Source organism: Cobetia sp. PDI-12MA (assembly GCF_059507695.1).
The window spans coordinates 3446744-3504414 of sequence record NZ_CM183351.1; the positions used below are offsets into that span (position 1 = coordinate 3446744).

The window sequence follows — 57671 nt, forward strand, 5'->3', positions numbered from 1 at the left end:
CTCCATGCCCAGCAGCGGCTCGACCTCCCCCTGCCAGTGTTCCGGCTCGCCGAGGATGCGCCGCCCGCCACCTTCCAGATAGCCGAGCAGTCGCTCCTGCTGGTTGCGGTTGAGCTTGCTGGTCTCGGCCAGCAGACCGCGCGCACGCTCGAAGGCCTCGAGATCGCCCTCTTCCTGATAGGCGCTCAACCATTCACGATACAGGCGACCGCTCTTCTTGCCCAGGCGCGCGATGGCGCGCTCAGCCTGCTCCTCGAAGCCGGCGTCGCGGCCATAGCGATGATTGAACCGCCGGGCGACCTCACGGGTGAACTCGATATGCGCACGCTGCTCGGGCCCGGCTGGCACCACCTCCCCCCGCAGCGCCAGGATGTCGGCCGCCTGCATCAGGGGCGCACCGAGCATGGCCAGACTGGCGCCCTGCTGCTCACCGAGCCCGGCGACCATCTCGCGGTAGCTGGGCAGACGCTCCAGCCAGGCCTTGGGCGTGACGCTGGCCAGGATCATGTGCACATCGGTCAGCTCCGGCACCCAGGACTGGATGAACAGGGTAGCGACCTTGGGATTGACCCCACAGGCGAGACAGTCGATCACCATCGCCCAGCTGTATTGCTCGATCTCATGAGGCGCGTGACCGCTGACCGCCAGCGCGTTCCAGTCGGCGACCAGAAAATAGGCATCGTGATGGTATTGCAGCTCGGTCCAGCGCCGGATCACTGATTGATAGTGTCCGAGTTGCAGGTGTCCGGTGGGGCGTAAGCCGGACACCAGCCTGGCCGAGGTATCGGTGGCACTCACCTTGTGAGTTCTCCCTGAGGCGTATGAAGCCGCCAGTCTAGCAACCCGAGGCCCCGCTCAGCATCCCCGCGACGTCGTGTCCCTGACAACATGCGCCACGCGACCGGATCACGCAGCGGCCAGCACGCCGCTCAGCCGGCGGCGATACCGGTGCGATAGCGCCCGGCGTAGTCGAACAGCTTGTCGCGGATCTGCCAGTAACGGCCGCTCTTTCGCCCGATGACGAAGTCCGGCGCCTTGAGACGCTCCTCGCCTGCCAGCACCTCGGCGATGTCCTTCGGTGCCCAGTCACTCCCCGGCGCGCGCATATGGCGCGCGAGAAAGCTCAAGCGGAAGGCATGGCGCTGGGCGGGGGTCTCGAGCGCGAACCACTCGGACAAATCGGTGCCATCCTCGTCGTAATAGGTCACCTTCAAGCGTGGCAGACCGCGCCCGTTGCGCGCCTCCTCCAGCTGCCAGCCGCTGACGCGAAGCACCCGCGCATCGCGCAGCTTGAGCGCATCGCGCAGCTTGTCATCCGGGTCGACCAGTCGCGCCTGACAGGCGTGGCAATGGCGTGCGGCGATGTCGTTGGCCTCGCCACACTGCGGGCAGGCCTTGGCACGATAGCGGAAGTCGCACTGCACCAGCGGCCTGCCCGCGCCTTCCGGCGACTCGACCAGTCCCTGACACCGGCGCCCGAAGTGCTCGACCACCAGCTCGCCATCCTTGCGCCCCCAGAACAGATTGGCATTGCCGCATACCGGGCACTCGACCTGGACGATCTCGGTGTCGCCGGCCGGTTTCGGCGTCGCCACCTCCGGCGCGTAGAGGTCCCAGGGATTGCCGGCGTAATCGAGAATCAGACAGTCCGTCTTGCCGGGGCTCAGACGCAGGCCACGTCCGACGATCTGCTGATAGAGACTGACGGATTCCGTGGGTCGCAGGATGGCGATCAGGTCGACATGCGGCGCATCGAAGCCGGTGGTGAGCACCGCGACATTGACCAGATACTTGAGCTGCTGGGCCTTGAAGGCATTGATCAGCCGCTCACGCTCCTCGCCGGGCGTCTCGCCAGTGATCAGCGCCGCCTCGCCTTCAGGCAGGAGTGCGGTGACTTCCTCGGCGTGCTCGACGGTGGAACAGAACACCATCACGCCGCGCCGCTCGCGCGCCTGGGCGACGATATCCAGCACGATGCCCGGCGTCGCGCGCGAGCCCTGCACCACCTCGTTGAGCTCCGCCTCCTGGAAGCTGCCGCCGATGCCAGGCGCCAGCTGCGAGAAGTCATAGCGCGCCACCGCGACATCGACGCGCCGCGGCTCACTCAGAAAGCCCTGGCGCACCATCAGGCGCAGCGGCTGCTCGAAGACGCAATCACGGAAGAAGCAGTCATCATCCCCGCGCACCATGCCGTGATAATGACGGTGGAAAATGAAGCCCTGACCGAGACGATACGGCGTCGCCGTCAGCCCCAGCACCTTGAGGCGCGGATTGTGTCCGCGCAGATGGTTGATGACCTTGCGATAGCTGGCGTCCTTCTCCAGCGAGATCCGGTGACACTCATCGATCACCAGCAGCGTGAAGGGCGCCGCCTGCCCCCCAGCCGACAGCTCCTCCGGCGTGAAGGCATCAAGATTGCGCACCACTGACTGCACCGAGCCGAACACCACCTGACGCGAAGCCTGCTTGCGCTTGAGGCCGGCACTGAAGATGTCAGCGTCCTTGCCATAGGATTCGTACTTGGCGTGATTCTGCTCGACCAGCTCGCGCACATGCGCCAGCACCAGCACACGCCCACGCGCGATACGCGCAAGCTCCGCGATCACCAATGACTTGCCGCTGCCGGTGGGCAGCACGATCACCGCCGCCTCATCACTGCGGCGAAAGTGCTCGACGGTACGCCGCACGGCCTCCTGCTGATACGGGCGCAGCTCAAACATTCAGCGCCGCCCAGCGAGACACGCGAGTGGGGGCGCTGCCGGCAGGCAGGCCCAGGGGAGTGATGGCTGACAGTGGAGTGAGGGCTGACAGGGAAATTGACATCAAAGGGCCGCCGAATCGCAGGAAGGGACAATGTCCCCATTATCCGCATCAGCGACTGCAGCGGCAAAGTGGGTGTGGATAACCAGAGTCCGCCAACCTTCGCCCGTCAAGCCAAGCCCATCTCTCCCGGCCCGTCAGGATCAGAAGCGCGGCGCGCGCCCCTCAAGCTTGGCCTTGATACATTCGGTCTGCTCCGCGCGTCCCAGCAGCGAGGACTGCAGCTCTGCCTCAAGCGCCAGTGCCTCGGCTTCCGGCGCATCAAGGGCCTCGTCGTAGAGACGCGTGATCGCGCGGACGGCGCTGGGAGAGCGCCCGGCAATCTGGCGCGCCAAGGCCAGCGCCTCCTCCTGCGGGCTGGAGATGATGCGCGTGACCAGACCGGCGCTCTGCGCCTCGTTGGCCTCGACCTTGCGCCCGCTCCACGTCAACTCGTGCAGCCAGTCCGGTCGTACGCCACGCGCAGTGACGCTGATGCCCATGTCCGGAATGATGCCCCAGTCGATCTCGAGCACCGCCAGGCGCGCATCAGGATCACACAGGCGAATGTCCGTCCCCAGCGCGATCTGCAGGCCGCCACCGAAGACGTTGCCATGCAAGGCGGCGATGACCGGCGCCCCGACATCTCGCCAGCCCAGCGCCAGCTGCTGCACGGTATTGCGCTGCGGTGCACAGCCATTGGCCCCCGCGACCAGCAACTGCGGCACGCGGGCGGCGTCGCCCATGATGGCGGCGATATCAAGCCCCGCACAGAAACTGGGCCCCTCGCCCGATAGCACGATGGCGCGCAGGCCCGATTCCCGGGCGCGGGCATGCAGCTCCTGCTGCACCGCCAGCAGGGCATCGATCATCTTCCAGTCGATGCCGTTGTGCTTGTCAGGACGATTGAGGCGCACGTCGGCGACATGCTCACTGATCGAGAGGGTCACACAACGTTCAGTCGTGAGGTGGGTAGCGTCAGACATGGCGGTCTCCCTGCGACGGATAACGAGCAAGCACGCGCTCGAACGATTTCACGACAGTGCCGAGCGATGGCACTCATCCAGTGATAAACCCAAAAGGCGCAGGCAACCACACTGCGTTCGTCGAGCTGCCCGCAGACATGACTCGCGACGTCTTAGTGTGACTGCCTGCGCCAAGTTGTTGAACGGTCGTTTGGTCGCAGAGGCGACGATTGTCTACTCGCGCTTGGCCCCCGACACCTCTGACAGCGATCGTGGCTGGAAGCTCTCGGCCTGAGCCATGGCCCAGACACGACGATAGAAGGGGTAGTCGTCCCCTTGCGTCAGCAGTGCGCCATTGGTCAGGAAGGGATGCAGGTGCGAGAACAGCTTGACCTCATTCTCGGAGACACGATGCACCAGGTGGTCCGGGGTAATCTGCCAGGGCGTATGCAGGCCCGCCGCCGACAGGATCTCGGCCAGCGCATGCAAGGTGTTGTGGTGGAAGTGACGCACCTGATCGGCCTTGTCTTCCACGACCAGCGATTTCTGGCGCAGATCGTCCTGGGTAGCGATCCCCGTCGGGCACCTGTTGGTGTGACAGCTCAGTGACTGGATACAGCCCAGTGCGAACATGTAACCACGCGCGGCATTGACCCAGTCCGCCCCCAGCGCCATCACGCAGGCGATATCGAAGGCACTGATGATCTTGCCGCTGACCCCGATGCGCACCTCATCACGCAGCCCTGCACCCACCAGCGTGTTATGGACGAATTGCAGCCCCTCACGCAGCGGGGTGCCGAGGTGGTCGGTGAATTCGGTCGGTGCGGCGCCCGTACCGCCCTCACTGCCATCGACGACGATGAAATCGGGCACGATTCCCGTCTCGAGCATCGCCTTGACGATGGCCATGAACTCCCACGGCTGACCGAGGCACAACTTGAAGCCCACCGGCTTGCCACCCGAGAGCCCGCGCAGGCGCTGGATGAAGCTCAACAGCTCAAGGGGTGTGGAGAACTCACCGTGGTTGGAGGGCGAGATGCAGTCCTTGCCCATCGGGATCCCGCGCGTCTCGGCGATCTCCTCGCTGATCTTGCTGGCCGGCAAGACGCCCCCATGGCCGGGCTTGGCACCTTGACTGAGCTTGATCTCGATCATCTTGACCTGCTCGCTGGCCGCCTGACGGGCGAACTTCTCGCCATCGAAGCGCCCTTCCTCGTCGCGACAGCCGAAGTAGCCACTGCCCAGCTCCCAGATCAGATCGCCCCCGAATTCGCGGTGGTAGGGACTGATGCTGCCTTCGCCGGTGTCATGGGCAAAGTTGCCCAGCCTGGCCCCCTTGTTCAGGGCGCGGATGGCATTGGCACTCAAGGAGCCGAAGCTCATCGCCGAGATGTTGAACAGCGAGGTATTGTAAGGATGCGAGCACTGGGAGTTGCCGACGTTGAGACGAAAGCCCTTGGGGTCCGGCACGCTCGAAGTCTGCATGGAGTGACCGATGAACTCGTAGCTGTCGGAATAGACATCGAGCAAGGTGCCGAACGGCTGAGAGGAATTGTGCTGACGGCCACGCGCGTAGACCAGCTCGCGCTGCTTGTGGGAAAACGGCAGCTGATCGGTGTCCGACTCGATCAGGTACTGACGCATCTCCGGACGCAGCGCCTTGAACAGATAGCGCATGTTGCCGATCACCGGATAGTTGCGACGCACGGCGTAATCCGCTTGCCGCAAGTCATTGAGACCAACCGCGACCAGCAGCAGAAAGAGGACGGCCAACGGCCACAGCCATGCATTCTGCATCGCCAGTGGTAGGCAGATGAGCGCCCCCAGGAGACAGAGCAGAAAGACGGAATAACGAGGCAACAGCGACCATTTCAGCTTCATCACGACATCCTTGTAATGTGTCAGGCAGGGATTCACGACCTCGGACATGAGGCCTGGCCTCCACCTTAAGCTACCCGGCGTCCGTCACCCAGCTCCCACCATGGAACGCCACGTTGAGCAAGCCAGACGCGACTCCCGTATCACTCGCCTTGCTTCAGCCCCAACGCAAGACGCCCCCATGGCCTTTGCCATGGGGGCGTCTCTCATGCTGTCATCCCGTGATGACCGACCGAGGGATCAATCGACCCAACGACGGGCATTGCGGAACATGCGCAACCAGGCACCGTCCTGCTCCCAGTCATCCGGACGCCAGGAATTGGTGACGGCACGCGCCACGCGCTCCGGGTGCGGCATCATGATGGTCACGCGACCATCATCGGTGGTCAGACCGGTGATACCGGACGGCGAGCCGTTCGGGTTGGCCGGATAGCGCGTGGTGGTCTGGCCGTAGTTGTCGACGTAACGCAGTGCGACCTGGCCGCTGCTCTGCATCTTGCGCAGGTGAGCGCTGTCGCGGAACTCGGCACGCCCTTCGCCATGCGCGATGGCGATCGGCAGGCGCGAGCCTTCCATGCCATCGAGGAACAGCGAGGCACTCTTCTCGACTTCGACCATCGCGACACGGGCCTCGAACTGCTCGGACTCGTTGCGCACGAAGCGCGGCCAGGCCTCGGCACCCGGGATCAGCTCCTTGAGCTGGGAGAGCATCTGGCAGCCGTTGCAGACGCCCAGCGCGAAGCTGTCGTCACGGTTGAAGAAGCGCTCGAACTGGTCACGCGCACGCGCATTGAACAGCACCGACTTGGCCCAGCCACCGCCGGCACCCAGCACGTCACCGTAGGAGAAGCCGCCACAGGCGACCAGTCCGCGCATGGTGTCCAGATCGACACGCCCTTCGAGGATGTCGCTCATGTGGACATCGACGGCCTCGAAACCGGCACGGTCGAAGCTTGCCGCCATCTCGAGCTGACCATTGACGCCCTGCTCACGCAGGATCGCCATGCGCGGACGTGCACCGGCGTTCAGGTACGGTGCCGCGATGTCCTCGTTGACGTCGAAGGTGGCCTGGGCGGTGAGGCCCGGGTCACGCACGTCGTTGATGGACTCGAATTCGCTCTTGGCGCAATCGGCGTTGTCACGCGCGGCCTGCATGCGATAGCTGGTCTCGGCCCACAGGCGCTCGGCGCTGGCGCGAGTCGTGGAGAGCAGGTTCTGTCCCAGCAGCGTGATGTTGATCTGCTCATCGGCACGCGGCGTGGCGATCACGCCACTGTGCTCGAGGCCCACGGCCTTGAGCTCGGCGAGGATGGACTCGGTATGCTCGCGGCGCACCTGCACCACGGCACCCAGCTCTTCCGCGAACAGCGCGCCGGTAGCCTGACCCGGCTCGGCGGCGGTCCAGTCGAGGGAGATGTCGAGACCGACACGTCCCGCGAAGGACATTTCCATCAGGGTGGTCAACAGACCACCATCGCTGCGGTCGTGATAGGCCAGCAGCTTGCCTTCGAGGTTGAAGCGCTGGATGGCCGCGAAGAAGTGCTTGAGGTCTTCAGGCTTGGCGAGATCCGGCGCTTCGTTGCCGACCTGACCATAGACCTGCGCCAACGCGGAGCCACCGAGGCGGTGAGCGCCATGGCCGAGATCGATCAGGATCAGGTCTGTCTCCACGGCCTCGCCATTCAGCGTGCGACGCAGCTGCGGCGTGAGGGTACGCATGGCATCGGTGACCGGCGCGAAGCCTGTCATCACCAGCGACAGCGGCGCGGTGATCGACTTGTCTTCGCCGTTCTCGTCCTGCCAGGCGGTACGCATGGACATGGAGTCCTTGCCGACCGGGATGGTCAGGTCCAGCGCCGGGCACAGTTCCATGCCGACGGCATGGACGGCATCGAACAGCGCCTGATTCTCACCGGTGTGATCGGCGGCGCTCATCCAGTTGGCGGACAGCTTGATGTCAGACAGCTTGGCGATCGGCGCGGCAGCCAGGTTGGTGATCACCTCAGCCACGGCAAGACGCGCGGACGCCGCCGGCGAGATCAGTGCGACCGGCGTGCGCTCGCCCATCGCCATCGCTTCACCGACATGGCTGTCGAGGGAGCTGGTGGTGACGGCGCAATCGGCCACCGGCACCTGCCACGGACCGACCATCTGGTCGCGCGCGACCATGCCGGTGATCGAGCGGTCGCCGATGGTGATCAGGAATTTCTTGGAGGCGACGGTGGGCAGCTGCAGCACACGGGTCATCGCTTCGCGCGGGTCGAGGTTGTCGAGACCCAGCGCCGGCAGCTCCAGCGTCTGGCGCTCGAAGCTGCGTGACATCCTGGGCGGCTTGCCGAACAGCACGTCCATCGGCAGATCGACTGGACGCGTATTGAAGTGACCATCCTTGACGATCAGCTCGTGCTCCTCGAGGGCTTCACCGACCACGGCGTACAGGCAACGCTCGCGCTTGCACAGGGCTTCGAAGGTGGCCAGATTCTCCGGTGCCACCGCCAGCACGTAACGCTCCTGGGATTCGTTGCACCAGATTTCCAGCGGGCTCATGCCGGATTCGGCGCTCGGTACGGCGCGCAGATCGAACAGACCGCCGCGGCCACCATCCTTGACCAGCTCCGGCAGTGCGTTGGACAGACCGCCCGCGCCGACGTCATGGATGAAGCAGATCGGGTTCTTGTCATCCAGCGCCCAGCAGCGATCGATGACTTCCTGCACGCGACGCTCCATCTCGGCGTTGTCACGCTGCACGGAGGCGAAATCGAGGTCTTCGCTGGAGCTGCCGGAGGCCATGGAAGAGGCAGCACCGCCGCCCAGACCGATCAGCATCGCCGGGCCGCCCATCACGATCAGCTTGGCGCCGACCGGAATATCGCCCTTCTCGACGTGCTGACTGCGGATGTTGCCGTAACCGCCGGCGAGCATGATCGGCTTGTGATAACCGCGACGCTCGATGCCGCCGGCACCGAAGGCATCCTGCTCGTAGGTACGGAAGTAGCCGTTGAGGTTGGGACGGCCGAATTCGTTGTTGAACGCAGCGCCACCGATCGGGCCTTCGAGCATGATGTCGTAGGCGGTCTTGATGCGCTCCGGCTTGCCGTAGTCGTGCTCCCACGGCTGTTCGAAGCCCGGGATACGCAGATTGGAAACGCTGAAGCCGGTCAGACCCGCTTTCGGCTTGGAACCGACACCGGTCGCGCCTTCATCACGAATCTCGCCACCGGCACCGGTCGCGGCGCCCGGATAGGGGGCGATGGCGGTCGGGTGGTTGTGGGTCTCGACCTTCATCAGGATGTTGATCGGTTCCTGATGGTAGGTATAGATGTGGCCTTCGCCTGTCGGGAAGTAACGCCCGGCAGTCGGACCTTCCATCACGGCGGCGTTGTCACTGTAGGCGGACAGCACGCCATCCGGATGATGCTGGTAGGTGTTCTTGATCATCTTGAACAGCGAGTGCGGCTGCGCTTCGCCGTCGATGGTCCAGTCCGCATTGAAGATCTTGTGGCGACAATGCTCCGAGTTCGCCTGAGCGAACATCATCAGTTCGATGTCGGCAGGATTGCGGCCCAGTGTCTTGAAGGACTCGACCAGATAATCGATCTCGTCATCGGCCAGCGCCAGCCCCAGGCTATCGTTGGCCTTGGCCAGAGCTTCGCGGCCACCGCCGAGGATGTCGACATGGGCAAGCCTGGCAGGTGCCTGATGCTGGAATAGACGTGCCGCGTCCTGAGTACGGGTCAAGACCGTCTCGGTCATGCGGTCGTGCAGTCGGGAGGACAGCGTGGCGAAGAGCTCTTCGCTGAGGGGCGCGTTCAGCTTGATGCGGTAGGCGATGCCACGCTCGAGGCGGCGGACTTGCGGCAGGCCGCAGTTGGCGGCGATATCAGTGGCCTTGGAAGACCAGGGGGACAGCGTGCCGAGGCGGGGGATGACGAGGAAGAGATGTCCTTCCGGAGCGCTCTCGTCACGACTGGGGCCGTAGTCCAGCAGGCGCTCCAGTGTTGTCCGATCGGAACTGCTCAGTTCACCATCGACCTCGGCCAGATGAAGGTACTCGGCATGAAGAGATTCCACCTCCGGCACCAGCTCGCGTAACGAAGCCAGTAGACGGGTGTGACGGAAGGCGGAAAGGGCAGGCGCGCCTCGCAGTTCGAGCATGGTCAGGGAAAGCCTCTGAAGCAGCGTGAACGGACAACCGCCAAACGGCGGCAGCAAGCGCATATCATACGTGAAAGCCGAGCCTTAACGAAGCCCGCAGGCGACATGCGTTGGATGACAGTGTGTTGAGCTGCCGGTATGGTGGAAGCCCTGCCGTGAATGATGCTGACGCATGCTCAAGACTTCGCCCTCTTCTCTCATTCAGCCCGTGAGACAGCTGCTGCGCCACGCGCGGCGTTTCCTCGTCACGGCACTGGCCCTCGCCTTGCTGACACTGCCCGAGCGCACTCTCATCGAGATGCCCACGCGGCTGGACGATGTCCGCGCGCGCGATTTCATTCAGGTCGCCACACGCAACACCCCCACGACCTTCTATCGTGGCCGTCAGGGGCCTACCGGTTTCGAATACGAACTGGCACGGGACTTCGCAGATTATCTTGGCGTGAGTCTGTCGATGGATTCCGAGCACAATATCGAGAGCCTGACCCAGAGCGTGCTCAATGATCAGGCCGACCTCGCGGCCGCGACCCTGCCGCTGGACCTCTCCGAACAGGACCTGCGCTTCTCGCGCCCCATCCTCGAATTGCAGGCGATGGTGGTCTATCGACGCGGCATGCACCCGCCCAAGGAATTGAAGGATCTGGTCGGCAAGCGCATCGGTGTCATCAAGGGCGCCGGCACCAGCCTGGTACTGCGGGAAGTCCAGCAGGACATCCCCGAGCTCAGCTGGAAGGAAACCGGCGAGCTTGAGGTGGCGGACCTGCTGCAACGCATCGAGGAAGACAAGCTGGATGCGGCGGTCGTCTATGCCCATCAATTCAAGCTCAACCGCCTGTTCTTCCCCAATGTGGAGAACGGCTTCGACGTGGGCGACCCTCTGACGCTGGCCTGGGCCTTCCCCGCGCATGGCGACATCTCATTGCTGACCGCCGCCAATGATTTTCTCGAGACACGCCGCCAGGATGGCACCCTCGATCGACTGGTCGAGCGCTATTTCGGCCATGATGACTATCTCGAGTACGTCGGCGCCCGTACCTTCATCCGCCAGGCACGCGATCGCCTGCCGCGCTATATCGATACCTTCAAGGAAGCCGCACGCGAAACCGGTATCGACTGGAAACTGCTGGCCGCCACGGGCTATCAGGAATCGCACTGGCAGCCCAAGGCCACCTCTCCTACAGGGGTGCGCGGCCTGATGATGCTGACCAATGTGACGGCGCGCGAAATGAAGATCGCCAACCGTTTGGACCCCGTTCAGAGCATCGATGGTGGCTCACGCTATCTTGTGAGTATAAAGGGACGCTTGCCGGACGAGATCAAGGAACCGGATCGCACCTGGATGACGCTGGCAGCCTACAATGTCGGCCTGGGTCATCTGTTTGACGCCAGACGGATCGTGAAGATGAAGGGCGGCGACCCGAATCGCTGGAAGGATGTCCGCGAGGCCCTGCCCTTGCTTCAGAATCGTGAGTGGTACCAGAAAGTCCGTTATGGTTATGCACGCGGCGGAGAACCTGTCATCTATGTCCGCAATATCCGTCGTTATTATGAAATACTGAATTATGTTTACCGTAGCCAGCAGCAGTTCTATCAGCTGGACGAGCGTCCGATTACCGACGACGAAGGCGACAGCAACCCCTTCGATACAGTGCCTCCGATTCTCTGAGGATGGAGTTCGGACCGTCAGCACTCCGGTGCCTCAAGTGCACGCATCTTCACCACACATCAAGAGCCTCTAAGGACAGGGAATGACACGCAGACTCGTCTTGATGTCGCTAAGCCTGATCGCGTTCGGCATCGCCTTGCTGGGGCTCTGGCCGTCTGCCGGCAATGAAGCCAATGCGCTGCTGCTGATGATGCTGACCCTGCAAGCCGCCGGCCAGGCGGCCTGGCACTGGCGAAATACCTTCCTCAGTCAGCTGTTCCTCGGCGCGTCATTGATCCTCAACATCCTGCTGATCTGTACCTTCCTGCTACCGGAAAGCTGGGTGGGGGTGGATCACTGGGGAGATCTGCTGATCAATCTGCCGGGCGACTGGCATATCGCCAATATCCGGCCACCCATTTTGATCCTGTTCACCTGTTTTGGCCTCACGACCTGCGCCCTGCTGCGCATGCGACTGGGTTTCGGCTCTGCCATCCAGCTGACGCAAGTCACGCTGTTGCTGCTGTTTGCCATGACGACAGACGCCAGCCTTTCCGTCGCCAGCATGGTACTGGCAGGTCCGGAGCGCATCACGCTGACCAGCTTTGTCAGTCTGCTGTTGATCGCACAATGGATCGATGTGCAGCCGGCACTCATGCATATGTGGCGCCGCACTGTCGTGCCATTGGTCATCTCCTCCACGATCACCCTGATATGCCTGCTCGCCTGGCAACAGCAGAGCCAGGACGAGAACAATCGCATCAATCAGGCGACCTACGTATTGGGCGACAAGATCGCCACGGAGCTGTCTCGCGAGATCAACGATCAGCTCAATGCGATGCGGCGCTTCGCCGGTTTCTGGAGCCTGATGGGGCAGACACCGTCACGCGGAGAGTGGCAACGCCTGGCGCGAAGCTATTACAAGGATTTCGATTACTTCCAGAACATTGCCTTCATCGACTCGGACAGCGTGATAACGCGCGTCTTCCCGGACAAGGGCCGCAATCATGACGTGCTGGGCATACGACTGCTGGATGCCCAGCCGGACACGCCGCTGCGCAATCCGCTGGAGCTCGGCATCGAGGGTCATACCGGCATCATCGACCTGATTCAGGGCGGCAAGGGCATGGTGTCCTACCTGCCGGTGCGCGATCCTCGTGATGGCACCATCCTGGGGGCGATCGCCATGGTGGTGGACCTGGCCCCTTTGCTCGACAGCGCCATGGACACGGCACGCAATGAGGCATTTGCGGTCACCCTGTCAGAGCGCGGCAACATCTATATCCATGTCGGGCCGGAGAGCCGTCTGGCGCCCTGGGGGCATCGCATTCCCATCGAGCTACCCGCCACCGACCTGACACTGGGCCTGCAGCCGACACAGCAGTTCCTGGCGGCCACTCGTGGCCGTCTGCCGGAAGTGACATTGCTGACGGGGATTCTGTTGGCTTACCTGCTCTTTCTCGTGATCTACATGTATCGCCGCGTCTCGCAGGAGCACGGCATCGTCAAGAATGCCAATGATGCACTTCGCGAAGAGATGGTACGGCGGGAGCGACTGCAGAACGAGATCCAGTGGCTGGCGCGTCACGACGAGCTGACACAGCTGCCCAATCGTCGCTATTTCCTCGAGCAGGTGCAGAGCTTCAGCGGCAAGATGCCCCTGACGGTCATGATTCTGGACATCGACTTCTTCAAGACGATAAACGACAAGCTGGGACACTTGGAGGGAGATCGCTACCTGCAGAAGATTGCCGCCGTCTCACGAGCGCCCGTGGAGTCTGCCGGCGGCATACTGGCGCGCTTCGGTGGCGAGGAGTTCGTGGTGTGCATTCCGGAATGCCCGCGCGCGGTCGGCCGCACTCTGGCGGAAGAGTTGCGGCGCGCCGTTCAGGCTGCAGGACTGCCGCAGCCTGCCACGGACAGCGTCGTCACGGTATCCGTGGGCATGGCATGTGTGGCACGCGCTCCGTTGCGGCTGGATGCACTGCTGCAGGCGGCGGATGAGGCGCTGTATCGTGCCAAGTCCAGTGGTCGCAATCAGGTTCAGGTCGCTGCCTGACGGCCAACACGTTCGCAACGCGGAGAGATCTGTGCGGGAGGCTCATCGCGGGCGGATCTGAGCGAAAGGTTCAACATGAAAGGTTCAGCGCGGAAGCTCACCGCGCCGCTCAGCGAAGAACGACTTGAGCAAGCGCTTGGCGTGAGCGGCCAACAGTCCCCCTTCCACCTCGACGTGATGGTTATGCCAAGGCTGTGCAAACAGATTGGCACGCGATACCACCATGCCGGTCTTCGGCTCTGCCGCCCCGTAGACGACCCGCTTCACCCGCGCGTGGATCAAGGCGCCACTGCACATCATGCAGGGCTCCAGCGTCACATACAGCGTGCAATCGTCGAGACGATAGTTGCCCAGTCGGGCCGCCGCCGCGCGCAAGGCCTGCACCTCGGCATGTGCCGTCGGGTCCGGGGTGCTGACCGGTGCATTGTAGCCAGTGCCGATGATGTCGCCCTGGGGATTGACCACCACCGCGCCGACAGGCACCTCGCCAGCCTCGAATGCCAGCCGCGCCTGGTCCAGCGCCCGATGCATATAGTAATGATCCCCACGTGGCCCACTCCGGGCCTGAGGCGCTATCACCAACTCGTCACTCACCGTTGTTCTCCGGTATCCTGAGGCCATTGTTTCACTCACCATGATAACGGCTTGGCGCTCGCGCTTCCTCCTGCATTGCCGCCCCGCGCGGGATGGCACTGCTCCGAGCGCCTGCCCCTCAGCACAAGGATAGATTCATGACCCAAACAGCTACTGCGCCTCTTGAGGCTCTGGTCACCCTGCTGGGTCTTGAGACCCTGGAAGAGAACCTGTTCAGGGGGCACAGTCAGGACCTCGGCTTCCCTCAGCTGTTTGGCGGGCAGGTACTCGGACAAGCGCTGTCCGCAGCGACACGCACGGTACCGGTCGAACGCCAGGTCCACTCTCTGCATGGCTACTTCCTGCGCCCGGGCGATGCCCACAAGCCTGTCATCTATCAGGTTGATGGCGTCCGCGATGGCGGCAGTTTCACGACCCGCCGCATCAGTGCCATCCAGAATGGCAAGACCATCTTCTTCTGCAGCGCCTCCTTCCATGGCAAGGAGGCAGGCTTCGAGCATCAACTCGCCATGCCCGACATCGAATCGCCAGAGCGGTTGATCGAGCAGGGGGCACGCATCGAGCGCTACGAAGGCCACCCCATCGAGTTCCTGCGCCTGAAGGCGCCGATCACGGCGAGTGATGATGACGCCTGCCCACCACCACGCCAGCGGCTATGGTTCCGACTGGCAGGCGAGCTGCCGGAAGATGATGCCCTGCATCGCTACCTGCTGACATACAGCTCCGACTTCAACCTGCTGGCGACCGGCCTCGGCGGACATGGTGTGCGGTTCGGTTCGCCCGAACTGCAAATGGCGAGCTTGGATCACTCGCTATGGTTCCACCGTGATGTACGCGTCAATGATTGGCTGCTCTACGAGATGGACAGCCCATGGGCAGGAGGCGCACGCAGCTTCGCTCGCGGCAGTCTGTATAACCGGTACGGCGAGCTGGTAGCATCCAGCGCCCAGGAAGGCCTGACCCGCCTGCGAAAACGCCCCTGAACGAATCGCTCTGAGCGAATCGTCCTGAACAACAATGCCCCTCCTGAGACATTCTCAGGAGGGGCATTGTCATTTTGGCTGCGTCTATCTACAACCTACAATCTACAGCGCTGAGAGTAGCGCACTGCTATTCACCATTATTTCGGCATTACGAGGGTCACTTCAGCGCTGCCCTGACACGCGTGCAGTTTTCATCTCGATAGCGTTGTTTGTAGTCATTACGCTGTGACTGCCAACTTCGCATCTGGCCCGACGATCCGCCGCCGCGACGCCTATCGGTATAATATTCGATCTTGTCCTTGATGAACTGACAGCGCTCTATCTTCCTCTCTCGCTCCCCGGCAGATGCCATTTCTGATGACATCAGCCCCACCAAAAGAGCCATCATTCCTGCCAATAGAAGTCTTGATGAAGAACACGAAAAGCCCCTCGACATGTCGCCTCCTTGCGCCTGTTCACGGATAGCTTCAATGAGTGATATTCAATGACAGCGCAGACACCGAGCAGGTGCTGCAACAGCAAAGATATCTCTCGATAGCGTGGAATGCCTGCCGGTGGGAATCACCCTCGATAGAGCCCAACTTTTCCTGAGCAGAAAGAGAACCGCCCCTGCAGCAAGGCTACAGGGGCGGTTCGGGATAAGTGCCTGACGAGGACCGGGGCGGCCATCCGCTACTTTCACATGAAGAAACTCTACACTACCAAATGAATATCAATATGATGGACCCACCGCTAAGAGCTCCATACCAGGCGCTTCAAGCCGTATAAAAATACACCCTCACAGTAAAGGCTCAAGGAGAGGTTCTTGGCAAGACCGGGGATAAAGAAAGAGCGCACATCATTTTCCGTCAATGACAGAACCATCACAGCATGATGATGAGCAAAAGACTTTCTTCTTGCGCAGCCTGGGAAGGCTTTTCTCTCGCACCACTTTTCCATGCACGTCTTTCTGCTCACGGCTTTTCTTTTGCGCCAATTTTTCCTGCGCACAAAGAGAACCGCCCCTGCAGCAAGGCTACAGGGGCGGTTCAGTATAAGTGCCTGACGATGACCTACTCTCACATGGAGAAACTCCACACTACCATCGGCGCTAAGCGGTTTCACTTCCGAGTTCGGCATGGGATCGGGTGGTTCACGCTCGCTATGGTCGTCAGGCGAAACGGTGGCATCTTGCGATGCCTGAGTCTCGAGGCTTGTGACCTCGCGACTCGCAATATGAATCATGCTGACCGATATATCGTCGATCCTGTCGCAATCCCGGCGGTTTGCCTGGGCAAACCCCTTGGGTGTTATATGGTCAAGCCTCACGGGCAATTAGTACTGGTTAGCTCAACACATTGCTGTGCTTCCACACCCAGCCTATCAACCTTGTAGTCTTCAAGGGCCCTTCAGGAGGCGCAAGGCCTCAGGGAAGTCTCATCTTGAAGGGGGCTTCCCGCTTAGATGCCTTCAGCGGTTATCCCGTCCGAACGTAGCTACCGGGCAATGCCATTGGCATGACAACCCGAACACCAGAGGTTCGTCCACTCCGGTCCTCTCGTACTAGGAGCAGCTCTTCTCAAACTTCCGACGCCCACGGCAGATAGGGACCGAACTGTCTCACGACGTTCTAAACCCAGCTCGCGTACCACTTTAAATGGCGAACAGCCATACCCTTGGGACCGACTTCAGCCCCAGGATGTGATGAGCCGACATCGAGGTGCCAAACACCGCCGTCGATGTGAACTCTTGGGCGGTATCAGCCTGTTATCCCCGGAGTACCTTTTATCCGTTGAGCGATGGCCCTTCCATACAGAACCACCGGATCACTAGAACCTACTTTCGTACCTGCTCGACGTGTCTGTCTCGCAGTCAAGCACCCTTATGCTCTTGCACTCAATGCACGATTTCCAACCGTGCTGAGGGTACCTTCGTGCTCCTCCGTTACTCTTTAGGAGGAGACCGCCCCAGTCAAACTACCCACCATACACTGTCCTCGATCCGGATGACGGACCTGAGTTAGAACGCCAATGATGTCAGGCTGGTATTTCAAGGTTGGCTCCACCGCATCTGGCGACGCGGTTTCAAAGCCTCCCAGCTATCCTACACAGACAACATCAGCATCCAGTGTAAAGCTATAGTAAAGGTTCACGGGGTCTTTCCGTCTAGCCGCGGGTACACAGCATCTTCACTGCGATTTCAATTTCACTGAGTCTCGGGTGGAGACAGCGTGGCCATCATTACGCCATTCGTGCAGGTCGGAACTTACCCGACAAGGAATTTCGCTACCTTAGGACCGTTATAGTTACGGCCGCCGTTTACCGGGGCTTCGATCAAGAGCTTCGGACGAATCCTAACCCCATCAATTAACCTTCCGGCACCGGGCAGGCGTCACACCCTATACGTCCGCTTGCGCGTTTGCAGAGTGCTGTGTTTTTAATAAACAGTTGCAGCCACCTGGTATCTTCGACCGGTAGGAGCTTACGGAGCAAGTCCTTCACTCGAACCGGTGCACCTTCTCCCGAAGTTACGGTGCCATTTTGCCTAGTTCCTTCACCCGAGTTCTCTCAAGCGCCTTGGTATTCTCTACCTGACCACCTGTGTCGGTTTGGGGTACGGTCGCATGTGATCTGAAGCTTAGAGGCTTTTCCTGGAAGCGTGGCATCGATGACTTCCTGACCGTGGTCAGTTCGTCTCGCATCTCGACCTCGGAGGAACCGGATTTGCCTGATTCCTCGGCCTACATGCTTTCACCAGGACAACCAACGCCTGGCTCACCTAGCCTTCTTCGTCCCCCCATCGCAACCACATCCGGTACGGGAATATTAACCCGTTTCCCATCGACTACGCGTTTCCGCCTCGCCTTAGGGGCCGACTCACTCTGCTCCGATTAACGTAGAACAGAAAACCTTGGTCTTCCGGCGGGGGAGTTTTTCACTCCCCTTATCGTTACTCATGTCAGCATTCGCACTCGTGATACCTCCAGCAGACTTTTCAATCTACCTTCATTGGCTTACACGACGCTCCTCTACCGCTCATCCAGAGGATGAACCCGTAGCTTCGGTACCTGATTTAGCCCCGTTATATCTTCCGCGCAGGCCGACTCGACTAGTGAGCTATTACGCTTTCTTTAAAGGATGGCTGCTTCTAAGCCAACCTCCTAGCTGTCTGAGCCTTCCCACATCGTTTCCCACTTAATCAGGATTTTGGGACCTTAGCTGACGGTCTGGGTTGTTTCCCTTTTCACAACGGACGTTAGCACCCGCTGTGTGTCTCCCACGCTGCACTCACTGGTATTCGGAGTTTGCCTCGGGTTGGTAAGTCGGGATGACCCCCTAGCCGAAACAGTGCTCTACCCCCAGCGGTGATACGTGAGGCGCTACCTAAATAGCTTTCGAGGAGAACCAGCTATCTCCGGGCTTGATTAGCCTTTCACTCCGATCCACAGCTCATCCCAGCATTTTTCAACATACTTGGGTTCGGGCCTCCAATTGATGTTACTCAATCTTCACCCTGGCCATGGATAGATCGCCCGGTTTCGGGTCTATACCCTGCGACTGGTCGCCCAGTTAAGACTCGGTTTCCCTACGCCTCCCCTATACGGTTAAGCTCGCCACAGAATATAAGTCGCTGACCCATTATACAAAAGGTACGCGGTCACACCACGAAGGTGCTCCCACTGCTTGTACGCATACGGTTTCAGGATCTATTTCACTCCCCTCGCCGGGGTTCTTTTCGCCTTTCCCTCACGGTACTGGTTCACTATCGGTCAGCCAGGAGTATTTAGCCTTGGAGGATGGTCCCCCCATGTTCAGTCAGGGTTTCTCGTGCCCCGACCTACTCGATTTCACGTGGCTCAGACTTCGACTACGGGACTATCACCCTGTATCGTCAAGCTTCCCAGCTTGTTCGCCTGTCAGTTGTCACGCTTAAGGGCTGGTCCCCGTTCGCTCGCCGCTACTTGGGGAATCTCGGTTGATTTCTTTTCCTCCGGGTACTTAGATGTTTCAGTTCCCCGGGTTTGCCTCTATAGGTTATGTATTGGCCTATAGATACTCACCTGATGGTGAGTGGGTTTCCCCATTCGGAAATCGTTGGGTCGCAGGGTATTTGCCACCTCGCCAACGCTTATCGCAGGCTATCACGTCCTTCATCGCCTCTGGCTGCCAAGGCATCCACCGTATGCGCTTAATCGCTTGACCATATAACCCCAAGGGGTCTGTCAAGGATTACGAATCTGTCGGACCTCTCCGACATATCGTGTTGATGGAGATGTGCTTGGCGCACATTCCATCGTCAGCATGATTCACATTGTTAAAGAGCGGCTGTTCAGAGAACAGTGAGAAGCGCGCTCTATTGAGCACGCTTGCCACTGCCGGCTAAGCCAGCAATAAGATCAGGTAATTCGTTGTGAGCACTTGCCGCGAGCGATAGACAGTGTCGATAAGGAGGTGATCCAGCCCCAGGTTCCCCTAGGGCTACCTTGTTACGACTTCACCCCAGTCATGAACCACACCGTGGTGATCGCCCTCCCGAAGGTTAGGCTAACCACTTCTGGTGCAGTCCACTCCCATGGTGTGACGGGCGGTGTGTACAAGGCCCGGGAACGTATTCACCGTGGCATTCTGATCCACGATTACTAGCGATTCCGACTTCATGGAGTCGAGTTGCAGACTCCAATCCGGACTGAGGCAAGCTTTATGGGATTGGCTCCACGTCGCCGTATTGCAACCCTTTGTACTTGCCATTGTAGCACGTGTGTAGCCCTACCCGTAAGGGCCATGATGACTTGACGTCGTCCCCACCTTCCTCCGGTTTGTCACCGGCAGTCTCCTTAGAGTTCCCGACATTACTCGCTGGCAAATAAGGATAGGGGTTGCGCTCGTTACGGGACTTAACCCAACATTTCACAACACGAGCTGACGACAGCCATGCAGCACCTGTCTCAGAGTTCCCGAAGGCACCAATCCATCTCTGGAAAGTCCTCTGGATGTCAAGGGTAGGTAAGGTTCTTCGCGTTGCATCGAATTAAACCACATGCTCCACCGCTTGTGCGGGCCCCCGTCAATTCATTTGAGTTTTAACCTTGCGGCCGTACTCCCCAGGCGGTCAACTTATTGCGTTAGCTGCGCCACTAAGTCCTCAAGGGACCCAACGGCTAGTTGACATCGTTTACGGCGTGGACTACCAGGGTATCTAATCCTGTTTGCTACCCACGCTTTCGCACCTCAGTGTCAGTGTCAGTCCAGAAGGCCGCCTTCGCCACTGGTATTCCTCCCGATCTCTACGCATTTCACCGCTACACCGGGAATTCTACCTTCCTCTCCTGCACTCTAGCCAAGCAGTTCCAGATGCCGTTCCCAGGTTGAGCCCGGGGCTTTCACACCTGGCTGACTTAGCCACCTACGCGCGCTTTACGCCCAGTAATTCCGATTAACGCTTGCACCCTCCGTATTACCGCGGCTGCTGGCACGGAGTTAGCCGGTGCTTCTTCTGCGAGTGATGTCTTTCCTCGGGAGTATTAATCCCGAGGCGTTCTTCCTCGCTGAAAGTGCTTTACAACCCGAAGGCCTTCTTCACACACGCGGCATGGCTGGATCAGGCTTTCGCCCATTGTCCAATATTCCCCACTGCTGCCTCCCGTAGGAGTCTGGGCCGTGTCTCAGTCCCAGTGTGGCTGATCATCCTCTCAGACCAGCTACGGATCGTCGCCTTGGTGAGCCGTTACCTCACCAACAAGCTAATCCGACATGGGCTCATCCGATAGCGCAAGGTCCGAAGATCCCCTGCTTTCTCCCGTAGGACGTATGCGGTATTAGCCTGAGTTTCCCCAGGTTGTCCCCCACTATCGGGCAGATTCCCATGCATTACTCACCCGTCCGCCGCTCGACGCCTCCTAGCAAGCTAGGATCGTTTCCGCTCGACTTGCATGTGTTAAGCCTGCCGCCAGCGTTCAATCTGAGCCATGATCAAACTCTTCAGTTGAAAGCTTGATAGTCTGTTAAGCAGACCAAACTTGGTTCAGAGTCAAACTTCTCGTGAGAGGCTTGCTCCGATATTTGGTGACCTTGTCACCACTCATCGGCAAGCGCTCACACGAATTACCTGATCAAATTTTTAAAGAGCGTCGCTGTGAAGCGAGGAGGCATATTTTACCCGGAACGCTTGAGAAGTCAAGCACTTGATAATGAGTCAGTCGACTGCCTCTAAGCATCATCAAGCGGTGAGGAGCGTTGCCCGATCACCTGTCCCGTAAGGAATGCGGCGTATTCTAGCGAATCGCCCGGGATTGTCAATCGATGATTTTCGAAGCGGGCTTCAAAAACATCCAGCAAAACAATCACCTGCAAACCTCTTTCACCGCTGGTAACGCCATGCGTCCCCGGCAGCGGATGCGTACTTTACGCACGAACTGTCGTGAGGGCAAGGGCTTTTTGGCAGTAATGCCCAAAAGAGTGCAAAGCGAGTCCATGCGTTTCTCTAGCACCATCAGGACGGCATCTCGAAAGACATCACACGAGAGTCCACTATATAGCCACTTCCTCGACAAACGCTGTCAGCACTGTCCCATCAAGCGCCCTCCACTATGCAACCCTCTCAATATGCTTCTCTTCTACAGGGACCCTGCAAGACATGTGAGTCGCTGCATGTGCGATAGCATCGGCCATTGCACTCTCTCTCCCCGCCGCCATCTGGCAGACACTGCCCACGATGATCAGACACGGTGTCGGCAATGGATGCTCGGCCAGACGACTCACCATATTGCCGAGCGAGCCATGCAGGGTCTGCTGCTCGGGAAGGCTGGCATTGGCGACCAGCATCATCGGCCAGTCCGCCGGCAGTCCATGACGCTGCAACTCATCGCAGATCACCTCGAGACGATTGAGCCCCATGTAGAAGAGAAGCGTTTCATCGCGACGCGCCAGCTGCTGCCATTCAGGCTGCTCGCTCTTGCTGCAGAGCTGAGCGGTCACGAAACGCAGACGCTGCGCATGCGCCCTGTCCGTCAATGGCATCCCCAGGGCAGCAGCCGCACCGGAAGCCGCGGTAATGCCTGGCACGATATGACGCGTGATGGCGGCATCATCGAGAGCCGCGAGCTCTTCCCCCATGCGTCCGAAGACACCGGGATCACCACCCTTGAGGCGCACGACCCGCATGCCCTCCCCCGCCAGACGCACCATCAGCGCGCCGATCTCATCCTGCGGCACACTATGATTGCCGCAGGCCTTGCCGACGTAGTAGCGCTCACAGTGAACCGGCAGCTGAGCGAGAATCTCACCGCCGACCAGACGGTCATAGACCACCGCATCCGCAGCATTCAGCATTCGCCATGCCTTGAGCGTCATCAGGTCCGGGTCCCCCGGCCCCGCGCCCACCAGCGCGACCTGCCCCGGAAGAAACGCCTCCCAGGCGGGAGAAATCCCGTTGGCATCGCTGCGCGTCGGCGCATGCTGATTCCCTCCACGCCACTCGCGCCGCGACATCAGGCCGTCGGTCAGCCGTGCCATGAGAATCCCGAAAGACTCTGCACTGCTGGATACCGACATCAGGTCACGCCATTTCCAACGAATCAGTCCGCTCATCGGATCGCTCCTCTTCCACAAGACGTTTGAGTTCAGGCAGGCAGGAACCGCAGCGAGTGCCGCAGGCCAGTCGCGCGCCCAGTGCTTCCACGGAACCGTCACCGGACTGGATGGCCTGACGAATGGTCAGCTCGCCGACCTGATGGCAGGCGCAGATCATCGCCCCGACGTCCGCCTGCCCGGAGAGACGGCCGGCCAGCAGGCTGCGCCGCTCATGCGCGGAGAGCTGCTCTGATGCGAAGCATTCGCCCAGCCAGGCGATATTGGGTTGGCGATCGAGGTGTGCGTCACCCGGCATCACCTTCAGCCACCAGACAAGGCGCCCATCACGAAAGCCCGCTGCGCTGATGCCTCCCTGAGCGGCGTCCTGTGCCCAGAGCCCCGCCGGGACACCCAGATGGCCTTCGCACCAATGCTGCCAATCCGGCTGCCCCTGACCCGCCAGCTGGTAGCGCACCAATGCCGATTGCGGAATACGTGCCCAGTAGCGCCCATCGAGCTGGGCCACGGCATCCGCCAGGTCCTCACGCCCGGCCAGGATGGCGGGGGCGATCAACAGAGTGGCCTGCCACTCGCACGGCAATGGCGCGACCTCGACCGCGCCATGCTTGGATTCCGGCTGACCGGAGAAGGGATCGACAAAACCCGCCAGCAGCGCACCGGCCCGGGCATGACTCGCGAAGTGGTCACTCCAGTGCATCGGAATGAACACCTCCCCGCGTCGCTGACCACTGCTGATGCGCACGCGAGCCCGATAATCCCCACGTAGCCCGCCCTGCTCATCACGCCCCTTGAGTTGCGCGAGACCGCCATCCTGCAAATCACGAGCCGCCGCATCCTGCGGATGAAGCTCCACGAAAGGCTCGGCCCGGTGATTCATCAGGCGAGCACTGCGCGCGGTGCGCGTCATGGTGTGCCACTGATCACGTATACGTCCGGTATTGAGACGCAGCGGCGCCGCATCGCTCAGCGTCTGTTGCGGCAATTGCGGTGCCACGGGTACGAGGCGTGCGCGCCCATTTGGGGTGTTGAAGGTGGCATCCTCGAACAGGCGTGGCGTGCCGGTCAGCTCGCCCTTGCTCCCGCGGCGCACCGGCCACTGGATCGGCTTGAGCGCGTCGTAGCCCGCGCGATCCAGCTCCGCCAGCGGCGCGATGTTGAACAGCCGCTTGACCGAGGGTATCGCCGATGGCCTGCGACCGGCCTTGAGATGCGGCGCAGCATTGCGAAACCCCGAGAGGCGAGCGTGTTCACGGAAGATCGCGTGGGGCCCCGAGTAGTCGAAAGCCTCCTGATAGCCCATGCGCTTGCCGACCTCCGCCAGCTGCCACCAGTCATGACGCGCATCGCCCGGCGGAGTCAGCAGGCCACGCTGACGCGAGATGCAACGCTCGGAATTGGTGACGGTGCCATCCTTCTCGCTCCAGCTGCTGGCCGGCAGCACCACGTCGGCGTAGGCCAGGGTGTCACTGTCGGCCATGCACTCGGAGACGATCACCAGCGGGCAGGCCGCCAGTGCCGCACGCACTCGTGCACTATCCGGCAGACTCACCGCCGGGTTGGTCGCCATGATCCACAGTGCCCTAATCTCGCCGCGCCCCACCGCCGCGAACAGCTCGACGGCCTTGTGACCAGGCCCCTCGGGTAGATTCGGCGCCTGCCAGAACTCGCTGACCAGCGCCCGCGCGCCCGGCGTGTCGTAATCCATATGTGCCGCCAACTGGTTCGCCAGACCACCGACTTCGCGACCGCCCATCGCATTGGGCTGCCCGGTGATGGAGAACGGCCCCGCGCCCGGCAGCCCGATCTTGCCACCCGCCAGATGGCAATTGATGATCGCATTGCCCTTGTCAGTGCCACTGGTCGATTGATTCACGCCCTGGGAGAACAGCGTGACCACGTGCAGCTGGGTGGCGAACCAGTAATAGAAGGTCTCGAGACGCTCCACATCGATATCGCAATCCCGCGCAATCGCGGAAAGCGAGCAGTCGTCACGCTTCGCCTGCTTGAGCGCCGCATCGAACCCCTGGGTGTGGGCCTCCAGATAGAGGCGGTCGGTACGTCCGCGCTCAGCCATATAGGCCAGCAAGCCATTGAAGAGGCGCGCGTCGCTGCCGGGGCGAATACCCAGATACAGGTCCGCGATCTCGCAGCTGTCGGTCAGCCGCGGGTCGATCACCACGATACGCAGCAGCGGATTGTCGATACGTGCCTGCTTGAGACGCTGGAACAGCACCGGGTGGTTCCATGCCAGATTGCTGCCGACCAGCACCACCAGTTCGGCACGCTCGAGATCCTCATAGCTGCAAGGCACGGCGTCTGCTCCGAAGGCACGCTTGTGCGCCACGACCGCCGAGGCCATGCACAGCCGCGAATTGGTATCCAGGTGCGGTGTGCCGATGAAGCCCTTGAACAGCTTGTTGGCAAGGTAATAGTCCTCGGTCAACAGCTGTCCTGACAGATAGGCGGCGATGCTGTCCCCACCATGGGTACTGCGCAGCTCATCGAAGCGAGCAGCGATCAGATCCAGCGCCGTATCCCAGCTCACCTCTCGCAGCACACCAGCGGCATCGCGTATCTGAGGCTGCGTCAGACGGCCGCTGAGTGACAGCGTCTCGGCAAGCGCAGCCCCCTTGACGCACAGACGCCCATAATTGGCCGGATGGTCGTTGTCGCCGCTGACGGCGACGACCCTGCGCTTGAGCTCACCGCCTGCCTGCTCCCGGGTTTCCAGTTCAAGTGACACGCCACACCCGACACCGCAATACGGGCAGGTCGTCGAGGCGCTGCTGGGGGAAGACTCACTTGTGCTCTGGGGCTTGCTGGCCTGCATCGACATCACTCCCTGGTGCAGTAAGCATGAAAAAAGGCGCCTGATGACCCGCCACGTAATGTGCGGTCATCAGGCGCCTTTGCCTGTCGTGGTCAGTCCAGGTCTGCCCTGCAGGCTGACAATGGAAACTGACGGTGGATACGGCCTCGTCATGCCGATGGGTGCGCAATCTCGTCTTCGAGACGTCGACATGACGTGCATGATTGAAGAGCCGCCGTTGGCCGGTTCGCGGGGCTCGCAACAGTGAAGCTTGCGGAGTCGCGAACCCTCAATCAGGTATCACACCAATGACCTGACAGACGCACTTAACAGACCAACCCTGATCAATCACCATAAATAACAATCACTTGGTCGCCATAAGCTACCGAACCAGGAGGCGAACAGCGCAAGTCGGCCAGCGCCAGGCATCGCTGAGGCACCAGCCATGTGCATCAGCGCATGCAACTGCACCAATCCCTGCCTTGATGTCTCCCCCAACCGTGACCGGCTCTACCATGTCAGGACAGTGCCTCGAGCATCTGCAACTGCAAGTGAATGAAAAATAGCGACTTTCTCTGGAGCGGCACCGAATTCGCCTGAGTGTCGGCAGGTTGGGTCAATGACGACCCCGAATCGCAGGTCTCGCAGCGCTCACTCCGATGAGTGGCATGCCGCAGCCGACGGTCCGCCAGACCTGCCGCAGTTGCGGGTGACAGTGACATCGCCGCCTGATGCTGCAACTCGCTATCCAATGCTTAGCCCTCATCTTCCAGGCAAAGGCGCCTGCTTGACGTCGTGATCATCACGGCGCCAAGCAGGCGCTTTTTTTATGCGTCCAGAACGTCAGCGCAAGGAGGCAGAATGCATCCGTCATCTACCACCCGCGAGCCTACGCCAGCACTGGTCATCATCGGCCACGGCATGGCGGCGCAGAAGCTTTTGGAGCAGCTGGTCTCGCTGAGCCCTGATCAGCAGCTGCCCTGGCCGACCACGGTGATCGGCGAGGAGCCCCACCTCCCCTACAACCGCATTCAGCTCTCGCCGCTATTGGCGGGCGAGACACAAACCGAAGGCCTGATCAGCCAGCAGGCCGACTGGTTCTCGCAGCATGGCATCACACGGATCAGCGGCGACCCCGTCAGCCAGATCGATCGCGCCGCTCGCTGTGTCGAGACCGCCAGCGGTGGCCGCATTCCCTATCAGCGGCTGGTGATCGCGACCGGCTCACGCCCGGCGCTGCCTCTGCCGCTACCAGCTCACCTGCCAGAGGCGTCGTACGCCAATGACTGGCCGCCGGGGCTGATGGGCTTTCGCGATCTGAAGGATGTCGAGCAGATGCAGGCCGCCTGCCTTGCCGGACGGCAGGGGGGCGCTGGCGCACTGGTCATCGGTGGCGGGCTGCTCGGGCTCGAGGCCGCCGAGGGCCTGCGCAAGGGTGGCCTTGAGGTGACGCTGCTGCAACGCAGCGAGCGCCTGATGAACCGTCAGCTGGATGAGGTCGCGGCCGGACTGCTGGAGCAGGAACTTCGCGAGCGTGGCCTCGACATCATTACTGGCGCGTATCTCGAAGAGTGGCTCGAGACCCCGGCGGGCCGCATCACCGGCGTGCGCCTCAAGGATGGCCGCGAACTGCACGCCGGACTGACCATCGCCGCCACCGGCATTCGTCCCGAAATCGAGCTTGCGCGTGCTGCAGGGCTGACCTGTCAGCGCGCCATCCAGGTCGATGGCCACCTGCTCACGAGCGATCCGCACATTCATGCGTTGGGCGAATGCTGTGAGGTGGATGGCGAGACCTTCGGCCTGATCGAGCCCATCTGGGCGCAGACCGAAGTGCTCGCCCGCCAGCTTCTCGCGCAACCGACTCCACCCTATCGCAATGCGCCACTGGCGACGCGCCTCAAGATCAGCGGCATCGACCTCTATAGCTGCGGCGAGCTTGCCCCACAGACGAATGACGAGGTGCTGGTCTATCAGGACCACGCCCTGGGCGACTACCGCCGACTGCTGCTGCGCGAGGAGCGTCTGGTCGGTGTAGTGCTCTACGGCGACGTCAGTGCCGGCAATGCCCTGTTCGAAGCGCTCAAGGCCGGCACACCACTGACCAGGATTCGCGAAGACCTCCTGCTGATGCCGGCAGAAGCCCTCGCACGTCTGACCCAGGACGGCCCGCCGACGGCGCCTGATGACCCCGGTGGCAAGCCGGGCACTCAAGACACTTCTGACAAGACCGACAAGACCAACAAGACCAACACCACGAACAAGACCGACAACACCCCTGACACCTTCGAGGAGGCCGCATGAAACACCTGATCATCATCGGCAATGGCATGGTTGGCCATCACTGCGTCGAACAGCTGATCGCACTGGGTGCCACCGCGCACTACCAGATTCATGTCTTCGGCGAAGAACGCCATATCGCCTACGACCGCGTGCACCTCTCGGAGTATTTCACCGGGCGTGATGCCGAATCTCTCGCGCTCGGTAGCGTCGAGGATTACGCCAGCGCCGGTATCACGCTTCATCTGGACGAATGCGTCACGGCGATCGATCGCGATGGTGGCCATGTCATCACTCCGCGCGGGCGCTATCCCTATGACAGCCTGGTACTGGCGACCGGCTCGACCCCCTTCGTGCCGCCCATCCAGGGCCTCGGTGAGCCGGGAAGCGAGGCTGCCGCCAGCAATCGTCTGGTCTACCGCACCCTGGAGGATCTTGATCAGATTCGCGCCGCTGCCGACAGCAAGACACGTGGCGTGGTGGTCGGCGGTGGCCTGCTGGGACTTGAGGCCGCCAATGCCCTCAAGTCACTCGGCCTGGAAGCGCATGTCGTCGAATTCGCGCCACGCCTGATGCCGGTCCAGCTGGATGAGGATGGCGGCCTTGCACTCAAGCAACACATCACTGCGCTGGGCGTGGGGGTGCACCTCAATCGCGCCACCACCGACATCGTGCCCGGCGAGCACCATCAGTGGCGGATGAACTTCTCCGATGGCGAATACCTGGAGACCGACCTGATCGTGTTCTCCGCCGGCATCCGTCCTCAGGATGCGCTGGCACGCAGCGCCAGCCTCGAGATCGGCGAGCGCGGCGGCATCATCATCGATGACGAATGCCGCACCTCGGACCCGGAAATCTTCGCCATCGGCGAGTGCGCCCTGTGGCAATCACGCATCTTCGGGCTGGTCGCGCCGGGCTATCAGATGGCCCGCGGCGTGGCGTCCCTGCTGGCCGCCAGCGCTGGCGATGCCACAAGCGATGCGCAGGAGCGCTTCCGCTTCCAGGGTGCCGACATGTCCACCAAGCTCAAGCTGCTGGGCGTGGATGTCGGCTCCATCGGTGACGCCCACGGCAAGAGCGAGGGCGCGATCAGCTATCGCTACTGTGACGAGGCCGATGGCGTCTATCGCCGCCTGATCGTCTCGCAGGACCGCAAGCAGGTGCTGGGCGCGGTACTGATCGGCGACAACTCGCGCTACGACACCCTGCTGCAGTACGTCACCAATGGCATTGCGGCGCCCAAGGACCCGGCGGCACTCATCCTGCCGGATGCCAGTGGCGAGGCCATCACGCTGGGCGCGGATGCCCTGCCCGATAGCGCCACTCTGTGTTCCTGCCACAACGTCTCCAAGGGCGATGTCTGCAGCGCCATCGATGACGGCAACAGTGATCTGGGCGCCATCAAGGCCTGCACCAGGGCCAGCACCGGCTGCGGGGGCTGTGCGGCGCTGCTCAAGAAGGTGGTGGACGCCGAGCTGGAAAGTCGTGGCGTCGAGGTCGACCGCTCAATGTGCGAGCACTTCGCCCACACGCGTCAGGAGCTCTACTCGCTGGTGCGCGTCGAAGGCATCGAGACCTTCGCCGAGCTGATGGCCAGCCACGGACGCCATCCCGATGCTCTGGGCTGCGAGGTCTGCAAGCCGGCGGTGGGCTCGATTCTGGCCTCGTGCTGGAACGCGCCGATCACCGAGTCCTCGCACATTCCGCTGCAGGACACCAATGACACCTTCATGGCCAACATGCAGAAGAACGGCACCTATTCCGTGGTGCCGCGCATCCCCGGCGGCGAGATCACGCCGGACAAGCTGATCGCCATCGGCGAGATCGGCAAGCGCTACAACCTCTATACCAAGATCACCGGCGGCCAGCGCATCGACCTCTTCGGAGCCCAGCTGCATGAATTGCCGGAAATCTGGAGCGAGCTGATCGCCGCCGGCTTCGAGACCGGCCACGCCTACGGCAAGTCCACCCGCACGGTGAAATCCTGTATCGGCAGCACCTGGTGTCGCTATGGCGTGCAGGACAGCATGGCGATGGCGCTGACGCTGGAAGACCGCTACAAGGGCCTGCGTTCCCCGCACAAGCTCAAGTTCGCCGTCTCCGGCTGTACCCGTGAGTGCGCCGAGGCCCAGAGCAAGGATGTCGGTGTGATCGCCACCGAGAACGGCTGGAACCTCTACGTCTGCGGCAACGGCGGCATGCGCCCGCGTCATGCCGAGCTGTTCGCGACCGACCTGGACGACGAGAGCCTGATCCGCACCATCGACCGCTTCCTGATGTTCTACATCCGCACCGCCGACCGCCTGCAGCGCACCTCCGTCTGGCGCGAGGGCCTCGAAGGCGGCCTCGACTATCTGAAAGAGGTGATTCTCGAGGACAGTCTGGGGCTCGGCGAAACCCTGGAAGAGCAGATGCAGCAGGTGGTGGACCGCTACGAGTGCGAATGGGCCAATGCCCTCAAGAGCCCCGAGAAACTCAAACGCTTCCGCAATTACGTCAATGACCAGCGCCCCGACCCGGCCGTGGTCAACATCGTCGAACGCGACCAGATCCGCCCCGCCAGCCGCGATGAACTGGCCAGTGACAATCTGATCATCAGCGACGGTGGCGCATGCGAATCAGTGGCAGAACATCAGCCTCAGTCAACGATCCATCTGGCCACGGAGGTACGCTCATGACATCGCCTGAACTTGCCATGACACGGAATACTGCATCGCCCCACCACTCCGCCACGGCGACATCATCCCGTCGCTGGGTGACACTCTGCCAGCGCGAGGACCTGGTACCGGGCTCCGGCGTCGCCGCCTGGCTTGAGGCGGACGGCCAGGCCTGCCAGATCGCCCTGTTCACGCTGCCGGCCATAGCCGATAGCGATGACCTCACGCTGTTCGCCATCGACCATCATGATCCGGTGTCAGGCGCCAACGTGATTGCCCGCGGCCTGCTGGGCGATCACGCCGGAGAGCCACTGGTGATCTCGCCACTCTACAAGCAGCGCTATCGACTCAGTGATGGCCAATGCCTGGACGAAGACACTCTTGCCTTGACGGTGTGGCCTGTGCGTCTGGCAGGCGGCGAGGTACAGATACAGTGCCAGCGGACAGACGATGCCTGCTAGCCACACCCGCAAACCACATCTGCAAGCCACATAAGTGATTGATGACGTACGCATATGCTCGAAAAACGGCACATATTTGGTGCACAACCATGCTGCAACGCACCATGAATCGCCCAGCAGCGCGCACGCCTCGAGTCATCTGACCGACAGCTGGCAGCTCACAAAGAGGCATCAATATCTCAAGCCATTGTTTTTACTGAGGATACTGTAAAGCTGGCATCGGGCATGCAATCTATACAGCGAGATGGCAAATGGCGGCTATCTCGCATGGCGTGCTCATTGCTGAGTCGAGGATCCGGGACCGGCGTATCCCCCTCGATATACAATGGCATTTAAGTCCACCCTATCTGGGGTGGACTTTTTTTATGCCAGCAGACAGCGACAAGCCATTGATTTCTTTGCTTCAAAGCACGATGGGCCACTCACTCTGTCTTGCTGATCTCCCTTCGTGCTTCTCGCTTTTCCTTCTTGCCCCTCGCCGCTCATTTTTCTTCCCGCTGCTGACGACGTGCGATCCAGCGCTGACATTCTCCGATGATGCCGCTGCGGAAGCTGAGCACGCAGACCACGAAGATGGCGCCCAGAATCACGCTGACCCAATCCCCCAGCGCGGATTGCGCCAACTGATGCTGCAGCCCGATGACCAGCCCGGAGCCCACCAGTGGCCCGAGCAGCGTGCCGACGCCGCCCAGCAATGTCATCAGGATCACCTCCCCCGACATGTGCCAGCTGGCATCACCCAGCGAGGCGAGCTGGAACACCAGCGTCTTGGTCGCCCCCGCCAGGCCTGCCAGCCCCGCCGACAGCACGAAGGCCACCAGCTTGTAGGCATCGGTGTGATAGCCCAGCGAGATGGCGCGCGGCTCGTTCTCGCGAATGGCCTTCAGCACCTGACCGAAGGGGGAATGCACCACGCGCCGGATCAGGGCAAAGGCCGCCACGAAGATCGCGAACACGAAGTAATACAGGGTGTGATTGTTCGCCAGATCGAACATGCCGAACAGCTCACCGCGCGGCACGCCATGCAGGCCATCTTCACCATGTGTGAACGGCGCCTGGATGAAGAAGAAGAACATCATCTGGGCCAGGGCCAGCGTGATCATCGCGAAGTAGATGCCCTGCCGCCGGATGGCCAGCGCCCCGAACAGCGTCCCCAGCACTACCGCGCCGAGCGTACCGGCCACGATGCCCAACGCCGGACTCAGGCCCGGGTATTCCGCGAGCAAGAAGCCGGTGATATAGGCGCCCGTGGCCAGGAAGGCAGCATGCCCGAAGGACAGCAGCCCCACGAAGCCGAGCAGCAGATTGAAGGCGCTGGCGAACAGCGCAAAGCACAGAATCTTCATCAGAAAGACGGGATAGGCGACCCAGGGTGCCAGTAACCCGAGCAGGAACAGCACGAGATACAGCATGCCCAGCGGGGTGATTCTGCGCGGCGCGCTGCCTGCACGCGCGGCCTGGTGATCCTGTTGCAGTACGGCCATGTCAGGCCTCCTTTCCGAACAGCCCAGCAGGGCGAAGCATCAACACCATCACCATCACCACGAAGATCACGGTATTGGCAGCCTCGGGATAGAACACCTTGGTCAGCCCCTCGATCAGCCCCATCGCGAGCCCGGTGAGAATGGCGCCGAGAATCGAGCCCATCCCGCCGATGACCACCACCGCGAACACCACGATCAGCAGGCTCGAGCCCATGGTCGGCGAGACGGGATACAAGGGCGCGGCCAGTACGCCGGCGAAGGCGGCAAGCGCCACGCCGAGCCCGTAGGTCAGCGACACCATCAAGGGCACATTGATGCCGAAGGCCTGCACCAGCTCGGGATTCTCGGTTCCCGCGCGCAGATAGGCTCCAAGGCGCGTGCGCTCGATCAGGAACCAGACTCCGAAGCAGACCACCAACGCCGCCACCAGCACCCAGGCGCGGTAGGTGGGCAGGAACATGAAGCTCAGCTTGAAGCCGCCACTCAGCGCCTCGGGGATCGGATAGCTCGACCCCGAGACTCCGAACAGATTCACCAGCGTGCCCTCGAAGATCAGCGCCAGCCCGAAGGTCAGCAACAGCCCATAGAGGTGATCAAGATGCTGGATGCGCCGCAGCAGCAGACGCTCGACCACGATGCCCAGGGCCCCCACCACCAGCGGCACCACGATCAGCGCCGTCCAGTAGTTGAGCCCCAGATATTGCGCTCCCAGCAGCGCCGCGAAGGCGCCCAGCATGTACTGGGCACCATGCGCGAAGTTGATGATGCGCAACAGACCGAAGATCACCGCCAGCCCAAGGCTCAGCAATGCATAGAAGGCACCGTTGATCAGCCCCAGCATCAGCTGACCGAACAGCACCATCAGGGGTATTCCAAAAATCATGGTCATCCGCCCATTCCTTTTCAGCGCCCATTCGCGTCAGCCGCTCGGCGCTGCCGATCATCCGACCGGCAGCGCCATGCCATACGTCTCAGCGACTCGACTGGTGTTCGGCTTCAGCCCTTGACCAGCTCGCACTGGCTGTCCGCCAGCGGTCGGTAGGCTTCAGCGCCGGGAATGGTGCGGATCACGTCATAGACATCCCACTCGCCTTGAGACTCGGAGGGCGCCTTGACCTTGACCAGATACATGTCGTGCACCATGCGCCCATCGGCACGGATGGTGCCGTTGCTGGCGAACATGTCGTTGACCGGCGTCTCGCCCATTCTGGTGCGCACGGTGGCGGTGTCATCGCTACCGGTGGCCGCGACCGCATTCAGGTAATGCAGGGTGCTGGAGTAGATACCGGCCTGCACCATGGTCGGCATGCGCTCATTGCGCTCGTGATAGCGCTGGGACCAGGCACGTGTCTCGTCATTGAGGTCCCAGTACCAGCCGGTGGTGAGCTGCAGCCCCTGCGCCACCTCAAGCCCCAGGGCATGCACATCGTTGAGGAAGATCAGCAGCCCCGCCAACGATTGCCCAGCCTGCACCACGCCGAACTGACTCGCCGTGGTCAACGCATTGACGGTGTCCGACCCGGCATTGGCCAGCCCGACGATCTTGGCCCCGGAACCCTGCGCCTGAAGGATGTAGGAGGAGAAATCACTGGTCGGGAATGGATGACGTACCTTGCCGACGATGGTGCCGCCGTTCTCGTTCACCACCTTTTCCACATCGCCTTCCAGGGCATGACCGAAGGCGTAGTCCGCGGTCAAAAGGAACCAGCTGTCACCACCTTCATCGACGATCGCCTTGGCCGTGCCATGCGCCAGCGGATAGGTGTCGTACACCCAGTGGACATGATTGGGCGTGCAATGCTCATTGGTGATGCTGGAAGCCGCCGAGCCGGAGACGATTCCCAGCGTGTCCTGTTCGGCGAGAATCCGTGTCACCGCGATGCTCACCGATGAGGCCACCAGGCCTGCGACCATGTCGACATTCTGCTGATCGATCCAGCCGCGCACCGTATTGGCACCGACATCGGCGCTGTTGCGGTCATCGGCACTCAATACCTCGATCGGCATGCCATTGACGCTGCCGCCGAAGTCCTCGACCGCCATCTTGAGTGCATCGAGGCCGCCCGGGCCGGCCAGATCACGATAGGTGCCTGACATGTCGGCCAGATAGCCGATCTTGATCACGCCGTCGCTGATATCGGCCTGCGCGATTCCCGCCAACAGGAGTGACCCCATCATGAGCGCAGACAGGGGCAACAGGCGCCGGCGTGTAGCCGCCGTGATGCGGCGGGACAACGGTGACGCGACGGGGGTGGCACTGGATGAAACGGTGGCGTTGCATGAAGCGGTGGCGTGCATGACATCTCCAGACCGGTTTTCCCGGCAATATTGTGATTGTTGTGGTGAGACGTGCGGACTTCAGTTTGGCGAGTGCAAAGGCCGTGCATGGCGGCCGACCCTGTGCAGCTCATCCCGAGCGGGGGTTCAGACCCCCAGTACCTTGTGCAGATATTCGTGGCGGGCCGGTAATTCAGCCGCGCTGATCTCTTCCAGAATGGTGCCGTGCTCCATCAGGTAATGCCGGTCGGCCAGCGGGGCGGCAAAGCGGAAATTCTGCTCCACCAACACGATGGTCATACCACGCGCCTTCAGCATCACCAGCACTTCGGCCAACTTCTGGTTGATGACCGGCGCCAGCCCCTCGGTGATCTCATCCAGCAGCAGCAGGTCCGCTCCGGTGCGCAGGATGCGCGCCAGCGCCAGCATCTGCTGCTCGCCACCGGAGAGGCGCGTGCCCTGACTGGTGCGCCGCTCATGCAGATTGGGAAACAGGGCATAGAGCTCATCCAGCGACATGACCTGGCTCTGGGCCTGGTCATGCCCTGTGCTCTTGACCAGCGGTGGCAGCAGCAGATTCTCCTCGACGCTCAGACTGGCGAAGATGCCGCGCTCCTCTGGGCAGAAACCGACACCGAGATGGGCGATGCGATGCGGTGCCAGCCCCATGCTGTCCTGCCCCTTGATGAGGATGTCGCCGCTGCGCCGGCCAACCATGTTCATGATCGCGCGCAGCGTGCTGCTGCGCCCGGCCCCGTTGCGCCCCAGCAAGGTCACCAGCTCGCCGCGCCGCACCGTCATGTTGACGCCATGCAGCACATGGGACTCGCCATACCAGGCGTTCAGCTCGCGCAGGCAGAGCTGCTCTTCCCCCAGCGACGAGTCGGCCGCCGAGGCCTGCCTGTCCACCGCCTGCTCCATAACCACCGTCATGAAACCTCCTTGTGCTCATCCGCCGTGGACTCGGGCGCTTCACTGCCCAGATACGCTTCACGCACCTCGGGGTTGGCCGACACGCTGGCGTAATCGCCCTCCGCCAGCACCCGCCCGCGCGCCAGCACGCTGATGCGATCGCACAGACGGCTGACCACGCTCAGATTGTGCTCGACCATCAGCACCGTACGGCCCCGCGCCGCGACACGAATCAGCTCGACCACACGGTCCACATCCTCGGCGCCCATGCCCTGGGTCGGCTCGTCCAACAGCATCAGCGTGGGCTCAAGCGCCAGCGTGGTCGCCAGCTCCAGCGCTCGCTTGCGACCGTAAGGCAGACTGGCGGTCACGCGGTGGGCGTCATCGCGCAGCCCTACCTGCTCCAGCAGGTGCAGCGCCTGCTCGTTCAGGCTGTCGAGGCTGCGTTCCGGCTTCCAGAAATGAAACGAGGTGCCCTGGGGGCGTTGCAACGCGACCCGCACGTTCTCGAGCACCGTCATCTGGGAAAACACCGCCGATATCTGGAAGGAGCGCACCAACCCCAGGCGCGCGATCTCATGCGACTTCATGCGGGTGATGGATTTGCCGCGGTAGAGAATCTCGCCGCGAGTGGCCGGCAGAAAACGTGTCAGTAGATTGAAGACTGTCGTCTTGCCGGCGCCATTGGGGCCGATCAGGGCATGGATATGCCCTTCCTGCACCTGGAGATTGACGTCATCGACGGCCGTGAAGCCTCGAAAGTCCTTGCTCAAGCCACGCGTCTCGAGAATCGGGGCTGTCGCGGATGCGCCCCCGCTGGCACGCGGCCCCTGAATGGGCGGTGATGGCATGTCAGTACTCCGTCCTGACCGGCAAGCCGGTGGTCTGTGTCTTCCAAGAGACATGGGGGCTGTTCGTCAGCGCTGATGCCCGCAACGTCCGCCCACAACATCGCGGCTCGTCATCGACACGCAGTATCAACAGGAGGCGCTGTCCACAGGCCCTGGTCACAGGCCCTGGTCACAGGCCCTGTTCTCAGGCGCAATCAACAGACAGCACTGACAGGCCCTCGATACGCTCCATCGTTGCGACCGGCACAACTGACGTTAACGTAAACTAGAATAGCAAGAGGCGCGCTGCCAGCGGCAAGCGCGCTCACTCGACCAATAGCCGATATATCAGCGACTTCTTTACAAGGCAGCCATCCCGAGACATCTCAAGGCCGGCAGATACCCCACCAGCCCGAGCCGAACAGTCGGGATGAGCGCAATTCCCGCCATAAAAAAGACGCCTGTCCGTCGCGGAATACCGCGCCGAAGAGGCGTCAACGAGGGTTGCCGAGATCATGACCTCTGGCCGGAGTTCATGTACCTGACAAAAGACAACGGGTTTGGCCGGAGGCGGCAGGCCTCCGGCGGAAAGTCATATCAGCTCATATTGGAGTGGCGACCGGTCGAATCAGCATTCGATGGCGTTGACCGCGAGACCGCCCTTGGAGGTCTCCTTGTACTTTTCCTGCATGTCACGGCCGGTGTCGCGCATGGTGCGGATCGCCTTGTCCAGCGAGACGAAGTGATCGCCATCGCCACACATCGCCATCTGGGCGGCATTGATCGCCTTGACCGAGGCAATCGCATTGCGCTCGATGCAGGGAATCTGCACCAGGCCGCCGATCGGGTCACAGGTCAGCCCCAGATTGTGCTCGAGACCGATTTCCGCCGCGTTCTCGACCTGCTCCGGCGTCGCGCCCATCAGCTCGGCAAGCCCGGCGGCTGCCATGGCGCAGGCGGATCCCACCTCGCCCTGACAGCCGACTTCCGCGCCGGAGATGGAGGCGTTCTTCTTGCACAGAATGCCCACCGAGGCTGCCGTGAGCAGGAAATCGACCACGTCCTCCTCACGAGCATCATCCTGGAATTTCATGTAATAGCTGAGCACCGCCGGAATGATGCCGGCCGCGCCATTGGTCGGCGCCGTCACCATGCGACCACCGGCCGCGTTCTCCTCATTGACTGCCAGCGCGAACAGGTTGACCCAGTCCATCGCCGAGAAGGTCGAGGTGATGATCGACTTGCTGGATTCCACATCCAGCAGACGCGCATGCAGACGCTTGGCACGGCGCTTGACGTTGAGACCGCCGGGCAGCACGCCTTCGTGCGTCAGGCCGTTGTCGATGCACTCGTTCATCACTTCCCAGATGCGCCATAGCCCACGACGCACCTGAGTCTCGCTGCGCAGCGCACATTCGTTGGCCATCATCAGCTCGCTGATGCGCATCTTGTGCATGCGGCACAGCGCCAGCAGTTCATTGGCGGTGTTGAATTCATACGGCAGACGCAGGCTTTCATCTTCCAGCAGCGGGTCACGTGCGGCCTCGACTTCGTCGACCACGAAACCACCGCCCACCGAGTAATAGACATTGCGATAAAGCTCTTCGCGATGGCCGTAGGCGATCAGACGCATGGCATTGGGGTGATACGGCAGCGGCGCATCGTGCCACTGCATGTCACGTACCCACACGAAGGGCACCGCGATGCGGTTGTCGAGCAGCAGCGTCTGGGACTCCAGCAGCTCTTCGATGCAGGGGTCGATGATCGCAGGGTCGATCGTTTCCGGCAGCTCGCCCATCAGGCCGAGGATGGTCGCCTTGTCGGTGCCGTGGCCTACGCCGGTGGCAGACAGCGAACCATGCAATTGCACCTCGATGCGCGCCACGCGCTCCAGCTGATCACGTGAGCGCAGGGTCTCGACGAACTGCGCGGCAGCACGCATCGGGCCGACGGTGTGCGAGCTGGAGGGGCCGACACCGACCTTGAAGAGATCAAATACACTGATGGACATGACAACACCTCATCTCGGAAACTCGCCGCGCCTGAGCGCCTGCCAGTGGATGAGGCAATGATGATGGATAGGGACGGGACGCGACAAACCATAAAAATTGGCCGTGGGTTTAGCCTGACTAAACCCTATGCATCAAAAACGGCGTAAACTATGCTCTTCGCGCCACCTTGTGCCCTGATGCCTTTAGCTACCACCGCCATCTGCATCTGGCCATTGCGGCTTCTCCCTCACTATCTGGCTCCAGCGCTTGCATGAGACCCGCCCATGACGTCTTCCCTCGACAACACGCCTGGTACTGGCCCCACCGCGCCGCCGACGGTGACCGGCACACCCGCCACCACACCGAGCCTGCGCCACCTGAATGGTCAGACCCATGCCTGGCTGCAGGTATTCGCCTGCGCCGCGCGTCACGGCTCCTTCACGCGTGCGGCAGAAGAACTGCACGTCACCACCGGCGCGGTGAGCCAGCAGATCAAGCAGCTGGAAGAGCGGCTGGGCTTCAAGCTGTTTCTGCGTCGTTCACGTGGACTCGAGCTGACAGGGGAAGGCGCGCGGCTGGCGCGCGTGGTGGAGCAGTCCTATAGCGCGGTGGGACTGGAGGTCAAACGGCTGCGCAGCGGCTTGATGAGCGGTGTACTCAGATTGCGTTCGGTGCCGTCATTTCTCTCCAAATGGCTGGCGCCCCGGCTGCCTCGCCTGCAGGCGCGCTTTCCGGATATCGAGCTGCACGTGCGCGCCGAGGACAGTGACTCGCCGCTGCGCGAGGGCGACTTCGAGCTGGCGGTCGACCTCAACGACGGTCACTACCCGGGCATGCAGGTCACCGAACTGATGGAAGAGGAGATCTTCCCCGTCTGCCATCCCGGCCTGATGCGCGGACGCCCACCGCTGCGCAGCGCAGAGGACCTCGCCTGGTATCCGCTGCTGCATGACATCACCGCCTGGCGCGGCAGTCACGATCACGCCGAGTGGGAATTCTATCTGGCCAGCATCGGTGCGCCCGAGATCAACGTTCAGCGTGGCTATACCTTCAACCGCAACCACCTGTCGATGGAGGCTGCCATCGCCGGCATGGGGGTCGCGATGGCAAGGCGCACCCTGATCACCGACGAGCTGTCGCGCGGCACGCTGATCGCGCCCTTCGCGCAGCGAGTGCTGACCGGCAAGCGCTACGTCATCGTCCATCCCCACGGCACCCTGGATGACGGCCGAATCCAGGCCGTGCATGACTGGATCGTCGAGGAAGCCGAGCGTGATAGGTTACGTCAGAGCTGACAAACATTTCCGCTCGGCGCAACATCGATGCTGAAATGGAATCTCACAGTTTTCTTATCAGAATATTAACTGAGCACCTTTGCATCGTTATAATGAGCAGGCAAACGACACCCTCACCCTGACAGGCAGTCCATGGACTGTCCGGAGAGTCCCTTGTCTCGCCTGACTTCGCATACCCAGCACCATAACGCTGTCCCGCTCCCCATCAGCGCCGAACAACCGCTGTATGGGCGCAAGCCCACTTCGCTCTTCATGCAAGCCTGCCTGCGCCTGGCCATCTATGCGCCACTGGTAGCCGCGATGATGTCGCTGGTCATGCATGATGCCCACCACTTCGGTGATGTCGGCTTCAGCGAAGCCAGCTGGACAGAACACATGCAGAGCACTCTGCTGGCGTTGAGCGCAGCCACCATGTGGATGGTGCATTCGCGCCTGCCGGACCTGCGCACCATCAGCCTGCTGCTGTTCGGCTTGTTCGCGGCGTCCCTGATCCGGGAACAGGACGCCCTGCTCGACGGCATGATCGGCGATGGCAGCTGGCAGTTCCTGGTCAGTGTGGTCGCTATCCCGGTCATCATCGGCGTATGGCGCAACCGCAGCCGCTTCATTGCCGAGTTCGAGCACTTCGGGCGCAGCTTCGCGTTCGGCCTGTTCGGCGCCGGCTTCCTGGCGACCTACGTCTTCTCACGCCTCTATGGTCGCTCGGAATTCTGGAAAACCCTGATGGGGGACTCCTACCTGCGTTCGGTCAAGAATGCCGCCGAGGAAGTCACGGAACTGTTCGGCTACACCTTGATGGCCATCGCCGTGATCGAGATCGTGCTGCTGGCGATCCGCATGGGCCGCCAGCGCCGCGCCCTGCTGCGTGAGCTCAACGCCAACGACTGAGCCCGCCAGCAAAACCCTCTTGCCGAGCTGCGCGCATGACCTGTCGCATGGCCGTCACTTCGCCCTGCCCCATGAAATAACGCGAAGTGACGTGACAAGACATGAAGTACAGCGTGAAGCGAAAGAGACAGACCCGTGACTCCCAAAAGCCGCTGCTCACCTGAGCCGCGGCTTTTTTTCGTCTTTACCATCAACAGCCTCCGCTCTCGACAGGTCCCGCTGGGCAGCCGTCTCTCGATAGCCATTGCGCGAGGCGGTGACGGAAACGGCTGGACATCAAATGAGAATGATTATATTTTACTAAGCAGTGGATACAATTCAACTATCGCCACTGCCACAGGAAAGCACCGACAGGATCTTGACCGTGTCATGCCCTCATTCTCAAGGAGCCTCACATGCGCTGGTTCAGTAGCTACCGCTTGCACGGTCATAGTCTTGCCCCCAGTCTCCCGCAGCACAGCCTCATCATCAGCATGCGCTGGCCCAGCCGCTGGCGATTGACGCCCGGTGCCACCGTCGTGGTGGAACATCCCAGGCTCGGCCAGCTGGTCAAGCGCCTGCATCGCATCGACGACAACGGCCGCCTGTGGCTACGTGGCGAGCACCCCGACGGCTTGAGCAGCGAGCAGATGGGGCCGGTCTCCCGTCAGTGCATCAAGGGCCGTGTCGTCTTCAGCGTGGCGGCAACGCCCTCGTCTCACCAGTTGCGCCACGGCGCCTGATAGCCCCCAAGGCACATCACGCAGCTCTGGAACGACACAGTTCGAAGGTGACAACATCCATAAAGACAAGCCTGAAGGCGGCACAGCCCATAGAGAAAGACCCGTAACGTAAAGCCCGCAAACGACAACGCCCGCCTCCCATTCGCATGGGGGCGGGCGTTGTCTTGTCAGCGGGGCCAGCTGTCGAGGCGCGGCCTCGAGCGCTTCAGATCACTCTTCCATGAAGGAACGCAGTGACTCGGAGCGTGACGGGTGACGCAGCTTGCGCAGCGCCTTCGCTTCGATCTGACGGATACGCTCACGGGTGACATCGAACTGCTTGCCGACTTCCTCGAGGGTATGGTCGGTGTTCATGTCGATACCGAAGCGCATGCGCAGCACCTTGGCTTCACGTGCGGTCAGGCCGGACAGGATACCGCGGGTCGCTTCGATCAGACCTTCGCCTGTGGCGGAGTCGATCGGCGAGACCATGGTGCCATCCTCGATGAAGTCACCCAGGTGCGAATCATCATCGTCACCGATCGGCGTCTCCATGGAGATGGGCTCCTTGGCGATCTTGAGCACGCGACGCACCTTGTCTTCCGGCATCTCGAGACGCTCGCCCAACTCTTCCGGCGTCGGCTCGCGACCCATTTCCTGCAGCATCTGACGCGAGACACGGTTCAGCTTGTTGATGGTCTCGATCATGTGCACCGGAATACGGATGGTGCGTGCCTGGTCCGCGATGGAGCGAGTGATCGCCTGACGGATCCACCAGGTGGCGTAGGTCGAGAACTTGTAACCACGACGGTACTCGAACTTGTCCACGGCCTTCATCAGACCGATGTTGCCTTCCTGGATGAGATCCAGGAACTGCAGGCCACGGTTGGTGTACTTCTTGGCGATGGAGATGACCAGACGCAGGTTGGCCTCGACCATTTCCTTCTTGGCACGACGCGCCTTGGCTTCACCGATCGACAGGCGACGGTTCACTTCCTTCAGCTCGCTGACCGGCAGCTGGACCATGTCCTGCTCGAAGGCGATCTTGCGCTGGGCACGCAGCACGTCGGCACGGAACGGCTCGAGCTTGTCGGCGTACTTCTTACTACCACCGATGAAGCTGTCGAACCAGTCCATGTCGGACTCGTGGCCCGGGAAGGCCTTGATGAAGCTCTTGCGAGGCACCTTGCCGCGCTTGACGAATATCTGCAGGATGACCTTTTCCTGCTCGCGCACCTGTTCGACGGACACGCGGACCTGGCCGACCAGACGCTCGAAGTGCTTGGGCACCAGCTTGATCGGCGAGAACAGCTCGGCAAGACGGTCCTGCTCGGCTTTCGCCTCGGCAGAGCCGGAACCGTACTTCTCGATGGCGGCCTTGGTCGCCTCGTTCTGTTCACGGATCTGCTCGAAGCGGACGCGGGCCAGCTCGGGATCCGGGCCGCCTTCAGAGGCGGAATCGTCGTCTTCGTCTTCGTCGCCTTCGGACTCTTCACCCTCGGGAATCTCTTCGACTTCCTCGACTTCGACTTCGGCGACACCCGGCACGCCTTCGTCAGGGTCGATGAAACCGGAGAAGAGATCGGACAGACGTCCGCCGTCCTCGCCCAGAGTGCCGTCGTAGGCTTCCAGGATGGAGTCGACTGCCCCCGGCAAGAATGCCAGCGACGACATCACCTCACGCGTGCCCTCCTCGATCCGCTTGGCGATCTTGATTTCGCCTTCACGGGTCAGGAGTTCCACGGTGCCCATCTCACGCATGTACATGCGGACGGGGTCGGTGGTGCGTCCCACATCGCTTTCCACCGCGGCGAGGGCGGCAACGGCCTCTTCGGCGGCAGACTCGTCAGTGGAGGAATCAGACATCATCAAGGTATCGGCATCGGGCGCTTCTTCCGCGACCTTGATGCCCATATCGTTGATCATGCTGATGATGTCTTCCACCTGTTCGGGATCAGCGATATCCTCGGGCAGGTGATCGTTGACCTCGGCATAGGTCAGGTAACCCTGTTCCTTGCCGCGCGCGATCAACTCCTTGAGACGCGACTGCTGCTGCGCATTACCAGCCATAGAACCCCTATCTCGACGAAGAAGAATGAAGCACCTGGACGCGACGCGGCTCAGCGAGTGAGCATGGCGCCGGTATAGGGACGAAGAGAGCATCAAGCGCACCAGTATAGCGTGCCATCGGGAGATGCTGCCAGCGGCGTATTTGCCGGACCATCCAGGTGTGTTAGCGTTATCGGTTACGTTGCGGCAGTCCGCATCGGGAGCTACCTCATTAAATAGTGGGCATGAGTGCGTCTTTCAAGGCCATGGGGCGTATTTTCCTGCGCCATCACCTCAGCACTCACGGCATTTCCACCATTGTCGGCCTTCCTGGCACCAAGACTGCGTCAGCGCCGTGTTGCCAGCTCCATCAGCAGGGCCATCAGCCGCTGCTTCTCTTCTGCCGACAACTTCTCGCCACGCTTTTCCTTGGCCAGCAGGGCCTGATATTCCGCTTCCGGCGTGGTGCGCGCCTGCTGATGCTGGCAATGCTCCACCAGCCCCTTCAGCTCTTCGCTGCGCACGTCACGCGGAATCAGCAATTCGCGGGCTGCCAGCTGCTCAAGTCTCGGCCCCTGCGCGGTACCGAGGAAGTGCGCCAACAGCACCTGAGGCGAACGATATTGCCCTGCCTTCAGGAGACGCACCACATCGTTCAACAGCTGTGCATCCTCGCTGTCGGCCGGCTCGCCCGCCCCCTCTATCCACTCATTGGAGTCAGGCAGCTCGGCGACCAGCTGCGGCTCGTGCACCAGAAGATGCAAGAGGCGCGTCAGCATGCTGACCGAGGTGCGCTTCTGAGACCTGGCCGGCGTCGCGCGCGAAGCTTGAGCACCCTGGCCCGCAGACATCTCGTTGTGCGACTGCCAGTCATCCGACAGCCAGCCATCGGGCTCGCTGTCGCCGAAGCCGGCATCTGCCATCGCCTCCAGCGACGACCACTCGTCCTGCGCGTCACCCAGCGTCGCGCCGTCCTGAGGACCGGCAGCAGGCGCTGAGCGCGGCGCCGAGCGTGTCGCGCCGGGCTGACGTTGTTGCTGTTGCAAATGCTGCGGTTGCTGACGTAGTTGCTGATGCTGTCGGAGACGTGCCTGCTGGGCTTCACGCGCCGCGGCGCGCTCCACCAGCATGGCATTCAGCCGCTCACGCTCCAGACCACTGCGTCGTTCCAGCTCCTTGAGCAGCAGCGAGCGCAGCACCCCTTCGGGCACGCGCGAGATCCACTCCAGCGCCTGGGTCACGAACCGCTCGAGCTGCTCCATACGCTTGAGGTCACGCCCTTCCGCGGCCTGCTCGAACAGGAACTCGGAGAGCCCGGAGGCGCAGGTGACACGCTTCTCGAACGCCTCCTGCCCCTCGCTGCGCACCAGGGAGTCCGGGTCCTCGCCTTCCGGCAGGAACAGGAAGCGCGCCTGACGGCCATCGATCATGACCTCGAGCACGGTTTCCAGCGCGCGCCGCGCCGCCTGCCGACCTGCCTTGTCGCCGTCGAAGCAGAACACCACCTCATCGACCAGGCGATAGAGGCGCTTGAGGTGCTCCTCACTGGTCGCGGTGCCCAGGGTCGCGCAGGCATTGCGAATGCCGTACTGCGCCAGCGCCACCACGTCCATGTAGCCTTCGACGATCAGCATGCGTTCCAGCTTGCGATTCGCCTCACGGGCTTCAAACAGCCCGTAGAGCTCGCGCCCCTTATGGAAGACGGGAGTCTCGGGAGAATTCAGGTATTTGGGCTTGGCATCGCCCATCACGCGACCGCCGAAGGCGATGGTGCGGCCTTTCCAGTCACGGATCGGGAACATCACGCGATCACGGAAGCGGTCATAGCGGCGGCCGCTTTCCTCGTGATGGATCAGCAGACCGTATTCAATCTGCACATCCTCGCTGACACCCAGCTTGCTCAGGTGATGCTTGAGGTGCTCCCAGCCTTCCGGCGCGAAGCCGATGCCGAAGTCACGCATGACCTCGCGCGACAGTCCACGCCCTTCCAGATACTCACGTGCCGGCTGCGCGGCCGGCTCCGTCAGGCGCTGACGATAGAAGTCCGCGGCCGCCTCGAGCAGATTGACGCCCTCTTCGCGGGCCTGCTCGCGACGCTGACGCTCACGGCGCTCGTGCGGACTCTGGTTGCCGCCTTCGCGCGGCACTTCAAGTGCCAGCCGCGAGGCCAGCTGCTCCACGGCCTCGGGGAACGGCAAGCGATCGAACTCCATGAGGAACTTGAGCGCACTGCCGCTCGCCCCGCACCCGAAGCAGTGATAGAACTGCTTGTCCGGGATGACATTGAACGAGGGAGAGTTTTCCTGATGGAACGGGCAGAGGCCGACATAGCTCTTGCCGGCCTTCTTCAGCTGGACGCGCTCACCCACCACCTCGACCACGTCGGTGCGGGCCAGCAGATCGTCAATGAAGCCTTGAGGGATGAGACCAGCCATGATTCGCCAGAAGTCGTGGAAAAACGGACTGACCGCAAGATAGTGTCGGCTCAGCTGAGTGAGCGGCTACCTTCGGGTCAGGCCATTCCTCGAGTTAGCGACATGCGCCAGGCAACGGCACACGGTTCGAGAACAAACGGACAACTAGAGACAAAAACAAGCGGCCACCGTGAGGCAGCCGCTTGGTGTCCTTCCAGAGAGCAGAATATCACTCCCCAAAAGTACGGATCAGTAGAGACGCTCGAAACGCTTGCGCTCACGCTGAACCTTCTTGGCGTGGCGCTTTACAGCGGCCGCCTGCTGACGCTTGCGAACAGCTGTCGGCTTCTCGTAGTGCTCACGACGACGCACTTCGGAAAGAACACCGGCTTTTTCGCAGGAGCGCTTGAAACGGCGCAGGGCGACGTCGAACGGCTCGTTGTCACGTACTTTAACTGAAGGCATTAAACACTCACCTACCTTGAGATCATGAGTTCGGTTTGAACGCACATCCGGTGCAGCCACTCCTCAGGAGCCACCAGCCAGTGACGGTAAACCGCCACCTGCAGGTCGATCCAGCATCAATCAGTCGCCTGCGACACCACCGGTGAGGGTAGCCGTCGCTGGCTGGAATCATGATTCGGGGAGCTTTTGCGGGGTGGTCGGATGCACGACCCAGTCTTGCAGAGTGCCATATTCTAGACACCCGCCCCCGGCTTTGCAAACGCGGAAACCGGAAATCCTCTCTCCCTCTACGCCAGCTGGCGCGACACCCGTGCTCACAGCCAGTAGAATGTCGCGCATTCACGGCACACACGCCTCTCGGGCTCGCTCAGGCAGCCTCGCTGGCCGTGCCGCCCTCTACTTCTGATACTTCCTGAGAGTCAGCCATGCGTGTGCTCGGCATCGAGACTTCCTGCGACGAGACCGGCGTCGCCATCTACGACACGGACCAGGGCCTGCTTGCAGATGCCCTCTACAGCCAGATCGCCATGCACGCCGAGTTCGGCGGCGTGGTGCCGGAACTGGCGTCGCGTGATCACACTCGCAAGCTGCTGCCGCTGATCCAGCAGGTGATAGATGAGGCGCAGCTGCAGGCCGCTGACATCGATGCCATCACCTATACCGCAGGCCCCGGCCTGGTCGGCGCGCTGATGGTCGGCGCATCCACCGCACATGGGCTCGCCAAGGCATGGAAAGTGCCGGTGCTCGGCGTCCACCACATGGAAGGCCACCTGCTGGCGCCGATGCTGGAAGACGATGCGCCCGAATTCCCCTTCGTGGCGCTGCTGGTCTCCGGCGGACACACCCAGCTGGTCGCGGTGCACGGACTGGGCGAATACGAGCTGCTCGGCGAGTCCGTGGATGACGCGGCTGGCGAAGCCTTCGACAAGGCCGCCAAGATGCTGGAACTGCCCTACCCCGGCGGCCCGCAGGTCGCGAAGCTGGCCGAACAGGGCGACCCCACACGCTATCGCTTCCCACGCCCGATGACGGACCGCCCGGGCCTCGACTTCAGCTTCTCCGGCCTCAAGACCCACACCATGGTCACGCTCAAGAAGGCCAAGGCCGCGGATGACCTGGATGAGCAGCACTGCGCCGATATCGCGCGCGCCTTCGAGGAAGCCGTGGTCGACACCCTGGTCATCAAGTGTCGTCGCGCACTGGACCAGACCGGCCTCAAGCGTCTGGTCGTCGCCGGCGGCGTGAGTGCCAACACCCGCCTGCGCGAACGCCTGAGCCATGAGCTAACCAAGCGCAACGCCCGCGCCTACTACCCGCGCGGCCGCTTCTGCACCGACAACGGCGCGATGATCGCCTACGTGGGCGCGCAGCGCCTGAATGCCGGCGAGCAGGACACCGGCCCGATGAAGGCCGTGCCGCGCTGGCCGCTGGACAGTCTGACGGCCCCGAGCACAGCGCAGGACTGAGGCTCAGCCCTGCCAGGCGCCAGTGCCCTGCCAGACGCCAGTGCCCTGCGAGACAACAACGCCCTGCCGATGAGAATCGGCAGGGCGTTGTTGTTGAGGGGCCAGTCATGTTCATCGCCGGACACCGGCAACGTGGTGCCTGATGGTGTCAGACCGTGGCATCAGCGCGAGAGATCATGCGGCAACGCCAGCTGAAGTCCACCGGCCACAACGGCTGCTGTTCGGCGCGCCCGGCGGCCACGAAGGCCTTCCACAGCGAAGCGTAATCCTCGCCGGTGACGGGGTGGCGCTCTTCGCCGAACGACTCGGCCAGCGGCAGCAGCACGAAGGCATTGCGATCGACCTCATCGCGCGGCAGCATCACGCCATCGACCTCCCCGGTCAGGGTACCGACGGTCAGCAGGTCCAGATCCAGGGTGCGCGGACTGAACTTGGCGCTGTTCTTGAGGCGACCGTTGGCCAACTCGAGCTGCTTGCACCAGGCCTGCAATTCGCCGACGCTCCAGTCGCTCTCGAAACCCGCGACCAGATTGAGGAAGTTGCGCCCGTCGACGAAGCCCACCGGTTCGCTCTCGTAGACGGAGGACAGCGTCAAATTGCCGAAGGTCGCTTGCAGCGCATCCAGGCAGACCCGCACATGATGCTCACGCTCGATATTGCTACCGATGGAGATCAGTACCAGACTCATGCCGGCGCATCCGAGGCGGCATCGAGGCTACCGCGCACGATACGCACGCCAACGGCGGCGGCTTCCGGCACGGCGCCCGGCTTGCGCACCGTCATGGTCAGCCAGGGGATGCCGAATTCTTCACGCAGCAGGGCCGCCAGGCGTTCGGCGAAGGTTTCCACCAGCTCGAAGCGGCTATCTTCGGCGAAGGTCTGGATTCGCGCGCTGATGGCGGCATAGTCCAGGGTGTGCGTCAGGTCATCGTCGGCAGCTGCGGCACGAATATCCGTGGCCATTTCCAGATCCATCACCAGACGCTGGCGAATGGTACGCTCCCAGTCATAGACACCAATCACGGTTTCCACGACCAGAGCCTCGATCAGCACACGATCCACGGCGTTACCTCTATGCTTGTCGAATGAACGAATAAAAACGACGCCCAAGGCCCCGCCATCATGCGACTGATTCTACTGCACCCGGCCCCTGCTTGGCCAAGCCGCCTGCCCCTCTCTCCCTGCCTGTGTGCGACACCTAGGACACTCAGCGAGTCGGTATCATGTTGACGGGCCTGATCGAGTGGGGCGCGCAACTGTCCACCTGGCAACAGTTGAGCCTGCTGATCGCCGTGGCCTATGCCAGCGGCTCGGTGCTGGGCGCGGTGTGGATCTGTCAGCGACTGGGGCTGCCCGACCCACGCCTGGCGGGCTCCTTCAATCCGGGCTTCTCCAATGTGCTGCGGCTGCATGGCGCACTGCCCGCCGCCCTGGTGCTGGTATTCGATGCCGCCAAGGGCATGCCGGCACTCTGGCTGGGGCTGGCGCTCTCGCTGCCGCCCTGGGCTCTGGGATTGATCGGGCTGGCCGTGCTGATCGGCCACAGCCTGCCGCTGTGGCACCGTGGCCATCGCGGTGGCAAGGCAGTGGCCGCCGCCTTTGGCGTGCTGCTGATGCTGGCGCCAGGCGTCGCCTTGAGCTGCGCCGCATTATGGGTCGGGTTGGCATGGCGACTGCGCACGGCAGCCATCGCCTCACTGGTGGCCGGACTGGCGGCACCCCTGTTCAGCCTGTGGCTGGCGCCGCAGATGAGCGGCGTGATTCTGGTCTTCGCCAGCCTGATCGTGATTCGTCATGCACTGAATCTGCGCCGTCTGAGCGATGGCAGCGAGCCGCGCCTGTAAGCATGCTTTGCTCACACGCAGCGCACTGCTCATGAAAAACACGCTCTGCTCAAACGCACACTCCGCCTCACAAAAGCCCCCTTCCTGCGGTCAGGACGCAAAAGCCCCGGCGCAGGGCCGGGGCTTTCGGGGTCATATGCTCAGGTCAGGTGCACAGATCAGGTGCTCAGCAGCAGGCAGGTGATCAGTGACTGTTTCCGCAGCCGCAATGAGGCGCGTGCACTTCCGGCATGGCCCGCCATTCGCTCAGCGCCTGCTCGATGGCCTGCTGGCGCTGCTCACTGAGCGCACGCCCGATCTCCGCCCCTTTCAGACCCTGTTCGACCAGAGATTGCGGCGACACCGCCGTCGCGGCTTGCCAGACGGCATTGCCCAACCGTGCCAACCCCTTGTCCTCGACGGCCAGCAGGGCCACCAGCACCGACTGGCGCTCACCACGCCGCCAGGCATCGACACCATCCAGCCAGGCCTTGAGATCGGCTGCGCTCACGCCACCTTCCCGCCGCGAGGCCTCGTTCAATTCCCGGCACAGACGTGCCTGCTGGGCGGCGTCACGCACGGCGCTGGGCAGGCGCAGGTCCTGCGCCAGGGCATCGATCTCGTCGCGTGACAGGTGCTCCACCAGGCGCGCCATGCGCCAGCAGACCATCTCCGCCTCATCGACCAGCTGACGCGGCAGGCGATCCAGACGCGCCAGCGCCGCTGTGAGCTGGTCGGCATCGCGGGTCAGTGGCGGCATCAGCACCGCCAGCGCTCCCAGCTCATCAAGCAGCTGGAAATAGGCCTCGGGACTGGCCTCGCCCAACGCCTTCTCGGTCTCCTTCCAGACCCGCTCGGCCACCAGATGCGAGACCTCGCCGCTCTCGACCATGGCCACCATCATCTCCCGCGTCTCATCCGCGACCGTGAAGCCGAGCCCCTGATAGCGCGCCAGAAAGCGTGCCACGCGCAATACGCGCAGCGGGTCTTCGCTGAAGGCACTCGAGACATGACGCAACATACGCGCCTCGAGATCCGCCAGGCCACCATAGGGATCTATCACCTCGCCCTGACCCGGCGTGCTGTCGAGCGGTTCGGCCATGGCATTGATGGTCAGGTCGCGACGAATGAGGTCGTCCTCCAGCGTCACATCGGGGCTGGCATGCACGCTGAAGCCGACATACCCGTGGCCGGACTTGCGCTCGGTACGCGCCAGCGCGTATTCCTCCTGGGTCTGCGGATGCAGGAAGACCGGGAAGTCCCGCCCGACCGGCCGAAACCCCCGCGCCTGCATATCTTCCACCGTCGCGCCCACCACCACGAAGTCGCACTCGTACCACGGCCAACCCAGGCGCGCATCACGCACCGCGCCGCCCACGCGATAGACCTCAAGCCCGCTCAACAGGCGGTCACGCGAATCGGTCAGTGAAGAAGGCGTCGTCTGAGTCATGCGAATGTCCTTGCCCTGCGGCACGAGATACAAAGCTGAATGAGGAAAGCGAGGAAAAACGACCAGTGATGGCAGTCACGTGCAGGCGGCGTCAGCTACCGCTCTCGACGTCATCACCATGCGTCAATTGGTACTGGGTAAAGCCACCATCGAGGGAATAGACCTTTTCGAAGCCCTGCCCCGCCAGCCAGGCGGCCGCCTGCTGACTGGAATGGCCGTGATAGCAGACCACCACCAGCGGCTTGTCGCGCGGGGTGTCTTCCAGAATGGCACCGGCACTGGCGTTGTCCAGATGACGGCTGCCCGGGATACGCCCCTGCGTGAAGCTGAGCGGATCGCGAATATCGAGTACCACGAGCGACGGGTCGCGTTGGCGCCAGTCACTGAGGGTTGCGAGATCAAGATGTTCGAAACTCATGCGGACTCCGCTTGTTGAGTAAGGGGAAAGGCATTCGCCAGCGACGGCAGACCTGCTGTCACTGGCGATGCGAGGTCGCTCAGCGCGAGGACAGCGCCGGCTCGAAGACGCGCTCTTCCGTCTCGAGATTGAGCGCCGTCAGGCCACCGCCCCACACGCAGCCGGTGTCCAGCGCCTCGACATCCTGGCGCGCCGCCGGCGTCTCGCCTTCCAGAGCAGCCCAGTGACCGAACAGCAGGCGCGGCGAATCATCCCAGGCCCCTTCGGGACGCGGGTACTGGAACCAGGGGCGACATCCCTCCGGCGCGCTGTCCAGCCCTTCCTTGGCCGCGAAATCCAGTCGACCATCACTGTGCAGAAAGCGCATGCGCGTGAAGACATTGACGATGCAGCGCAGGCGCGGCGTGCCTTCGAGATCCTCCTGCCAGCGGTCCGGCGTATTGCCGTACATCTCGCCAAGAAAGCCTCGATAGTCGTCGCCCGCCAGCACGGCGTGCGCTTCGCGGGCATAACCGGCCGCCTGGTCCAGCGTCCAGCTCGGCAACACGCCAGCATGGCTCATTACCGTGCGACGATTGCCGACCAGCGCATCCACCATCAGCGGCTGACGACGCAGCCAGTCCAGCAGTTCCTCACGGTCCGGCGCCTCGAGAATCGGCCTCAGCGTATCGGAGCGCTTGTGACGGCTGAAGCCTTCGGCCACCGCCAGCAGGTGGAGGTCATGGTTGCCCAGCACCACCCGCGCATCATCGCCCAGCGACTTGACCAGACGCAGGCACTCCAGCGAACCCGGCCCGCGATTGACCAGGTCCCCCGCCAGCCACAGCACATCGCGCCCCGGAGTGAAATCGAGGCGCTGCAACAGAAGTTCGAACTCTTGATGGCAGCCCTGCAAATCGCCAATCGCCCACTGCGTCATGCCAACTCCCTGGCCGCCGAGGCGGCCTGACTTGCTGTCTTGAATACGAAATGCTGCATCACGCGGCCACCCTAGTGAACCTGATGCGGACCGGCGAGACGGAACGGTGCGATGGCGACCTCGAAGGTGCGCGCATGGGTCGCGTCACAGAAGGTATAGGCCCCCTGCATCACACCGACCGGCATGTCGAGCACGGCGCGTGAGGTATAGCGGAAGCTCTCGCCGGGCGCGATCAGTGGCTGCTTGCCGACCACGCCCTTGCCACGCACTTCCTGCTCATCGCCGCTGCCCTGGGTGATCTTCCAGTAGCGCGCCAGCAGCTGCACGGTCTCATCCGTTCCGTTGTGCACGGTGATGGTGTAGCGGAACACGTGTCGGTTCTCGCTCGGACGACTCTCGTCGGCGCAGTACTCGGGTACGGCGTCGATACGGATGTCCGCCACGCTACTCATGCGTCGTGGTCGCTGGCGTTGCGGGCGTCGCCCTTGGCATCGTTCTCGGCATCGAGACGTTCGCCACTGTCACTATCACTATCACGATGACTATCACTGGCACTGTCGGCTGCCGGCACACCATGGCCGACATTGCTGCGCGGACGCTTCTTCGGCGCCTTGTCGGCCTTGTCCACCGTCATGCCCTGCTCACTGAGATGGTTGCTGATCATCACCAGCTCAGCGACGGTCAGTGTCTGCGGACGACGCGAGGGGTCGATGCCCAGCGCGGTCAGCTGGTCGGCATCGATGCGGCCCTTGAAGTTGTTGCGCAGCGTCTTGCGGCGCTGGGAGAAGGCTTCGCGCACGATGACGGCGAGCAGCTTCTCATCCTTGGCCGGATGCGGCAGTTCATGGTGCGGCACCAGACGCACGATGGCGGAATCCACCTTCGGTGCCGGGAAGAAGGCGCTCGGCGGCACCAGGAACAGATTTTCCACCGCGCAGTAATACTGGGTCATCACCGACAGACGGCCCCAGTCGGTGCCACCCGGCTCGGCGGCCAGACGCTCGACGACTTCCTTCTGCAGCATGAAGTGCATGTCGGAGATCGCGCCGCGTGCTTCCAGCAGGTGGAAGATCAGCGGGGTGGAGATGTTGTATGGCAGGTTGCCGACCACGCGCAGCGCCGGGCCGTCACCGACCAGCTCCGGGAAGTCGAAGCGCAGGGCATCGCCTTCGTGGATCACGAAGTCCGGGTAGTTGAAGAACTGCACGCGCAGACCCGGGATGAGGTCACGGTCCAGCTCGATGACTTCCAACTTGCCTGCCGCTTCCAGCAACGGGCCGGTCAAGGCACCCTGCCCCGGACCGATCTCGACCAGGCGCTCGCCTTCCGCGGGACGAATGGCATTCACGATGCGAGAGATGACGCCAAGGTCCTGCAGAAAGTTCTGACCGAAACGCTTGCGAGCGCGATGCGCGGGGAAATGCTGGGACATGGGACTGACCTTCCTCCTGGGAATCCGTCGGGATTCCCGACAACAAGACGCCGCCATGGCCTGCAGGGACACAGGCAGACCGGGGCGGCGAGACCATCCTCGATGGTCGAATGACTGGGGTAGCGAGACGCCACACGGTGGCGCACGCCTGACGTGCCGCCATGCGGTCACGCCCGAGTGATGCGGGGATTATCTCAGGCTCGCGCGGCGGCTGCCATCTCGATGGCGACACGCACGGCCTGCAGCAGGCTGCCGACGTCGGCGCGCCCGCTGCCGGCAAGGTCCAGCGCCGTGCCGTGATCCACGGAGGTACGCACGATCGGCAGGCCCAGCGTGATGTTGGCAGCCTCACCGAAGCCGGCATACTTGAGCACCGGCAGGCCCTGGTCGTGGTACATCGCCAGTACCGCATCCACGCCATCGAGATGTCGCGGCGTGAACAGGGTGTCGGCCGGCAGCGGGCCATCCAGCTGCATGCCGGTCGCGCGCAGGGCGTCGAGCGTCGGGGAGATCACCTCGATCTCCTCATGCCCCAGGTGCCCGCCCTCGCCGGCATGCGGGTTGAGCCCGCATACCGCGATGCGCGGTGCGGCACAGCCGAAGTAGCGCGTCAGGTCCTTGGCGAGGATCTTCATCACTCGCGTCAGCCCCTCGGGCGTGATGGCATCGGCCACCTCGCGCAGCGGCAGGTGAGTGGTGGCCAGCGCCACCCGCAGCCCGGGGCACGCCAGCATCATGACCACTTCCTCGACCCCGCAGACATCGCGCAGATATTCGGTGTGGCCGGTGAAGCCCGCATGCCCGGCTTCGATCACGGCGGCCTTGGACAGCGGCGCCGTCACCATCGCACTGGCATGGCCGGCCTGGCAGGCGGCGATGGCGACATCCAGCATCGCCAGCACATGATCGCCGTTGCGCGCATCGATCACGCCCGGCTCGCTGGGCACTGCGAGCGGCACCGGCCACACTGGCAGCTCACCATTGCGGGCCGGCGGCAGCGGGTCGCCCGGCGACAACTCATGCACCACCAGCGGCAAGCCCAGCAGGCGAGCACGACTGACCAGCAAAGCGGGATCCGCCACGGCGACCAGCTGCGCGGGGAACGCTTCCGCCTGGCCGGCCAGCATGACCAGCAGCTCGGGGCCGATGCCCGCCGGCTCACCGGCGGTCAGGGCGATGATGTCGGGCGTAGTCTCTTCGGGACGATTCATGACGGCGTCTCGCTGCTCCACTCGGACTTACTGCTCATCGAGACGATTATCGACATAGGCCTCGGCACGCACCTGCTGCTGCCAGGCTTCGAGCTCATCATTGAGCTTGCGCTGGAACAGGGTCTTGCGCACCTTGTCACGCTGGCTGGAGTTGGTCACATCCTGCTGGCGACGCTCCTCGACTTCGATGATGTGGTAGCCGAAGCGGCTCTTGACCGGCTGGCTGATCTCGCCCACATCCAGGCCATTCATGGCCGTCTCGAAGGAGGAGACCGTCTGGCCCGGGCTGACCCAGCCCAGCTCGCCGCCCTTGAGAGAGCTGCCCTTGTCGTCGCTGAACTCCTGAGCCAGCGCGGCGAAGTCCTCGCCCCCCAGCAGGCGGCGGCGAATGGACTCGGCACGCTCAAGCGCCTGCTGATCGCTGAGGTTCGGGTTGGGCTGGATCAGGATGTGGCGTGCGCGCGTCTGGGAAATCAACGCCTTGCCCGCGCCACGCTTCTCGATCAGCTTGACGAGGTGATAGCCGCTGGCACTGCGCAGCGGCTCGGAGACCTGACCGGCCTGCATGCTCGGGATGACATCGGCGAACACCGTCGGCAGCTCACCGCCGGAACGCCAACCGAGATCGCCGCCGCTCAGCGCCTGACTACCGGCGGATTCGGCAGCAGCCAGCTGGGCGAAATCGGTGCCCTGCTCGATCTGCTGGCGCAGGCTGTCGGCCTTGGCGCGCGCGGCCTTGACCTGATCCGGCGTCGGCTCCTGGGGCAGTGCCACCAGCAGGTGGGCCAGATGGTACTGGACGTCGCTGCCGACATTCTGCTGATTGAGATAGCGATCTATCTCACGATCGGAGATCCGCACCCGGCTGGCGACGCTGCGCTGCTGGATCTGCTGCACCAGCAGCTCACGACGCACCTGATCGCGCACCTGGGCCAGTGACATGCCGTCCTGCTCGAGCTTGTCCGCGAAGGCTTCCAGGCTCATGCCGTTGTCCTTGGCGATGCCGCGCAGGGTGGCGTTGAGCTGGGTGTCATCGATGCTGAGGTTGGCCTGCTCCGCCAACTGCAGCTGAATCTGCTCGTTGACCATACGATCAAGAACCTGGCGCTCCAGCACGTCACGCGGCGGCAGGTTGATGCCACGGCTCTGCAACTGCTGACTCGCCTGGGTGACGCGCTGCTCCATGTCGCTTTGCATGATGGCGTCCTTGTTGACCACGGCAACCACGCGGTCGAGCAACTCGGCGGCACCGGCCGGCAGACTCGCCAGCACAAATGCCAGCCCCAGCGGGGCAATCAGGGTCTTGCGCATCACATGTTCTCTCGGCGTAAAAATGTTGATGGCGCCGCCCTGCGGCGGCGCCTTGGCGTCATTCACGGCCTGACGCGGCGACTCAGAAGCCCGCGTTGCGATAGCCCGGTACAGCCTGCTCCAGGTAGCTGTCAGCACTCTGGCCAACGCCTCCCAAGCCCTTGAATTCAAAGGTCAGGAAGATGCCATTCTTCTCTTCGTCATCCGAGATGGTGTTGGCGGTGTCGTTGTCATCCTGCCATTCACGCCAGGTGACCTGCACGCCGTAGCAGCAATCGTTGTACTGCACACCCAACACCTTCTCCAGTGAACGGGAATTGGTGCTGTCATACATGTAACGGCCCAGCAGCGACCAGCTCTCGCTCATCGGCGTCGCGAAGGAGAAATCCCACTCGTTGCGGGTATAGCCCAGCACGTCGTCCTCGTCCTCATCGTCGTAAGGCACGAAGCCTTCGATCTCACGATTGAAGCCAAAGTTCAGTACCGTGCCTTGTTCCGCACGATAACGCAGCGAGGTCTGGGCGCTTTCGGTCACGCCACGATCGAAATCCTGGAACACGGCCTGGGAGGCGGTCCACTGGTCGTTGAGCACCACATCGGCCTGGAAGACCACCGGCGAGCGGTCACGCGTCGCACGATAGTAGTCGGAGTAGCTGTCGAAGTCGGAGCGTGAGGTCTTGTCCGGATCACCGTCCATGTCGATGTTGCGGTCCGATAGATAGCTCGACTGGCCGACCCCCAGCTTGAGGCGTTCACGGCCGCTTTCATCGCTGATGAAGCGCGAAGACACGCCGTAGGAGACCTTGTTGGTATCGCCGACGCGGTCACCCCCGCTGAAGCGGTACGGAGACCACAGCTGATTCCAGCTGAAGGCGTCTTCCGAGGTGTCGAAGTCGGGCAGATCGGACTGGTCGACCTCCGGCACATAGGCGTAATAGAGGCGCGGTTCCAGTGTCTGGGTATAGCCATCGCCGAACCATTCGGTCTCGCGATCGAAGATCAGGCCGCTGTCCAGTGACAGCACCGGGATGGTGGCGGACGGGCTGGTGCTGCGGTCCGTCTCGCGGTCACCGTAATCCAGGCTGTATGACAGGCTGACCAGCTGGGCGCGCGGCTCGATGAAGCTCCAGCTCTGATCACTACGCCAGCCCAGTGCCGGCGCCAGACGCAGGCGCGAACCATTGGCAGCCTGGTCTTCGTCGATATCGGTATCCGTCTCATCGACATCACGCCAGAAGTAGGTCGCGTTGGAATTCCACTCTTCGTAGAAGCCGTTGGACTGACTCCAGCGACCATTCGCGGTCAGGCTCGGCAGACGGTAGAACGGCTTGTCATCGTTATCCAGCGGGTAGTCCATGCGCTGGTAGCCCTGCGCCTTGAACTGCAGGTCCCAGGCATCGCCGTGGTAATCGAGCTGTGCCAGACGCTCGAGGCTATCGGTTTCCGTTTCCCCGAAGTTGCGCCCGAAGTCGTCGAAATAAT

General features: G+C 62.3%; 38 protein-coding genes, 3 rRNA genes and 1 pseudogene (2 of these 42 running past the window's edge). 11 read left to right on the forward strand and 31 right to left on the reverse strand.

Annotated elements, in window-relative coordinates:
- From AC5WNI_RS14595 to purL, 5 genes are all read right to left on the reverse strand, one after another.
- Window positions 1-798, reverse strand: the 5' portion of a protein-coding gene (locus AC5WNI_RS14595) for a nucleotidyl transferase family protein (RefSeq protein WP_175089089.1). It extends 417 nt beyond the left edge of the window; 798 of the gene's 1215 nt are visible here — the first part of the coding sequence; its start codon is at window positions 796-798; the stop codon falls past the left edge of the window.
- A gap of 131 nt (window positions 799-929) precedes the next feature.
- Entirely contained in the window at window positions 930-2720 is a 1791-nt protein-coding gene (gene radD / locus AC5WNI_RS14600) for a DNA repair helicase RadD (RefSeq protein WP_175089088.1), read from the reverse strand.
- Between the two features lie 243 nt (window positions 2721-2963).
- Window positions 2964-3785, reverse strand: a complete 822-nt coding sequence (locus tag AC5WNI_RS14605; RefSeq protein ID WP_175089087.1) for a crotonase/enoyl-CoA hydratase family protein — start codon at window positions 3783-3785, stop codon at window positions 2964-2966.
- 213 nt (window positions 3786-3998) lie between these two features.
- On the reverse strand, window positions 3999-5645 hold the full coding sequence (locus tag AC5WNI_RS14610) for an FMN-binding glutamate synthase family protein (RefSeq protein ID WP_217485838.1): 1647 nt from the start codon (window positions 5643-5645) through the stop codon (window positions 3999-4001).
- A 237-nt stretch (window positions 5646-5882) separates the two neighbouring features.
- A complete protein-coding gene (gene purL, locus AC5WNI_RS14615; RefSeq protein WP_175089086.1) occupies window positions 5883-9797 on the reverse strand; it encodes a phosphoribosylformylglycinamidine synthase in 3915 nt (1304 codons plus the stop codon).
- A gap of 172 nt (window positions 9798-9969) precedes the next feature.
- On the opposite strand from purL, the gene mltF reads away from it, so the two are divergent.
- Window positions 9970-11463 (forward strand): membrane-bound lytic murein transglycosylase MltF, encoded by a 1494-nt coding sequence (mltF, locus tag AC5WNI_RS14620; RefSeq protein ID WP_175089085.1) that lies wholly within the window; start codon window positions 9970-9972, stop codon window positions 11461-11463.
- Window positions 11464-11545: 82 nt separating this feature from the next.
- Window positions 11546-13501 (forward strand): GGDEF domain-containing protein, encoded by a 1956-nt coding sequence (locus tag AC5WNI_RS14625; RefSeq protein ID WP_175089084.1) that lies wholly within the window; start codon window positions 11546-11548, stop codon window positions 13499-13501.
- An 84-nt stretch (window positions 13502-13585) separates the two neighbouring features.
- Here AC5WNI_RS14625 and tadA read toward each other — a convergent pair whose 3' ends face one another.
- Complete coding sequence (tadA, locus tag AC5WNI_RS14630; protein ID WP_175089083.1) at window positions 13586-14032, reverse strand: tRNA adenosine(34) deaminase TadA; 447 nt, start codon at window positions 14030-14032, stop codon at window positions 13586-13588.
- A 200-nt stretch (window positions 14033-14232) separates the two neighbouring features.
- Between tadA and AC5WNI_RS14635 the strand changes: the two genes are divergently transcribed.
- Window positions 14233-15078 (forward strand): acyl-CoA thioesterase, encoded by an 846-nt coding sequence (locus AC5WNI_RS14635; protein WP_175089082.1) that lies wholly within the window; start codon window positions 14233-14235, stop codon window positions 15076-15078.
- 157 nt (window positions 15079-15235) lie between these two features.
- On the opposite strand, the gene AC5WNI_RS14640 is transcribed toward AC5WNI_RS14635, so the two are convergent.
- From AC5WNI_RS14640 to AC5WNI_RS14665, 6 genes are all read right to left on the reverse strand, one after another.
- A complete protein-coding gene (locus tag AC5WNI_RS14640; protein ID WP_175089081.1) occupies window positions 15236-15514 on the reverse strand; it encodes a hypothetical protein in 279 nt (92 codons plus the stop codon).
- 603 nt (window positions 15515-16117) lie between these two features.
- Window positions 16118-16233, reverse strand: a 5S ribosomal RNA gene (gene rrf / locus AC5WNI_RS14645).
- 138 nt (window positions 16234-16371) lie between these two features.
- Window positions 16372-19259, reverse strand: a 23S ribosomal RNA gene (locus AC5WNI_RS14650).
- A 242-nt stretch (window positions 19260-19501) separates the two neighbouring features.
- Window positions 19502-21042 (reverse strand): 16S ribosomal RNA (locus AC5WNI_RS14655).
- Together the 16S, 23S and 5S rRNA genes form the textbook arrangement of a ribosomal RNA operon.
- Before the next feature lie 599 nt (window positions 21043-21641).
- Window positions 21642-22643, reverse strand: a complete 1002-nt coding sequence (gene cobA / locus AC5WNI_RS14660) for a uroporphyrinogen-III C-methyltransferase (protein WP_254627082.1) — start codon at window positions 22641-22643, stop codon at window positions 21642-21644.
- Complete coding sequence (locus AC5WNI_RS14665) at window positions 22612-25476, reverse strand: nitrate reductase (protein ID WP_175089582.1); 2865 nt, start codon at window positions 25474-25476, stop codon at window positions 22612-22614. Before AC5WNI_RS14665 ends, cobA begins: the two co-directional genes overlap by 32 nt.
- Before the next feature lie 840 nt (window positions 25477-26316).
- Between AC5WNI_RS14665 and AC5WNI_RS14670 the strand changes: the two genes are divergently transcribed.
- Genes AC5WNI_RS14670 through nirD form a run of 3 tightly spaced genes read left to right on the forward strand, consistent with a single transcriptional unit; the run spans window position 26317 to window position 30853 of the window.
- Window positions 26317-27759, forward strand: a complete 1443-nt coding sequence (locus AC5WNI_RS14670) for an NAD(P)/FAD-dependent oxidoreductase (RefSeq protein ID WP_285461112.1) — start codon at window positions 26317-26319, stop codon at window positions 27757-27759.
- Window positions 27756-30413, forward strand: coding sequence for a nitrite reductase large subunit NirB (gene nirB, locus AC5WNI_RS14675; RefSeq protein WP_175089584.1), 2658 nt, complete (start codon window positions 27756-27758; stop codon window positions 30411-30413). Before AC5WNI_RS14670 ends, nirB begins: the two co-directional genes overlap by 4 nt.
- A 17-nt stretch (window positions 30414-30430) precedes the next feature.
- Complete coding sequence (gene nirD / locus AC5WNI_RS14680) at window positions 30431-30853, forward strand: nitrite reductase small subunit NirD (RefSeq protein WP_217485860.1); 423 nt, start codon at window positions 30431-30433, stop codon at window positions 30851-30853.
- A 482-nt stretch (window positions 30854-31335) separates the two neighbouring features.
- Here the strand turns inward: nirD and AC5WNI_RS14685 are convergent, their stop codons facing one another.
- From AC5WNI_RS14685 to AC5WNI_RS14710, 6 genes are all read right to left on the reverse strand, one after another.
- Window positions 31336-32265 (reverse strand): branched-chain amino acid ABC transporter permease, encoded by a 930-nt coding sequence (locus tag AC5WNI_RS14685; RefSeq protein WP_217485862.1) that lies wholly within the window; start codon window positions 32263-32265, stop codon window positions 31336-31338.
- A gap of 73 nt (window positions 32266-32338) precedes the next feature.
- Complete coding sequence (locus AC5WNI_RS14690) at window positions 32339-33226, reverse strand: branched-chain amino acid ABC transporter permease (protein WP_043334657.1); 888 nt, start codon at window positions 33224-33226, stop codon at window positions 32339-32341.
- A 107-nt stretch (window positions 33227-33333) separates the two neighbouring features.
- Complete coding sequence (locus AC5WNI_RS14695; RefSeq protein ID WP_175089587.1) at window positions 33334-34515, reverse strand: ABC transporter substrate-binding protein; 1182 nt, start codon at window positions 34513-34515, stop codon at window positions 33334-33336.
- Window positions 34516-34761: 246 nt separating this feature from the next.
- Window positions 34762-35535, reverse strand: coding sequence for an ABC transporter ATP-binding protein (locus AC5WNI_RS14700; RefSeq protein ID WP_438940923.1), 774 nt, complete (start codon window positions 35533-35535; stop codon window positions 34762-34764).
- An 8-nt stretch (window positions 35536-35543) separates the two neighbouring features.
- A complete protein-coding gene (locus tag AC5WNI_RS14705) occupies window positions 35544-36377 on the reverse strand; it encodes an ABC transporter ATP-binding protein (protein ID WP_052384708.1) in 834 nt (277 codons plus the stop codon).
- A 607-nt stretch (window positions 36378-36984) separates the two neighbouring features.
- Complete coding sequence (locus AC5WNI_RS14710; protein ID WP_175089589.1) at window positions 36985-38367, reverse strand: L-serine ammonia-lyase; 1383 nt, start codon at window positions 38365-38367, stop codon at window positions 36985-36987.
- A 264-nt stretch (window positions 38368-38631) separates the two neighbouring features.
- On the opposite strand from AC5WNI_RS14710, the gene AC5WNI_RS14715 reads away from it, so the two are divergent.
- The 3 genes from AC5WNI_RS14715 (at window position 38632) to AC5WNI_RS14725 (ending at window position 41252) form a co-directional block, all read left to right on the forward strand.
- Entirely contained in the window at window positions 38632-39642 is a 1011-nt protein-coding gene (locus AC5WNI_RS14715) for a LysR substrate-binding domain-containing protein (RefSeq protein ID WP_175089590.1), read from the forward strand.
- 153 nt (window positions 39643-39795) lie between these two features.
- Window positions 39796-40530, forward strand: a complete 735-nt coding sequence (locus AC5WNI_RS14720) for a hypothetical protein (protein WP_175089591.1) — start codon at window positions 39796-39798, stop codon at window positions 40528-40530.
- A gap of 395 nt (window positions 40531-40925) precedes the next feature.
- Window positions 40926-41252, forward strand: coding sequence for a S24/S26 family peptidase (locus AC5WNI_RS14725; protein ID WP_054557224.1), 327 nt, complete (start codon window positions 40926-40928; stop codon window positions 41250-41252).
- A 210-nt stretch (window positions 41253-41462) separates the two neighbouring features.
- Here the strand turns inward: AC5WNI_RS14725 and rpoD are convergent, their stop codons facing one another.
- The 3 genes from rpoD to rpsU form a co-directional block, all read right to left on the reverse strand.
- Window positions 41463-43301, reverse strand: coding sequence for an RNA polymerase sigma factor RpoD (rpoD, locus tag AC5WNI_RS14730; RefSeq protein WP_043334650.1), 1839 nt, complete (start codon window positions 43299-43301; stop codon window positions 41463-41465).
- 326 nt (window positions 43302-43627) lie between these two features.
- Complete coding sequence (gene dnaG / locus AC5WNI_RS14735; RefSeq protein ID WP_175089592.1) at window positions 43628-45715, reverse strand: DNA primase; 2088 nt, start codon at window positions 45713-45715, stop codon at window positions 43628-43630.
- 228 nt (window positions 45716-45943) lie between these two features.
- A complete protein-coding gene (gene rpsU / locus AC5WNI_RS14740) occupies window positions 45944-46159 on the reverse strand; it encodes a 30S ribosomal protein S21 (protein ID WP_024951433.1) in 216 nt (71 codons plus the stop codon).
- A 425-nt stretch (window positions 46160-46584) separates the two neighbouring features.
- Here rpsU and tsaD point away from each other — a divergent pair, with 425 nt between their 5' ends.
- The gene (tsaD, locus tag AC5WNI_RS14745; protein WP_175089593.1) at window positions 46585-47625 is read left to right on the forward strand and encodes a tRNA (adenosine(37)-N6)-threonylcarbamoyltransferase complex transferase subunit TsaD; all 1041 of its coding nucleotides are present in this window, start codon (window positions 46585-46587) and stop codon (window positions 47623-47625) included.
- Window positions 47626-47773: 148 nt separating this feature from the next.
- Here tsaD and folK read toward each other — a convergent pair whose 3' ends face one another.
- Both folK and folB read right to left on the reverse strand, forming a co-directional pair.
- Window positions 47774-48313, reverse strand: a complete 540-nt coding sequence (gene folK / locus AC5WNI_RS14750) for a 2-amino-4-hydroxy-6-hydroxymethyldihydropteridine diphosphokinase (RefSeq protein ID WP_175089594.1) — start codon at window positions 48311-48313, stop codon at window positions 47774-47776.
- Window positions 48310-48687 (reverse strand): dihydroneopterin aldolase, encoded by a 378-nt coding sequence (gene folB, locus AC5WNI_RS14755; RefSeq protein WP_175089595.1) that lies wholly within the window; start codon window positions 48685-48687, stop codon window positions 48310-48312. The genes folK and folB overlap by 4 nt, the downstream gene beginning before the upstream one ends.
- Before the next feature lie 161 nt (window positions 48688-48848).
- On the opposite strand from folB, the gene AC5WNI_RS14760 reads away from it, so the two are divergent.
- On the forward strand, window positions 48849-49469 hold the full coding sequence (locus tag AC5WNI_RS14760; RefSeq protein ID WP_175089596.1) for a glycerol-3-phosphate acyltransferase: 621 nt from the start codon (window positions 48849-48851) through the stop codon (window positions 49467-49469).
- Between the two features lie 184 nt (window positions 49470-49653).
- Here the strand turns inward: AC5WNI_RS14760 and AC5WNI_RS14765 are convergent, their stop codons facing one another.
- From AC5WNI_RS14765 to AC5WNI_RS14800, 8 genes and pseudogenes are all read right to left on the reverse strand, one after another.
- Window positions 49654-50898: a tRNA nucleotidyltransferase/poly(A) polymerase-related protein gene (locus AC5WNI_RS14765; protein WP_175089597.1), complete on the reverse strand. Its 1245-nt coding sequence runs from the start codon at window positions 50896-50898 to the stop codon at window positions 49654-49656.
- Between the two features lie 91 nt (window positions 50899-50989).
- On the reverse strand, window positions 50990-51316 hold the full coding sequence (gene glpE / locus AC5WNI_RS14770; RefSeq protein ID WP_054557228.1) for a thiosulfate sulfurtransferase GlpE: 327 nt from the start codon (window positions 51314-51316) through the stop codon (window positions 50990-50992).
- 79 nt (window positions 51317-51395) lie between these two features.
- Window positions 51396-52235, reverse strand: a complete 840-nt coding sequence (locus AC5WNI_RS14775; protein WP_175089598.1) for a symmetrical bis(5'-nucleosyl)-tetraphosphatase — start codon at window positions 52233-52235, stop codon at window positions 51396-51398.
- Between the two features lie 71 nt (window positions 52236-52306).
- Window positions 52307-52687 (reverse strand): Co2+/Mg2+ efflux facilitator ApaG/CorD, encoded by a 381-nt coding sequence (gene apaG / locus AC5WNI_RS14780; protein ID WP_043334633.1) that lies wholly within the window; start codon window positions 52685-52687, stop codon window positions 52307-52309.
- Window positions 52688-52878: 191 nt separating this feature from the next.
- A pseudogene (gene rsmA / locus AC5WNI_RS14785) lies at window positions 52879-53667 on the reverse strand (16S rRNA (adenine(1518)-N(6)/adenine(1519)-N(6))-dimethyltransferase RsmA); the annotation flags it as partial.
- Between the two features lie 194 nt (window positions 53668-53861).
- A complete protein-coding gene (pdxA, locus tag AC5WNI_RS14790) occupies window positions 53862-54878 on the reverse strand; it encodes a 4-hydroxythreonine-4-phosphate dehydrogenase PdxA (RefSeq protein WP_175089600.1) in 1017 nt (338 codons plus the stop codon).
- A gap of 27 nt (window positions 54879-54905) precedes the next feature.
- On the reverse strand, window positions 54906-56189 hold the full coding sequence (locus AC5WNI_RS14795) for a peptidylprolyl isomerase (protein WP_175089601.1): 1284 nt from the start codon (window positions 56187-56189) through the stop codon (window positions 54906-54908).
- Window positions 56190-56271: 82 nt separating this feature from the next.
- Window positions 56272-57671, reverse strand: partial view of an LPS-assembly protein LptD gene (locus AC5WNI_RS14800; protein WP_175089713.1) — the 3' portion only. Its footprint extends 985 nt past the window's final position; the window shows 1400 of its 2385 coding nt (coding positions 986-2385); the start codon falls outside the window, past its right edge; the stop codon is at window positions 56272-56274.

Bases quoted from the DNA above. Each gene is read 5' to 3' on its own strand.
- cobA (WP_254627082.1), bottom strand. From the start codon at position 22,643: ATGAGCGGACTGATTCGTTGGAAATGGCGTGACCTGATGTCGGTATCC.
- nirB (WP_175089584.1), top strand. From the start codon at position 27,756: ATGAAACACCTGATCATCATCGGCAATGGCATGGTTGGCCATCACTGC.
- radD (WP_175089088.1), bottom strand. From the start codon at position 2,720: ATGTTTGAGCTGCGCCCGTATCAGCAGGAGGCCGTGCGGCGTACCGTC.
- tsaD (WP_175089593.1), top strand. From the start codon at position 46,585: ATGCGTGTGCTCGGCATCGAGACTTCCTGCGACGAGACCGGCGTCGCC.
- AC5WNI_RS14765 (WP_175089597.1), bottom strand. From the start codon at position 50,898: ATGACTCAGACGACGCCTTCTTCACTGACCGATTCGCGTGACCGCCTG.
- AC5WNI_RS14710 (WP_175089589.1), bottom strand. From the start codon at position 38,367: ATGTCCATCAGTGTATTTGATCTCTTCAAGGTCGGTGTCGGCCCCTCC.
- AC5WNI_RS14635 (WP_175089082.1), top strand. From the start codon at position 14,233: ATGACCCAAACAGCTACTGCGCCTCTTGAGGCTCTGGTCACCCTGCTG.
- rpoD (WP_043334650.1), bottom strand. From the start codon at position 43,301: ATGGCTGGTAATGCGCAGCAGCAGTCGCGTCTCAAGGAGTTGATCGCG.
- folK (WP_175089594.1), bottom strand. From the start codon at position 48,313: ATGAGTCTGGTACTGATCTCCATCGGTAGCAATATCGAGCGTGAGCAT.
- AC5WNI_RS14610 (WP_217485838.1), bottom strand. From the start codon at position 5,645: ATGAAGCTGAAATGGTCGCTGTTGCCTCGTTATTCCGTCTTTCTGCTC.
- glpE (WP_054557228.1), bottom strand. From the start codon at position 51,316: ATGAGTTTCGAACATCTTGATCTCGCAACCCTCAGTGACTGGCGCCAA.
- mltF (WP_175089085.1), top strand. From the start codon at position 9,970: ATGCTCAAGACTTCGCCCTCTTCTCTCATTCAGCCCGTGAGACAGCTG.
- AC5WNI_RS14625 (WP_175089084.1), top strand. From the start codon at position 11,546: ATGACACGCAGACTCGTCTTGATGTCGCTAAGCCTGATCGCGTTCGGC.
- AC5WNI_RS14725 (WP_054557224.1), top strand. From the start codon at position 40,926: ATGCGCTGGTTCAGTAGCTACCGCTTGCACGGTCATAGTCTTGCCCCC.
- AC5WNI_RS14695 (WP_175089587.1), bottom strand. From the start codon at position 34,515: ATGATGGGGTCACTCCTGTTGGCGGGAATCGCGCAGGCCGATATCAGC.
- AC5WNI_RS14685 (WP_217485862.1), bottom strand. From the start codon at position 32,265: ATGCTGTATCTCGTGCTGTTCCTGCTCGGGTTACTGGCACCCTGGGTC.
- purL (WP_175089086.1), bottom strand. From the start codon at position 9,797: ATGCTCGAACTGCGAGGCGCGCCTGCCCTTTCCGCCTTCCGTCACACC.
- rpsU (WP_024951433.1), bottom strand. From the start codon at position 46,159: ATGCCTTCAGTTAAAGTACGTGACAACGAGCCGTTCGACGTCGCCCTG.
- AC5WNI_RS14605 (WP_175089087.1), bottom strand. From the start codon at position 3,785: ATGTCTGACGCTACCCACCTCACGACTGAACGTTGTGTGACCCTCTCG.
- AC5WNI_RS14760 (WP_175089596.1), top strand. From the start codon at position 48,849: ATGTTGACGGGCCTGATCGAGTGGGGCGCGCAACTGTCCACCTGGCAA.
- AC5WNI_RS14640 (WP_175089081.1), bottom strand. From the start codon at position 15,514: ATGTCGAGGGGCTTTTCGTGTTCTTCATCAAGACTTCTATTGGCAGGA.
- dnaG (WP_175089592.1), bottom strand. From the start codon at position 45,715: ATGGCTGGTCTCATCCCTCAAGGCTTCATTGACGATCTGCTGGCCCGC.
- AC5WNI_RS14705 (WP_052384708.1), bottom strand. From the start codon at position 36,377: ATGCCATCACCGCCCATTCAGGGGCCGCGTGCCAGCGGGGGCGCATCC.
- AC5WNI_RS14715 (WP_175089590.1), top strand. From the start codon at position 38,632: ATGACGTCTTCCCTCGACAACACGCCTGGTACTGGCCCCACCGCGCCG.
- AC5WNI_RS14670 (WP_285461112.1), top strand. From the start codon at position 26,317: ATGCATCCGTCATCTACCACCCGCGAGCCTACGCCAGCACTGGTCATC.
- nirD (WP_217485860.1), top strand. From the start codon at position 30,431: ATGACACGGAATACTGCATCGCCCCACCACTCCGCCACGGCGACATCA.
- pdxA (WP_175089600.1), bottom strand. From the start codon at position 54,878: ATGAATCGTCCCGAAGAGACTACGCCCGACATCATCGCCCTGACCGCC.
- tadA (WP_175089083.1), bottom strand. From the start codon at position 14,032: ATGCATCGGGCGCTGGACCAGGCGCGGCTGGCATTCGAGGCTGGCGAG.
- AC5WNI_RS14690 (WP_043334657.1), bottom strand. From the start codon at position 33,226: ATGACCATGATTTTTGGAATACCCCTGATGGTGCTGTTCGGTCAGCTG.
- AC5WNI_RS14665 (WP_175089582.1), bottom strand. From the start codon at position 25,476: ATGCAGGCCAGCAAGCCCCAGAGCACAAGTGAGTCTTCCCCCAGCAGC.
- AC5WNI_RS14700 (WP_438940923.1), bottom strand. From the start codon at position 35,535: ATGGAGCAGGCGGTGGACAGGCAGGCCTCGGCGGCCGACTCGTCGCTG.
- AC5WNI_RS14795 (WP_175089601.1), bottom strand. From the start codon at position 56,189: ATGCGCAAGACCCTGATTGCCCCGCTGGGGCTGGCATTTGTGCTGGCG.
- AC5WNI_RS14775 (WP_175089598.1), bottom strand. From the start codon at position 52,235: ATGACGCAGTGGGCGATTGGCGATTTGCAGGGCTGCCATCAAGAGTTC.
- apaG (WP_043334633.1), bottom strand. From the start codon at position 52,687: ATGAGTAGCGTGGCGGACATCCGTATCGACGCCGTACCCGAGTACTGC.